Source organism: Pseudomonas sp. LRP2-20 (assembly GCF_024349685.1).
GTDB lineage: Bacteria > Pseudomonadota > Gammaproteobacteria > Pseudomonadales > Pseudomonadaceae > Aquipseudomonas.
This window is the reverse complement of the sequence record NZ_AP025944.1, coordinates 2,363,293-2,420,385: the sequence shown is the minus strand read 5'-3', so window position 1 is coordinate 2,420,385 and position 57,093 is coordinate 2,363,293. Positions and strand designations below refer to the sequence as shown.

Below are 57,093 nucleotides of genomic sequence, written 5' to 3'. Positions count from 1 at the left end.
CCCGTGCCGTTGCACACGCTGCCGATCACCCGCCAGTTGCAGCTGCTGGCCATGCTCGAGATACGCATGGATGCACAAAGGGATTGCATCCATGCGGCGGAAAAAACCCTCTCAGACGCGCGCATCAGCCCCTCGACGAGCATGGATTCGGCCATCCTGCTGGCACTGCACGAAGATCAGATCCTGCTGGTTGACCCCGATTCACCGCTGGATGCCTTCAGCGACGACCCTACGCCGAAGGCGTGGCAGAACAAAGTCCGCTGGATCGCCAATGTCAGCCTGGATAGCCCGCAGCGGGCCAGCGTTGGCCCCCTTTACCGTGCACTGCACAAGGCGCTGTCCAATGGCCCGCAGCCGCAATGGCATGACGAACTCGTCGCGGCCATCAAGCAACTGTGCAACGAAGAAGTCTGTGCCTACATCGCCACCCGCAGCGCGGAACACGGCCTGCCCTTCGAGGCCAGGAAGAAAGCCGCCGAAGTCGCTGCGCAGTTGCTCGAGGCGCACCCCGTACGGCACATCTGGTCACTGGCCAACACTGCCGTCCGAGGGGCGCTTTCATTCATTGCTCGCGCCCAGGTCAACAAACTCCATGCCGCCAACACCATTCCCGGGAGCATGCTCTCACTGAGCGAACGCGCCGTCCGGGAACGCTGGCAGTTCACTTTACCGAGCTACGACCTCCATACCCCGCGCTCAGGCTTCAGCCAGGCGCTGTTCGACGTGCTGTTGCAACAGCATGATCACGGCCTGTGCCGCAAGGTCAGCGACTACATCGCCGAACTGCCGGGGAATGCGGATAGCAACGATTGCACGCTGTTCTGCGCCAAGTGCGGGTCGAACCTGGTACATGTGCAGGCTGGGCCTCGGGAAACCATCGTCACTTGCAAGGACTGCCTGGCCAGGACCTTGGTGTCGACCTGACCGACACCGCCAGCCGGTTTTGACCAGCCTATCGGCTCGCTAGCGTCAGTGCCGGCGAGGTTAGTTAACTGGGCATGGGGCAATTAGCTAAAAAAAGCGCCCCGACCGGGGCGCCAAATCATTCACCGCTTACCAAAGGAGCTTGAACGCTTGCAAAGGTGAATTCACAGCACCGACAGCGGGTACTCGACGATCAGCCGCACCTCGTCCAGGTCCGACTCGAACGCCGTGGCCCGCGTGGTTGCCTGGCGCACGCGCAATGACAGGTCTTTGGCCGCGCCACTCTGCACCACATACTTGACCTCGATATCCCGCTCCCAGCGCTTCTGGTCAGTCAACGGGTTGCCGTCTGCGTCGCGGCGCATGTAGAAGGCGTTGGCGTGGGTGTAGTCAGCGTCGCTGCCTTTGCCGTAACGGGTCATGAACGACAGCCCCGGCACCCCGTAGGTCGCCATGTCCAGGTCATAGCGCAGCATCCACGAGCGCTCCTTGGGCGAGTTGAAGTCGCTGTACTGGATGGAGTTGTCGAGGAAGATCGAGTCGGACTGGCGCAGGTAGTCGAAATCGTCGTCACCGTTATTGCGCTGGTGGCTCAGCGCCACAGTGTGAGCGCCATAGCGCACCCCGACTTTCGCACTCCAGATGTCGTTGTCGAACGCACCCAGGCGCTGTTGGCCCTCATCGACGGCCTTGTAGTAGTTGAGGCCGCCGATCAGGGCGAGGTCGCCGTTCAGCGGCCAGACGGCACTGGTACCGGCGTAGTACTGGTTCCACACGTCCTTGAGCCGGCTGCTGAACAAGCTGACACTAACATGCTCGTTGAGGCTGTAGTCGCCGCCGCCATAGGCAATCCACGGCGAGTCCACCGGGCCGCCATAGAAGGTCACGAAATTCTCGCGCATGTCGCTGGAGACCGGCTGGCTCATCGCATGCAGGCGGCCGGCCTGCAGGGTCAAATCCTTGAGGCTGGTGTTCTCCACGGTCACGCCGCGAAAGCTCTCCGGCAACAGGCGCGAATCGCCCGCGGCCACGACCGGGTTGGCCGGGAACACATCGCCCAGCTTGAGCACGGTATCGAACAGTCGCACCTTGGCGGCACCGCCCAGCTTGGTGTATTCGTCACGCGCCTGGCCGTCGTGGTTGACTGGCAACACGTCGAACGAACTGCGCCCGCCGTTGCGCCCACCGCCGCTGTCCAGCCTGACGCCGAGCATGGCGAAGGCGTCCAGGCCGAAACCCACCGTACCTTGGGTGAAGCCAGACTCGAAGCGGGCGATCACGGCATGCGCCCAGGCCTCGGAGTAGCCATTGCTTGCGGATTGGGTGCTGCTGTGCACCGGGGCTGGCCCGTCGCGGTTGTCACGGTTGAAGTAGAAGTTGCGGTTGAGCACGTTGAGCGTGCTGCCCTCGACAAAACCTTCGGGGGTTTGTTCGGCGGCGTTGGCCAGTGCGCTGACGCCAGACAGCGCCAGGCATGCCGCCAGGGACAGGGGGGTGGTTCGGGTCATCCGAGGCTCCTTGAGTGACGATTTTTGTTGTGTCGGCGGAGTCGGAGAGTGAGGCCTGGCGGATAACGCCAAGGTGATCGGCGAATTACAATCGTGTCATGCGCGCGCAGCGGCTCTAGCTCGGCTTTTGCAACATTCTGTGGGCAATTCCTACGCCAAGCAGTGAACCTGCTTACAAAAATGCGGTCTGTCCCTCACGGTCAATTCACCGACCGGTTCGCCGGCCCCGTTGCTGATCTACAGTTACCGGGCCTATTTTTCCTGTTGCAGCGAAGACCCAACATGCCTGAATCCCGCCCAGCCTCCCTTGCCCTCCCTGCCCTGCGCGGCAGCCTGCTCGCCGCCCTGGTGGCACTAGCCGTCCCCGCGCATGCCGAAGAGCCGGCCAGCGATGCACGCTGGGTCAGCGACAGCCTGAGCACCTACGTGCGCAGTGGCCCGACCGATGGCCACCGCATCGTCGGCACGCTCAAGTCCGGGCAGAAACTCACCCTGATCGGCAGCCAGGGCAACTACAGCCAGGTGCGTGGCCAGAACGGCGACCTGGTGTGGATCCTCACCAGCGACCTGCAGTCGGTGCCGGGCCAGAACGAGCGCCTGCCGCAACTCGACGCACAGGTGGCGGAGCTGTCCGGGCAGCTCAAGACCATCGATGACAGCTGGAAGAACCGCGTGCAGGGCATGCAGGAAACCCTCGACGCACGCAAGAAACTCATCGATGAACTGCAGGCGCGCAACCAGGCGCTCAACGAACAGCTCGACCAGAGCCAGTCGAGCCTGCGTGATACCCAGGCACGCCTGGGCGACGAGAACAAGCAGGTGATGATGCGTTACATGGTCTATGGCGGCAGCATCGCCGGTGCAGGGCTGCTGATGGGGCTGATCCTGCCGGCGCTGACCCGCGGCCGCAAGAAGAACGACCGCTGGTTCTGACCCTCAGTCCGCCTGCTGGCCCTGCAGGCGCCCGCTCCAGTCTTCGACCTGGCGCTGCTCCAGGCGCCGCTCCAGGGTCTTGCGCCAGGACGGCACCAGCGGCAGTGCCAGGCACTCGCGCAACAGCTCCGGCTCCAGGCGTTTGTCGAACAGCACCGCTGACAGGCGTGCCACCGACCATGCCGGATGTTGCCGCTCGACCAGCTGCAGGGTATCACCGGCCTGCGCCCGGCCCTCTTCCAGTACCCGGTAATACCAGCCGGTGCGACCGCTTTGCTGCACGCGCAGGGCCATCTGCGCCACGCTGAAACGGTCGTTGAGCTTCCAGCAGGGCATCCGCCCTTGGGACACTTCCAGCAGCGCCGTGCCGACGCGAATGCGGTCACCCAGGCAGATGTCCTGTTCACGCCAGCCGACGCTGCTGATGTTTTCGCCAAAGGCGCCTGGTTTGCCCAGCAGCGGATGCTCGCCCAGCTCTTCGGCCCAGGCCTGGTAGTGTTCGCGTGGGTAATGGTGGATGGCTTTGTCGACGCCGCCATGCACGCGCAGGTCGCCCTGCTCGTCGCCTTCGATGCCCAGCAGGGTCACCTGGCGGGTGCCGGCCTGGGGATGCTTGTCGATAGCGCTGCGTGAGCCCGGGCGGGTGAAGGGTTGGGCGAGGCCGGTGAGCAGGTGGTCGAGGGTGGCGCTGGCCAGGGGCATGGCGGGGATCTCGTGGAAGCCTAAAGCGCGCAGCTTACACGAGCTGGCCTGTGCCGGCCTCTTCGCGGGCAGGGCCACGAAGAGGCCACACTGCAATCGGCCTACCTGCCGCGGGCCTTGTTGTAGATGGTCTTGGCCCGGTCAGCAGACGCTTGGCACTGGGTCCAGTCCTGCTTTGCCTGGGCGGCCTTGGCCTGATTCAACAGCTCGTGGTAGTCATGCGCCATGCCGCCATGCAGCGCCTGGCCATCCGTTTTCTTGATTTCATCCAGCTCATTGATCTTGGCCGCGCAATTGCTTTTGGGGTCGGCATGGGCGGTAAAACTCAACACAGAGGCAATCACCAGCAGAGGCACGAGTTTCATGGATTTCATGGAACGTTCTCCTGGGAAATCGGAATGTTCATCGAGAGGTATTTGGCTCGACGCAGGGAGAAGCATAGACGGCGATGGGGAAGGCTGTGTCGGTTCAGCTTAGCGGTCGGGGGGATGGGGGAGTTGCTCGGCTGGAGAGGGCATGAGGGCTGGCAGGTGCTTGCCACAGCATTTTCAGCGCCTGTGAGATCGAGCGCCGCCCGCGCGGCGCATCGCGAGCTGCGCTCGCTCCTACGTTTGTTTCGGGCCAATATTTCCTGTGGGATTTGCGCGCGGACGCTTTGGCGCCTGGCACGGTATCGCGTCGAATGAATCAGGCGGTCGCGCGCGGGCGGCGCTCGATCTCACAGGCACCGAAAATGCCATGCCTGACGTTTGTTTCGGGCCAGTTTATCCTGTGGGATTTGCGCGCGGACGCTTTGGCGCATAGCGCGGTACCGCGTCGGATGAACCAGGCGCTCGCGCGCGCCTGCCACAGGCGTTACTGGCCCGAAACAAGCGTAGGAGCGAGCGCAGCTCGCGATGCGCCGCGCGGGCGGCGCTCGATCTAACAGGCACCGAAAATGCCATGCCTGACCCTGGCAGCCTCACTGGCGCAACCGCTCCAGAGCCTCCAGCACAAACCCCGTAGCCCGCTCCACCTCGCCCTCCCGACAGGCAATCCCCAGCTGGCGCCACAACCCCGGCCGCAGCGGCCGCCGCGCAATCCGCCGGTCCAGCTCGGCGGCCTCGCCTTCCTGCGGCAACAAGGTCGCGCCATAGCCGGCGCCTACCAGGCTCTTGATCGCATCGTTGTAGTTCAGCTCGATCCGCGGTTCGGGATACAGGCCTGCCGCCGCGAACCACTCACCCGTCACCCGCGACAGCTGGGTACTGCTGTCATTGAGGATCAACGCGCGCTGCCCCAGCCAGGCCGGGGTGACCTTGGCCGGCGGCTGCCACTCGGCCGGCACATACGCCAGGATCGGGTCACGCCGCCAGGGCGTGAGCCTGACGCCCTTGCCGGCCACCTGGGGCAGCGCCACCAGGCCGATATCCAGCGTGCCATCACGCAAACGCGCAAGTGAAGCCTGGGAGGTCAGCACCTGAACCTGCACGTCGATACCCGGGTGCGCCACCCGCAGGTGCTCCAGGGCCTTGGGCAGCAGATGAGCAATGGCACCGGTGGAGGCACCCAGGCGCACCCGCCCGGTCAGGCCCTCGACCTGACGGCGCACTTCGTCCAGGGCCAGGTCGGCGTCGGCCAGCAGGCGCCGAGCGCGGGCCAGCAAGGTCTCGCCGACGGCCGTGGGGCGCACCTGGTTGCGGTTGCGGGTCAGCAGCGGCGCGCCGACCCGCGCCTCCAGCTCGGCCACGTGCAGGCTGATGGTGGGCGGCGCCAGGTTGAGCTGGCGGGCGGCTTCGGCAAAGGAACCCAGGTCGGCGATCACCACCAGGGTGCGCAGGCGATCGAGGCTGATTTCGCGCATGGGTGGCGATCCTTGATTCATCAAAACTGAATGTCAGCATCATGATATTCAAATTTTCTTTCTCAGGGCCACAGGCGAGCATAGGCCATCCCCTCCCCTGACCGGACCCCGACCATGCACACCCCAGTTGTTTTCATCGACGGCGACCAAGGCACCACCGGCCTGCAGATCCACGCCCGCCTGCACGGCCGCAACGACCTGCGCCTGCTGACCCTGCCCGAGGCCGAGCGCAAAAACCCGCAGCGGCGCCGCGACGCCATCAACAGTGCCGACATCGCCCTGCTGTGCCTGCCCGACGACGCTGCCCGCGAAGCCGTGGCGGCCATCGAAAACCCGGCCGTGCGGGTGATCGACGCCAGCTCTGCGCACCGCACCACGCCAGGCTGGGTCTACGGCCTGCCAGAACTGGACGGGCAGCAGGCCGAACGTATCGCCCAGGCCAAGCGGGTCAGCAACCCTGGCTGCTACCCCACCGGCGCCATCGCCCTGCTGCGCCCGCTGGTCAAGGCCGGACTGCTGCCGGCCGACTACCCGCTGAGCATCCATGCCATCTCCGGCTATTCCGGCGGCGGTCGCGCGGCCGTCGAGCGGCACGAGGCGCCTGGCGCTGAACATGCCCCGACCTTGCAGCTGTATGGCCTGGAGCTGGCGCACAAGCACGTGCCGGAAATCCAGCAGCACGCAGGCCTGTCGGCACGGCCGATGTTCCTGCCAGGTTATGCGGCCTATCGCCAGGGCATTGTCCTGAGCATCCCGCTGCAACTGCGCCTGCTGCCCGGCCAGGCCAGCGCCGAACAGTTGCAGGCTTGCCTGCAACAACATTACCAGGGCGCCCGCCATGTGCAGGTGATGCCGCTGCACCAGCAGGGCCCGGCCACCCCACTCGACCCTGAGGCGCTGAATGACAGCAACGACCTGCGCCTGGCGCTTTACGCCAACCCCGAGCACGGCCAGGTGGTGCTGACGGCAGTGTTCGACAACCTTGGCAAGGGTGCCTCGGGCGCGGCGGTGCAGAACCTCGACCTGATGCTCGCCGCGATGCGCGGCTAAAAAGGGTTTAGACTGTGCACCCCGCGCCAACCCGGCGCGGGGTGAGCCAACCGCAGCCGGAGCCCGTCCACCGATGTTCATCCTGAGCCGCCTCGACAGCGTGCCGCCCGAGTCCTTCCAGAACCAGATCCGCGAGCTGGTGATCCACAACGTCGGCGCACTGAGCAGTGTCGCCATTCGTGCGGAAAACCCGCTGTACCCGCTGTACCAGTACGGCGTCGGCATGGAGGTGCACCAGTACCTGCAAGCCATGGACGGCACCCGCGGCCTGGCCGTGCAGCTGACCCTCGCCCTGGATGCCGACGCACCGGACCAGCTGCTCGGTTTCGCCCTGACCTTGCCGGCCCAGGACAACCCCCAGGCGTGCGCCCTGGCGTTTCTTGCCGTGGTGCCCAGCCACCGCCGCCAGGGCATTGCCCGCGCCCTGCTGGGTGACGTGCAGGCGCACTTTGCCAGCGTCGAGCTCAATGCCTTTGCCAACCAGGTGCCATGGTTCGAAAACATGGGCATGCAGGTGGTCGCCGCCAGCGGGCCGCAGGTGCTGATGAGCAGTACCGGCCAGGCCAGTGGTGCGCTGATCGGTCGGCTGGACATTGCGCCGATCTACCAGACTGCCGAAGTGCTGCAGATTCACACCTACCTGCTCAATCAGCAGGGTGAAGATGCCATGCTCGATGCCGAGCAGCAGCGGGATGAATGGCTGGATGAATTGACCGCCCAGGCGAAGGCCTGTGTGCGGGAGCGCAAGTCAGTGCACTGATTCGAGGGCCTCTTCGCGGGCAAGCCCGCTCCCACAGGGATCGCACAAATTTCCAGGCCTGTGCAGTACCTGTGGGAGCGGCGGTTCGGCGCCCCGACATGCCCGCGAAGAGGCCAGACTGGCCGGTCAGGCATGTACCCAGCGCCGATGCAGCCCACGGGCCAGAGCATCAAGCATGAAGCCCAGCACGCCGATCAGCAGCACCATCGCCATCAGTTCCGAATAAGCCAGGCGGTCGCGGGTATCGAGAATGAAATAGCCCAGCCCCGCACTCACCCCAAGCATCTCGCACGGCACCAGCACGATCCACAGGATGCCGATGGCCAGGCGCACCCCGGTCAGCACATGGCCGATCACCCCGGGGATGATCACCTTGCACAAGGTTTCCCAGCGCGTGGCACTGAGGCTGCGGCTCAGCTGCAGCCAGCGCGGGTCAAGCTGGCGCACGCCTGCAGCGGTGTTCAGCAGGATCGGCCACAAGGCGGCGAAGGCCAGCAGGAAGTAGATCGGCTGGTCACCCACGCCCATCAACATCACCACCACTGGCATCCACGACAGGGGCGAGATCATCCGCAGGAACTGGAACGCCGGCGTGGTCGCCGCCTCCAGATGCCGGTAGCTGCCGACCAGCAGCCCCAACGGCACGCCGATCAGCAGCGCCAGCAACAAGCCGACCAGAATGCGCTTGAGGCTGACCCAGACATGCCCGTAGACCTCGCCCTGGCCGAGCAGCTCGACCAGGCTGGCCAGGGTCGCCTGGGGCGAGAAGCGCGCCGACAGGCCATCGGCCTCGCCGAACAGCCGCACCCCCGCCCACCACAGCAACAGCAACCCCAGCAGGCCGACCAGCCCCAGGCCAGCATGTACGACGTGCTTGCGCATCAGACCGCGAACTCCTCGCTGCGCTGGAAGTTCTCGGCGATGCCGAACACCGACGGGCCGCCGACCGCGGCAATGGCGTTGCGCACGAAGCGGTCGTCGACCAGGTCGCGGGCAGTCTGCGCCGGGTCCAGGCCAGCGAGGAAGCCACTTTCGCCTTCGATCAGGGTGCTTTTCAGGCGCTTGACCAGCTCCTCGGTGTAGCTGGGGTACGGGTATGGCTGGAAGTCGATGCGCTTTTCGTCCCACTGCTGATGCTGAATCGCGCCACTGGCAATGTAACCGGCACGGTCTTCGGCGGCCGGTGCCAGCACCTTGGTCAGCACCGCCGGGTCATGCGGGGTGTACTTGTTGGGGCCGGCCTTGGACAGCAGCGCCGCCGCTTCGGCACGGTGGTCGCGGGTCCATTGCTGGGCCTTGACGATGGCGTTGACCACCTTCTGCGACCATTCCGGGCGGTTGTTCAGGTCGTGTTCGTGCATGAACACCACGCAGCAGGCGTGGTTGCGCCAGACATCACCGGTGAAGCGCTGCACGCGGCCGACCTTGAGGTTCTCGGCCAGGGCATTGAACGGTTCGGCGACGATGTAGCCGGCGATGCGCTTGCTGGCCAGGGCTGGCGGCATGTCCGACGGCGGCAGCACCAGCAGGTTGACTTCGTTGGCCGCCAGCTGGGCATTGGCGGGTTTCGACACCGGGGTCAGGCCGTTGTCGTTGAGCATCTGCTGCAGCACCACGTTGTGGATCGAGTACCAGAACGGGATGGCCACGGTCTTGCCACCCAGCTGCTTCATGTCGGTGATGTCCGGCGCCACGGTCAGGCCCGAGCCGCCCACATGGTTCCAGGCCACCACCTTGGCCGGCACCTTGCTGCCATACCGCGCCCACACGGTCATAGGCGACAGCAGGTGAATGACGTTGACCTGGCCGGAGATGAACGCCTCGATCACCTGCGCCCAGCTGCGCAGCAGCACCGGGCGCTCGGCCTTGATGCCTTCGGCCTCGAACAGGCCGTTGTTGTGCGCCACCAGCAGTGGCGTGGCGTCGGTGATCGGCAGGTAGCCGATACGTACCGGCGCGTCGGGCTCGGCGGCGGCGCGGGCCTGCAGGCTGGACAGCAACGGCACGGCCCCGGCGGCGGTGAGCATGGCGCTGAGCTTGAGGAAATCACGACGCGAGGTGGAGGAACAGCAGTCATCCATGCACATGTGCAGGCTCCGAAGGCAACGAAATAGAGGAAGGTGCAGCGGTGCGGCTGGCCCGCCGAAGGGTCTTGAGGATGTCGATACGCAGCGCGCCCAGCTCTTCGACCCGCTGCGCGCGCGGTTGCGGCAGGCCGATGTGCCATTGGCCGAGGATGTGCGCCGGGTGGTCGCCCAGTAGCAGCACCCGGTCGGACAACAACAAGGCTTCGTCGATATCGTGGGTAATCAGCACGGCTGCGGTGTTGTGGGTGGCGATCAGCTGCAGCAGCAGTTGCTGCATGTCGGCACGGGTCACTTCGTCGAGCGCACCGAACGGCTCGTCGAGCAGCAGCACTTCAGGCTGGCGCGCCAGGCAGCGGGCCAGCGCAGTGCGCTGGGCCATGCCGCCCGACAGCTGCGCCGGATACTGGTTGCGCGCATGGGCCAGGCCCACCGCGTTGATGGCATGGTCGATGCGCGCACGGCGCTCGGCGGCGGCCAGCTTGGGCTGGCGGGCGAAATCCAGGCCGAAGGCGACGTTCTTTTCCAGGCTCAGCCAGGGCAGCAGGCTCGGGTCCTGGAAGGCCACCGCCAGCCGTGGGTGCGGGCCCTGCAGCGGTTCGCCGTGCAGCGTCACGCTGCCGCCGCGCGGCTGCTGCAGGCCGGCCAGCACCCGCAACAGGCTGGACTTGCCTACGCCACTGGGGCCAAGGATGGTCACGACCTCCCCTGGCGCCAGTTGCAGGTCGAAGCGCGCCAGCACTTCCTGCCAGCCGCCCTCGCGCGGGTAGCCCAGGCTGATCTCGCGGGCTTCGAGTAACGCCTGGCTCATGCGCTGGCGGCCTGGCGATGCAGCTCGGCGCGCAGTTGCACCAGGCTTGGGGTGACGATCGGCACGAACGCCGACTCGCGCCAGCGGCGGGCGAAACCGGCCCCGAACGCATCCAGGTACGCCTTGCCGCCGCTGGCTTGCAGCTCCAGCTGCACCGCGTCGGCAGCGCACTCGGCGAGGGTGATGCGCAGCTTGAACAGCGCCGCCGGCTGGCCCAGGAAACGCCCTTCGAGCAGGCCCTGCTTGAGCTCGGCCACCGTGTTCTCGAGGCGCTCCTTGAGTACCTGGCGGTGCTCCTCGAGGAACGACAGGCGCCCGTGCAGGTGCTCATGCACTTCCTGCAGCGAACGCCGTGCCAGGCCGATGGCCATGCCGCACTGCAAGGCAAGAAACGCCGGGCGCACCTGGGGCAGGAACTCGCGGGCGTTCTCGTGCAGCAGCCAGTCGCGGCTCAGCTCGACCTGGTGGAACGCCAGTGCCGCGGTATTGCTCGACTGCAGGCCCATCAGCTCCAGGTCATCGGAGCGTTCCAGGCCCTGGCTGCCGGAAGGAATGGCCAGTACGAAGGGCGAGCCACCGGCGTCGTCCTCGATGGCCGCCGCCACGACGAAGCCGCTCTTGCGCAGGTTGGTCACCCAGTGCAAGCGGCCTTCCAGGGTCCAGCCCGCCGACCCGGGGCGGGCACGCACCTGCAGCGCCTCGATCCCGGAGAGGAACTTCATGGCATTGGACAAACCTGTGGCACCGGCCAGTTCGCCGGTCAACAAGCTCGGCAGCAAGCGCTCGCGCAGGGCCTGGTTGGGGCTTTGCAGCAGGTATTCGATGAACGCGCGCTGGCCCCAGCAGACAAAGGCGGCGGCCAGTGAGCGGCTGGCGATGGCGGCGATTGCCTCGACCGCATGGGTGACCGCGCCACCGTTGCCGCCCAGCACCGGGTCGACGCCGATGCGCAACAGCTGCGATTCGGCGATGTGTGCCAGCACGGATTGTGGGTCGCACTGGCCCTGGTCGATTGCCTCGGCATTGGCATCCAGCCATTGACGAAATGCTGCATCAAGCATGTCCCTACTCCTTTTGAAATAGCAGGCGCCACCAGCGCCGAGCGTAAAATTACGCGGTTGGCTGCCAGCGGTACTTGCTCAGCTCGTCGTTGAGCGGCGTCTGGGCGAACACATTAGCAAAGTTGCACAGAGTTGCGAGGCTCACGCCGAGAATCACTTCCAGGGCGTTGCCCTCGGTGAAACCGGCTGCACGGAAGGCCTGGTAGGTGGTGTCGCTGACATTGCCGCGGGTTGCAATGACTTCGCGGGCGAATTCAGCCAGGGTCTCGTAGCGGGCATCCGGCAGTTCACCACGGGCACGCAGGGCTTCGACCACTTCGGCGGGCAGCTTGGCCTTGTTCAGGGCCACGGCGGTATGGCCGGCAACGCAGAAGTCGCAACCGTGATTGGTCGCGGCGATCAGTTGCACCACTTCACGCTCGGCCAGGGTCAGCTCAGCCTTGCCGTTCAGGGCCGAGACGGTGACGTAGGTTTCCAGCGCCGCCGGGGCATTGGCCAGCACGCCGAGCAGGTTGGGAATGAAGCCTGAATTCTTCTGGGCGTTTTCGAGGAATGGGCGGGCCGCTTCCGGGGCGCTCTGCAGAGTGTGTAGAGTAATGCGCGAGGTCATGGAGTGGTCTCCTTTTGCTGTGTGTGCCTACAGTCTGTTGGTTATAAGAATTACCCTCCATATTCATCAGTCGCCTTTCCTTGCTCCTGAGTCTTTGCATTAGATGATTTCATCCAGCCCTCTTGTCGATTGGTTATTAGAGAGCCTCGAGCTCGACGCCAGCCTGTTTCATATCGGCCGCTATTGCGGCGGCTGGCACGCCAGCACCCAAGGCATGGGCCGCGCCAGTTTTCACCTGGTGGTGCAGGGGCATTGCTGGTTGCACATCGATGGCCAGACCGAGGCCGTGCGGCTGGCGGCCGGCGATGCCGTGTTCCTGCTGCGCGATGTGGGCTACCGGCTGTCCAGCGACCAGGACCCGATTGCCGCCTGCGCCCAACCACGCCAGCAGATGCAGGCTCTGGATGCGACGGCGGGCGATGGGGTGGGCCTGGTATGCGGGTTCTTCGACTTCCGCGCTGGGTTGTCGGCGCTGATCGTCGAGGGGCTGGCCGACTGGATCGTGCTGCGCGCCGATGAACCGCAAGGGCATGCGGCACGGGCGTTGTTCGGGCTGATTCTGGAGGAGTGCCAGGGCTCGCCCTCGCAAACGCTGCTGGAGCGCCTGACCCACCTGTTGTTCCTGTATGTGCTGCGCCAGCAGGTGCACGCCGGGCAGTCGCTTGGCGGCTTGGTCGCGCTCGCCCGTCAGCCGGCGTTTGCCGGGCTGCTGGAGCAGCTGATCGAGCAGCCTGGGCAGGCCTGGACGCTGGAGAGCATGGCGGCCTGCACCGGCTTGTCGCGCTCGGCGTTCTTCAAGCGCTTCAATGAACTGGCCGGGCAGTCGCCGGGGCAGGTACTGCTGGCGCTGCGCATGCGCCATGCCTGCCGGTTGCTGCAGGCGGGCAATACCGTGGAACAGGTGGGCGCGCAGGCGGGGTACCAGTCGGTGGCGGCGTTTACCCGGGCGTTTGCCAAGACCATGGGGGTACAGCCGGGGGCTTATCGGCGGCAGCACGAGGGGCGCTGACCTGCTCCGGCCTCTTCGCGGGCAAGCCCGCTCCCACAAGCTCTCCTCGGTCTCTGTGGGAGCGGGCTTGCTCGCGAAAGGGCCGGTCAGGCGATAGATTCAGACCTGGCTGACGGGGATATCCCCACCACCCTTGCCCTCACGCCGCTCGCACATCCAGTCATTGACCTGTTGCCCGAATTCGGCCGGTGCCTTGCGCCCGAAGCGCCGCGCCAGGTCAAGGATGGTCTGCTGCGCCAAGGCCTCTTCCATGCGCTTCTGCGCCCCCAGCATCACCGCGTGAATCGCGCAGGTGCCCTCGGTCGCCCAGCCCGGCGCGGAACCTTCGAACAAGGTGCAACGCTCGCGGATCTCGCGGCAATCGAAGATCTTCTTCGGCCCGTCGATGGCGTGGACGATGTCCAGCACGGTGATTTCGTCCGACGGCCGCGCCAGGCGAAAACCGCCGCGCACGCCTTCGGTGGCTACCACCAGCCTGGCCCGGGCGAGCTTGGTGAAGACCTTGGCCAGGTACTCCTGGGGCACGCCCTGCAACTCCGCCAGGTCGCGCACACTGGCCTCCCGGGTATCACCTCGCTCATCAACGAGGTACAGCAGGCAATGAATGCCGTATTCGACGCCAGCGCTGTAAAGCGACATACACATCTCCGACCAACGTAGTCGCAAATATTACGCCTATCGGTGAGGCTGAGCCAAGCGGCCCCCACTTGTCACGAAACGTTGACACGATGTCAGGATGACTTGACTCCTCTGATGAAATCCATTCCTCTCCACTCAGCAGTGGTACTTGTTTGTCAATTATTATTTACGGAAAGGGTGTTCTTGAGGGTAAATAGAGTCCTCCCTATTTGAGATGTTTTAGAACGCAGGATCGACCGTACATCTCAGAAAATCGGTTGCTCTTTGGAGTGGCCGAAACGGGTTCGTTTAGGTGACGCCGTCTTCAATAAGGAATTCATAGAACCGGCAGCACACTGTATACACCTGGTTGTCGCGCTGGCTTCGATAAAGCTGTCGACAAGATTTGCAGCGAAGGCCACGCTCACCATGAGATGGAACGTCTACGCTGTGCTTCTGCGCACTGGATGCGCCACACCTCAGCCACGTTTGACGCTCCGCTGCGCGATTCTAGAGGCCTGCGGGAAGAATCTGCGTCACAGCAACATCAGTACAACGCAGAACTCCTGTTATCATGCGCATGATCAGGAGTGCGCGCATTCGGTGGAGCGCATCGGCATGCGCGACCGCGGTCAAGATTGGATTACTCAGCTGTCGATTGCCAGCTTGCCCTCCAACCTGGCTCGAAGCCATTTTTTAGGAATTCACAGTGAAAATTATGGGGCCGGTCGAGGTTGAAGCCGTCACTGACGTGACCTGTGACGTCTGCGGTTGTTCGACGCGCAGGGCCGCAGGTTATTACCAGTATGGAACCCTACAAGCCCACTGGGGATATGGCAGCGAGCACGACGGCCAGCGATTCGAGGTACACCTCTGTGAGCACTGTTTTTTCCAGACCTTGGCGTACATTAAGCAAGAGCGACGCGTTCAGCACCTGTTCAGTGATGAGCTGTCTCTTGAAAGCGGAGATTTGGGCCTGGTTGCACAAGACGATTACTTCCAAGACTCGCACCGCCGTTGAGTGGTCGACCCTTGATCCGCCAGTGGATCCGAATTAGTGCTGGTCTATCTCTCAGCGGTCAGATCGGAAGTGGCTGCTGGAATCCCCTCTCCTAATACTCAAGGAGCGTCTTGCAGAATGCAGGCAATTCCAAAGGTGAGGAATCTTTCCCGCCGAGAGGCCATTTTCCAGTCCAAGGCACAATCCAGGGTCATGGCCAGCGGAGACTGGCTGACCTGGCCAGAGCTAAATGCCCTGTTGCCGGCGCTGGCTGAGCAACTCAGCGACGTCACTCATGACCGGTATTTAAACGGTGCGATCTTCTCTATCACCTATGAGGGTGTGGAGTACTTTCCACGTTTCGCCATCGAAGCACGCACCTCGGCCAGTGCCGCCCAGGGAATGCAGCGCGTCATCGCTGTGCTGGCCACCAGGACGAATGGCTGGGGCATGGCTTTATGGTTCGAATCATCCAATTCGTATTTGGCGGGTAAGCTGCCGAAGGACATCATATCCTCCGACCCCGACGCGGTTGTTCAAGCCGCACATGAGGAGATAGATGGGGGCTCGCATGGCTAGCGCTGCTCGTGGCTAGGCTCATCCTCGCGCCTCGCTCGCTATACCCGAGAGACAAAAGCGCATTATTTAACTACGCCCTCCTCCATCCAGGCTCCCCGCCTACAGCCTTTCGCCAGTGTTAATCAGGAATCTTCCACGAGTCTCGACACGGTGTCCTGTACAGGCCAATTGAAAAACGGGGAGCAGCGGCGGTGGCCATAGGCATTTGGATGTAGAAGGGGCCACCTTAGCCATGGAATGATCTACGCATGACTACGCTGCTCCCCGAAGCAGGTTCTAGTGAGCAGCGATGGTAGTCGATTGAGGGCGCCATGAACACTATAGCGCTCATTTTTGGCGCGAGATCGACCGTCAGGGCTTGAGCACCTCTTTTTTCACCTGCTTGATCAACCCGTCGAAACCCACATCGGGGTCTTGAATAAGGTAAGCAGACACGATGAGGCTGAGTGGGTGAATACCTATGCGGCCGGCCAGCTCTTCGATTTTTTGAATAGTCGGCGACTTGAGTCCGCGTTCGAGGGAGCTCACGTAGGTTCGACTACTGACTACGGCGAAATCTTCCTGGGTTAGGTCGTGAAGAATGCGCATGCGCCGCAGTGCCTCACCCAGGGATTCACGGATTTCCATCATCATTCCTCATAAAAGGAATGATGAAGCGCTATCGAACACGATAGGGCTACAATCTATAGTGTTCATTGTGGGATAATTTGAGCTTTCCAGCCCTGGTGACTGATCGCCTAGGGGTATGCAGCGCTCAGTGGAGCCCGTTTTGATCTATTTGTCCGAATCTCACACCCGTTCTGTCCGTACGGGTTCCTATTGTGAAATTGAAGGGATGTGCTTTTGGGTAACCTTGCGGCCGCTTTTCAACGGTGAGAACGAGCGAGCAGCTGTAGTTGAAGATGCCTACGAACTCAACGTCTTCCTCTCCCAGGCAACAGGCGTCGAGATCGCGCAGGTACAAATGCTATGCCCTCCATCTATCACCGGACGTACGCACTGGAGCCTGGAGGAGCTTCGTAAAATTGTGATTCACCGCGGGCTTGAGTGCTCGCAAAGCGCGGTGATTTACGAGACCGCGGTGGCCACCTACAAATTGGGGGATCTAGATTTACGCCTGCGGAAACGGTCACATGCGTTGTACTCGGCGCGGAACCTAAAGGCGAGAGTGGCCTGCGAGGTCCTTCCACCAAAATCTGCTGACGAACCGCAGTTGTACGCGCACTATTAATGCAGGAGCGCATACCGTCGTTGGCCGGTGAAGCCCATCCAGAATGTGGCTTGGGCTCCGTGACCGTGAGCCTTGCTATTCGGCACGAGGCGCACGTTTGGGTCGTTCACTTGATAAAGTCTATTCCGATGGCTTCCTCGGCCGTTCTGCGGGGTGCCTTCTCTGCCCCGCGTTAGGATGATGAATACCCGTGGACACCCTAACAAAAGCCGCTGAGATACTGCGGTCTGCTCAACGTATCATGGTGTTTACCGGCGCTGGCATTTCTGCCGGCAGCGGCATTCCAACTTTTCGTGACCGACTGACAGGGTTGTGGGAGCGCCAAGACCCGCAGCGTTTAGAAACTGCAAAGGCATTCCGCGAAAATCCAGCGCTGGTTTGGGGCTGGTACTTATGGCGGCGCCAGCAGGTTATCCAAGCTCAGCCCAATGCGGCACATCGTGCGATCCATCGTTTATCTGGCAGTGCCCGGAGTGTCACGGTGGTTACTCAGAACGTTGATGATCTGCACGAGCGTGCGGGGAATCAGGATGTACTTCATCTCCATGGGAGCCTGATGCACCCCAAGTGTTTTGCCTGTCATCGATATGTCGCAGAACGGCTGGTTTTTCCGATCCCCCCAACGGAGGGCGCATTGATAGAACCGCCACGCTGCCGTCGATGCAATGGTCGCTTGCGTCCAGGTATGGTGTGGTTTGGGGAAGATCTACCGCCAGGCGCATGGAAAATTGCCAGCCGAGCAGCACGACAGTGTGACACCTTGCTTTCTATCGGGACCTCCGGCGTGGTCCGGCCTGCTGCGGACTTGCCAGATATAGCACTATCGTCTGGTGCAGTGGTCATACACGTTAATACCATAGATGTATCCATGAATGGCCCGAACGAGATCATGCTGACAGGCCCCGCAGAAAAAGCAGTGCCGCATCTGATTGGTCTAGCGCTGTCGAGCTAAGCCTTCACAGGAATGCCTATGCCTTGATAATAAGGATACATACAGAACTCGTATGGCAAATAGCTTTTGCGGCGAGCATCCCCCAAGAGAAAACCGCGGAGGAGTTAGTCGTCTAGATCGGCAAGCTGATGCAGCTTGATGACGCTGCTCCTACGAAGATTTCAGGCCCTTTACGCGAGCCCAGTAAAGTAGCTCTACAATAAAGCCGCCCCATAGGACGGCTTCTGGCAATGCATCACTGATTTGCAGAAGAGCTCATCGAGAGACCCAGCTTTCTACTTCATCGGCCCCGTACTCGGCTTTCCATTCCTTAAGCAGCTTGTGATTGCCGCCTTTGGTTTCGATGATCTCGCCGTTGTGCGGGTTCTTGTACTGCTTAACCTGGCGGGCACGGCGCGGAGCTCTTTCATCGCCAGCTGGGGCTGCAGAACGACGGCTGGCCTGCGGATCCAAGATATTGATGACATCGCGCAGGCTGTAGCCATACGTGGCGAGCAGATCGCGCAGCTTAGTCTCGAATTCGATTTCTTTCTGGAGCTCAGACGAGCCTTTCAAAGCTTCCAGCTCGGCCAGCTGTGCGGCCAATTTCTGTTCAAGCTGACGGAATTCTGCCAGACGGGACATAGATACTTCCTCGATACCAGATGAAATTGATTGGTTATGTTAGTACATCTGAGAGCACTTTACCTAAGTTTTCAGCATGGACCGATCGATTTCATAGGATTGCGGCAAGGCGAGGAACAGCGCTAGATCGAATGCTATGCCCGCCAGCTTCATTTGAAAACTCCGCCGCACCGGCCGTTACCGTGCATTCAAATATTCTTAACCCCGCACTACACGCTCATAGTCGAAAAGCCCCTTTTGCCGCACCTCGGCTCTGTCAGAAGCCAAGAGCTTTGGCGCAGATGATTTGAGCGTAAGGGGAGCGAATCAGACGATCAAGGGCAAGCCGCCCAATCAGAAGCTAGCGTGACGCTTCCAGAGTTGCGGGCGATCCGCTACCCACAATGGATAGTGACCAAAGCTCTGGATTGCGAACTCAAGGACAGCTTCAAGAGGGTCGACACGCAAGTGGAAGGCCCTTTTTAGATACGCCTACCACCTCGTGCTGCCCTGCATTCTATTAGGTCTGATAAGCGAACGTTATCCGACATTAATGGTAAAACCTTATGCATAATACGTTGTACATATTTAATAACACGACAATGTACGAATTAAGCTCAATTAGACGACGATGATCATCAAAGATGCAATTTAAAATGTCGAGCATACGTGAGGCTCCAAAAGCTGCTCTCACTCCGGCTGATAAAATTAATTTTCCGAGGGGTGAAGCAGGTCACCTCACCCCAATTTCTTGCTAAATTAGTTACGTCTTGCACACCATGGTTAAGGAATTCCGAACGGGACCGGCTCCTCTAAAATCAAGCTTGGGTAAGCAGCGTCCGGTTTTTTGACCAGTTCTCTCAGCACATCGGCCATAAGAAAGATGGCTGTTGAAACCAAGACCGATTTGCTTAATCTCTACGGGTTCCGCAATCATTGAAAGTCGAGCATAAGGACGCTTGAAATCTGTTGCACTGAGCCCCACAGCAAGTATCTGTAGCAACTGACCACCACCATGGCACTCTTGCGTGCATAGATTGCGGAATGGATACTTAAGTGGCTCCTTTCGAAATGTAACGTGCTGGCAGAAAGGCCGAGGCTTGAAGCGCTACGAATGCCTTTTTTCTGCTCTTCCGCCTGCTTACAAAGTTGCCTCTGAGGTCACAACGCATCAGCCTGGCTGCTGAGCCCACCCGCCGCCAAGCGATACCATCAAGCCAATGCATGCCTCTACCTGCTTGATCTGTAGCGCTTGAAGATCCTGCTTCGTCTGCAGCGCATCGAGCTGGGCGGTGAGAACGTCGATAAGGCTTACCGCTCCCTGCTTGTAGCTATTCATGGCAATACTTTCTGCTGCCGTGGCAGCATCTGCAGCGCTTTTCACATCCCTGGCTTGTTGGCCAAGATCGCCGATCTGGGCAAGGTTATCTTCAACCTCCCGCACAGCATGAAGCACCTTGCCGTGGTAGGACGCAGCGGCCTCATCGAACTCAGCCACGGCTTTCTGCTCATCCGCTTCTCGTTTTCCCCCATCCAATATGGGCAGCTGTAGAACGGGGCCCACCGCCCAGAAGCGGTTAGCCGACGCCAACAAGTTTCCAGCTCCCTGGGTTTGCCCGCCGACAAGCCCCATCAGACTGAAGTCTGGGTACCACGCCGCTCGGGCAACACCGATGTTGGCGTTGGCCGCATAGACACGTCGCTCCGCTGCTGCGATATCGGGTCGACTCTGCAACAGCTTACTCGGCAGATCGTGCGGTACCTGGGGTGGCTCCAAGGGGGTCTGATCGTCAGCAAGCGAGAACTCGCTGGGCAACTTGCCCACAAGCTCTGCTATTGCATGCTCCGCCAGGCGGCGCTGAGCGATTACCTCATCCACCTGCGCGTTCGCCTCTGACAGGCGCGCCGTTGCTCGGTCGAGATCCAACTCGCTCGCTATATTGCCTTGGTACCTATCTTGAATCAGCGTGAGCAGTTGGGTCCGATGTGTCAGGGCATCACCCAGCAGATGATGCTGTACATCCAAGCCTCGCAATCGAACATAGAGAACGGCAAGTTGCTTCTGCAGACTCAATCGCGCCGCTGCCAGGTCATCTCCAGAAGCCTGGGCTTCAGCGTCACCAGCTGCGACTTGGTTACGAAGCTTTCCCCAGAGATCGAGGTCGAAGTTCAAGCTCAGCCCAGCGGTATCGCTGTTGTAGATTGATGGCTGGGTATCACCACGCAACGGCCGGCGGTCCGACTGCCGCTGGCGTAACGGCGTGACAGTCGCGCTCGCCTGCGGCCAAAGGCCGCCATGCAACCCTTGGGCATAGGCTGCGGCCGCATCGTAGTGCGCCACTGCAGCGGCGAGATCTGGATTCGACGCCTCAAGTTGTACCTGCAGCTCATTGAGCCGCTTGTCTTCGAACAGCTTCCACCACTGCGCTGGCAACCTCTGCTCTGTGCCCACCATCTGCCAGGCCCCTACCCGGTCGCCATAATGAGCCGGTAATTTCGCCTCTGGTACCTGGTAATGAGGGGCCAGCGAACAGCCTTGCAAGGCCAGGCACAGCAGCAGCCCGCTGCGCTTAAACCGAGGGCGCATGCACACCTCCCGGCGTTACGCTGCGCACTGCATCATTGTCACGCAGGGCATCGGGCGGATTGTCCACCACCTGGTCCTTCAGGCCCAGGCCACCGTCGACGATCAGCGTGCTGCCCAGGTCCTGGGCGATATGAATGCTGCGCAGGTGCGCGCGGTTCTGCGCATCGAGCACCGCCACCTGCGGCCCTTGGGCCCTGAAGATCAGGGCACTGGCAGGAATGCTCACGGCCTGGGCATTGCTGCGCAGGGTAATGCGGGCGCTGGCGTAGTCGCCCGGCAGCAACGCCGCGCTGGCGTTTTCCACCGCGTACTGCGCCAGCAGCGTGCCCGAGCCCTGGTCGACGGCGGTGGAGGTACCCAGCAACGCCGCGGTGAAGTGCTGGCCAGGTCGTTCAGGCACCGACAACTGCACCTGCATGCCGGGCAGAATCTGGCTGGCGTAGCTCTGCGGCACCGGCACGTACAGGCGCAGGCGGCGGGTGTCGGCGATGTCGAACAGCGAAGTGGCACTGTCGCTATCGGCCTTGACCAACTGGCCGACCTGCGCGTGCCGGGCGGTGATGGTGCCGGTGAACGGTGCGCGAATGACCTTGTACGCCGCCAGGTCCTTCAGCCGCACATAGTCCGCCTCGGCGGCCTGTGCATCGGCGCTGGCGACTGCGGCGGCGGCCACCTTCTCATCCACCTCCTGGCGCGACACCGAATGGCTGGCGAACAGGTGCTGCCAGCGCGCAGCGGTGCTTTGCGCCAGCGCTGCACTGGCCTGGTGCTGCGCCAGCCTGGCCTTGGCCTGGGCCAGCTGCTGGTCGAGTTCGGGGCTGTCGATTTCGGCGAGCGGCTGGCCGGCCGTGACCACCGTGCCGATGTCCACCTGCCAGTTCTTCAGGTAACCGCTGACCCGGGCATTGATCCGCGCCATGTTCCAGGCCTGCAGGTGAGCCGGCAGGCTCAGCGTTTCACCGCCAGCATTCAGCGACGGGGTAAAGGTGACCACCGCAGGCGTCGCCCGGTGCTCGGTCCACGCCTGCACCGCAGCGGCCTGGTGCTGCCGGGCGTACACGCCCAGCGCAACCACCAGGGCAGCCAGGCCCAGGCCGGCGCCCCCCATGGGTTTCAAGCGCCGACGATCAGCTACGCAACGGCTAGGCATGCAGGTTTTCTCCAACGACAGCGTGAGGGGTTGAGCGGCGGTGGGCCAGGCTGAAGACCACCGGCACGAACAGCAGGGTCGCCGTGGTGGCAACGATCAGCCCGCCAATCACCGCCCTGCCCAGCGGCGCGTTCTGCTCCTGGGACAGGGCCAGCGGCAGCATGCCGATGATCATCGCCAGGGCCGTCATCAGCACGGGCCGAAAGCGAGTGAAACCGGCCTCCATGGCGGCCTTCACGGCATCGCCATGCACTGCCAGGCGCTCGCGGCAGAAGCTGACCACCAGCACCGAGTTGGCGGTGGCCACGCCCATGCACAGGATTGCCCCGGTGAGTGCCGGCACCGACAGCGTGGTGCCGGTGACGAACAGCATCCAGACGATACCGGCCAGCGCGGCGGGCAATGCGGTGATGATCACGAACGGGTCGACCCAGGACTGGAAGTTGACCACGATCAGCAGGTAGATCAGCACCACCGCGCCCAGCAGGCCCAGGCCCAGGCCGTGGAAGGCTTCGTGCAGCGCGCTGATCTGGCCGTGCAGGCTGACGGTGGCGCCCTTGGGGCGCAGGTGCGCGGTGTCGTCGATGACCTGCTGGATGTCGGCGGCGATACCGCCCAGGTCACGGCCCTGGACGTTGGCGTACAGGTCCAGGGTCGGGGTGATGTTGTAGTGGCTGACCACGTCGGCGGTGTTGGTGCGCGCCAGGCTGGCGATGCCGCCGAGCACAGCGGTGTGCCCGTTGCTGCCGGTGATCGGCAGCGCCTCCAGCTGGGCGATGCTGCTCATCTTGTACTGCGGGGTCGCGCCGACCACGGAATAGGACACACCATTGGCCGGGTTGAGCCAGTAGGTCGGCGCCGTCTGCGAGGTACCGGCCAGCGAAGCGCCCAGGCTGGCGGTGACATCGCGTTCGGTGATGCCCAGCTCGGCGGCGCGCTTGCGGTCGACATCGACCTGCAGCGACGGGTAGCTTTGCGACTGCTGCAGGCGCAGGTCGGCGATGCCCGGAACATGCCGCAGGCGGCGCATCACTTCGGCTGCATAGACGCGGTTGGCAGCATCATTGGGGCCGGAAATCTTCACGTCCAGCGGTGCCGGCGCGCCGAAGTTGAGGATCTGGCTGCTGATGTCGGCCGGGAGGAAGGCGAAGGTGGTGCCGGGGAAACTGTCTGGCAGCACCTCGCGCAGGCGCTTCACGTAAGTGGCGGTCGGTCCGTGGCCGGAGTTGAGCGACACCTGGATGTCGCCGTCCTGCGGGCCGACCGTGCCGCTGGTGTTGTAGGCCATGTCGATGCCGCTGATGGGCAGGCCGATGTTGTCGATGATCGACGCCACGGCCTCTGCCGGCAGCACTTCGCGAATGCGGCTTTCGATACGGTCGAAGGCCGCAGCGCTTTCTTCGATGCGCGTGCCCAAAGGCAGGCGCACATGCAGTGCCATTGCCCCGGCATCGGTTTCGGGGAAGAAATCCTCACCCAGCATTGGCAACAGCGCGAAGCTGGCCAGCACGCAACCGAGGAAGCCAAGCAGGAACCGCCGACGGTTGGCCAGGGCCAGTTCGAGCAGGCCCTGGTAGCCATCGCGCAGCCGGGCAAAGCCGGCTTCGAAACCGGCCTGCAGGCGCACCAGCGGGTTGGCCGACTTGTCGCCTTCGTGGTGATTGAGATACGCGTCCTCGGGGTGCCGCCCCTCGCCCTGCTCCACCCGGTGCGGCTTGAGCAGGAACATGGCCAGGGTCGGCACCAAGGTACGCGACAGAATAAAAGAGCTCCCCATGGCGAACATCACTGCCAATGCCATGGGCCGGAACAGGTATCCGGCGATGCCCTGGAGCATGAACATCGGAACAAATACAACGCAGATGCACAACAAGGCCACGAACGCCGGGCCGACGATCTGCCGCGCGCCATCGAGGATGGCCCGGCGGACCGACTTGCCCTGTTCCAGGTGCCAGTTGATGTTTTCGATGGTCACCGTCGCGTCGTCGACCAGAATGCCCACGGCCAGCGCCAGGCCGCCGAGGGTCATCACATTGAGGGTCTGCCCGCTGACCGCCAGCAAGGCGATGGCCGACAGCACCGCCAGCGGGATCGAGGCGGCGATGATCAGGGTCGAGCGCCAGCTGCCGAGGAACAGCAGGATCATCGCGCTGGTCAGCAAGGCGGCGATGATGCCCTCGCGAGCCACGCTGCCGACCGACGCCTTGACCACCGTGGAGGCATCGCCAAGCAGCGAGGTCTTGAGTTCCGGTGGCAGGGTTTCGTTGATGCGCGGCAACATGCCGCGAATGCCGTCGACGATCGACAGGGTCGAGTTGTTGCCGTTCTTCAGCGCTGGCATCAGCACCGCGCGGCGGCCATCGACGCGCACGATATTGGTTTGCGGGGGCGCACCGTCACGCACATGGGCCACCTGGCCCACGGTGATCTGCGCGCCATCGACGACCTTGACCGGCAACGCGTTGAGCTGGTCGATGGCCGTGGGGCTGTTGTTCAGCAGCACGGTGAATTCGTTGCGGCCGATCTTCGCCGTGCCCACCGGGATGATCTGGTTCTGCGCCGCCAGCGCATTGGCCACGTCCTCGGCGGACAAGCCCTTGGCCGCCAGTGCCTGCGGGTCGAGGTCGAGGGTGATCTGGCGCTGCTTGCCGCCCATGGGGGTCGGCATCGACAGCCCGGGTACCGCGGTCAGCGGCAGGCGAATGCTGTTCTGCACCAGGTCGCGAATGCGCGCTTCGGACAGGGTCTGGCTGGAAAACGCCATCTGCAGGATCGGCACGGTCGAGGCGCTGTAGTTGAGGATCAGCGGTGGCGTGATACCGGCGGGCATCTGCTTGAGCACGGTCTGCGAAACGGCGGTGACCTGCGCGTTGGCGGTACGGATGTCGACGCTGGGCTGGAAGAAGATCTTGACGATGCCCATGCCCGGCAACGACTGCGATTCGATGTGTTCGATGTCGTTTACCGTGGTGCTCAGTGCCCGCTCATAGGTGTAGATCACCCGGCCCGACATGGCGTCCGGGGCCAGCCCTGCGTATTGCCACACCACCGCGATGACCGGTATGCCGATATCAGGGAAAACATCACTTGGCGTGCGCACTGCCGCCAAGGGACCGACGATGCAGATCACAATCGCCAACACCAGAAACGTATAGGGCTTGTGAAGTGCCGTTTTGACCAGACCGAGCATACCCTGCTCCCAAAAGTTGAACGGGGCGCAGTCTTCCACGACTTATAAAAAAATCACGGTTAACCTCCATTAAAGTTAATTTAGGAAATTCATTATCAGTCTTAACTTGAAGCTCTCGATTGAACTCAGCATCATAGAAAAATCAATTACAACATCATCTGAGGTAAAATCGTATGGAGATCAAGCTGCGCACTAATTGGCGACTGGCCGTACCGCTGCTCGGGATAATGAGCATATTGGGCGGCTGCGCCGGGCAAATGCCAAAAGCTAGCCTAGAAGAGGCTTGGGTAAGCCTTAAGGAGGAGCCCATGACGACTGTCATGGCAGAAACCGTAGATGGCAAGCGCCTCAATGACGGTCGCTACTTCGAGGTGTCGGCGGGCAATCACACGCTGGGAGCTACTCTTTTTGTTGAGGGTGAAGGCGACAGCAACGGCGCCACCTGTAACGCAAGCGTCACCTACAAAGACTTCAAAGCTGGCAAGCACTATACGTTGGTAGAAAGCAGTCTGGGCCAAGAGTACAAGGTCACCCTCTACAACTCTGCAGATAAGCCTTTGGCCCAATCTTCAGACATCAACTGTATGGCTGGTTAATTTATACGTTACGTCTGCACTGATGACCCTCAACAAGAACAACAATAGAGGCATCATGCCGACAAACCACTTCAACCCCACCATCTCGAACACCTTTCTACCACGCACTCAAACGCGCCTAGAACTAGTTACTTGATAAAGTCAGGCATGCAACAAAGCCATTGCCGCTTCGAAAAAGCTATTGCAGACTACACTTGAGGCTGCCAGTTAGACACACTTGGACGATCACCGTTTTTTTATCGGTAGACGGCTCTACCAGCTTTATTAACCTTACAGGTTTCTCCGAGCAACTCATGACACCCACGTGTAAAGCGCCACTATTGGATGCACTAACTCTTTGCGTAATGATCGCGGGTGAGTTGAATGACTAATGGTCAGATGTTGGGCTAGACCACTTCTCCGCTGGATGGCGACATCATCCCCTACTCGCTTAAGGGCCGAAACAACCAGCGCCCGGAGATACGCATCTTATATAAAAATGCGACGCTCCAGGCATATGTTAGAAGCGAAATTTACAGACCTTACCACACGCCCCATTACTTCCTTCACACCTGCCTCAAACCATCCCTCGCACCGCTCAAGATGAAGCATTAATTGATGCCGACCAAGTCAGACCACGCTTACCAAATCTCTCAGCATCTATCCCAACAATTTCAATAAGGTCAGCATCGCAGCCTGATTACTTCAGCCTCATAATATCCATCGTAGAGCACACCCGCATACCATGTTTGTTTAACGACGCGATTCAAACTAAATACTTTGTCATGAATCGCATGAATTCTTTCACTTATGAACCTATTTAAAACCATGATTCTCGACTAAGATTCCGCGCTTTCTATTGTAGGGCTTAGCTCCATGAATCTCTGGTTCCGTTTGTTACTACTGCTGCTGCGCCGTCCTTGGCGGAATCCAACTTCAGGTTTGACTACAACTGTAACCCGCTTAAGGGTTTGGCCTTTAGACCTTGACTTTAACCGGCACGTCACTAACGGACGTTATTTTACAATGTCTGACGTCGCGAGAATGGATTACGTGTTGCGCACCGGTGCTTTTCGTGCAGCGCTAAGGCACCGCGCAATACCGATAGTTGGTGACGCTTTAGGCAAGTTTCGCCGAGAACTGAAGTTATTCGAGAGTTTTGAAATCCACACCAGCTTGTTGGGCTGGGATAGCAAGTGGTCATTCATCGAACATCGTTTCGTCAAACATGGGAGGGTAATCGCCGTGATTGTTATTCGCGGCTTGTTCCGGAGCCCTCAAGGCAACGTCTGTCCAACCGAATTCGCCCGCGAGCTGGGTTTGGAGGAGCACTCACCACCTTTGCCTGAATGGCTGACACAGTGGTCAGCCAGCTGTGACGGCCTCAGCTCCTGCCTTCGAGACGGGGAGTCATTATAAATAAGCCTAAATTGCGGAACACTCAATAGGATGACCTTCCACAGATTGCACTCGCTGCGGAAACGATTCTGCGAAAGGCATCCCCAGGAAATGTTCAAGCCGCTGGCGAGAATCGACTATTGGCCCATTATGCGATGCGACGCATCGCATTGCGGGTCTTTTTCGAGCGCGTATGCCTGAAAAGATCCTTCGGGTCATCGCCATCGTCATGCTCAACCCACGGCACCAACTGGATCCCAATCCCGAGATTGCCGAGCTCGGCCAGCGAGTTGATGTACCGCAGCACCGAGTAGTCTTCCAGCGCAAAGCCTACCGAATCGAAGATGGTGATTTGCTCGGTACTCTCCCGTCCTACCACTTGGCCTGCAAGAACTCGCCAAAGGTCGACCACCGGGAAGTCGGTCGGCATTTGCTGGATATCACCTTCGATTCGCGTCTGCGGCTCGTACTCCACGAACACCTTGCCCTTACGCAGCACGTCAGCGTGCAGTTCGGTCTTGCCTGGGCAGTCACCCCCAACCCCGTTGATGTGCATGCCCGGCTCGATCATGTCAGGCGTGAGGATGGTGGCCTGGGCCTTGTCCGCGGTTACTGTGGTGACAATATCAGCCCCCCTCACTGCCTCTGCTGTAGACGCAGCGCACCGCACCTTAAGCGTGGGATGCTCGGCCATATTGCGGATAAATTTCTCGGTAGCCAAAGGATCCACATCGTAAATTACGACCTCTTCAATGCCCAAATGGTAATGGAAAGCCAACGCTTGGAACTCGCTCTGCGCGCCATTTCCTATCAGCGCCATACGTCGCGAATCCGGTCGGGCGAGCGCACGTGCGGCCATCAATGATGTGGCACAGGTGCGAAGTGCCGTCGCCACGGTCAACTCGGAAAGCAGGACCGGGTAGCCCGTATCGACGTCTGCCAAGACCCCGAATGCCATAACGGTAAATAGCCCGCGCTGCGTGTTCTTAGGGTGCCCATTAACATATTTGAAAGCATAGCGTTGCGCGCTGGACACCGGCATTAGTTCGATCACACCTATATCAGAGTGGCTGGCGACCCGAGCCGACTTATCGAAGTCCGACCAGTTGATAAAGTCTTCCCTGATCGTATCGGCAAGCTCACCGATGAATCTTGAGATGCCGATGTGCTCGACCAGTCGGGACATGGTGGGGACATCTACAAAACGCGTCATGGGCAGTTCCTCTCAGGATGGGTTGGCGGCAGTATTGCGCCAGCGATAAGCGAGCAGCAGGAAGATGAACCACGCGGGCATTGCACATAACGCCACGCGAGTATCGGGTTCGAGGGCGAGCAGCACCAGCACGAAAGCAAGGAAGGCCAGCGTGATGACTGCCATGTGCACGCCTCCCGGCGATTTGAAGGTCGAGGCCAGGTGGGCAGCAGGATCGCTTTTGCGGTACGCGATGTAAGACGTGAGAATCATTGACCAGGTGAAAATCACCAGGATCGCCGATACGGTGGAGATCAGCGTGAACACCGTCATCACCTCCGGAATGATGAACAGCAGGGTCAGCCCGGTGAGCATGCACATCGCCGAAAATAGCAGGCTGTACACAGGCACACTCAACGCCGAAAGCTTTGCCAGAATCGCTGGAGCATTACGCCGCTCAGCCAAACCGAACAGCATCCGGCAACCTGAATAGACACCACTGTTTGCTGAAGAGGCTGCAGAAGTCAGCACTACGAAGTTGATCATGCCAGCCGCTGCCGGAAAGCCTGCCAACAGGAACAACTCGACGAAGGGGCTACGGTTAGCCGGGACTTCGGCCCAGGACACGACGCTGATAATGCAAACCAATGCAAGAATGTAAAACAACAAAATCCGCAATGGGATGGTGTTAATCGCCTTCGGCAACGTGCGCTGCGGGTTTTTCGCCTCGGCGGCTGTGGTACCGATCAACTCAGTTCCAGCGAAGGAAAATACGGCGATCTGAAAGCCGGCAAAGAAGCCACTGAGACCGTGGGGGAAGATCACCCCAGGAGCCACCACATTGGACAGCGACGCCACCACGCCATTGGGCGATGTGTAGGACGTCGCAATCAGCACTATGGCAGTCAGAATCAACATGACAATGGCAACGATCTTGATGATGCCGAACCAGAACTCAACTTCGCCGAAAATCCGCACCGCTAGCATGTTTAATCCCAGTAGCACAAAGAGGGTGAAGAAGGCGGGCATCCAAGCGGGAACATGTGGGAACCAGTATTGGAAGAAGCCTGCGACCACCACGACATCCCCTACTACCGCGACGCTCCAGCTCAGCCAGTACGACCAGCTCAAGACGAAACCTGCACGCGGCCCCAGGTAATGCGCAACAATGTCAGCGAAGGACTTGAAACGCAGGTCAGATAGCAGCAATTCGCCCATCGCCCGCATCACAAAAAACAGGAAAAACCCTAGAATGGCGTAGACCAGCAAAATGGAGGTGCCGGACAGCGCTATGACTTTGCCGGACCCCATGAACAGACCAGTACCGATCGCACCACCGATCGAGATTAATTGAATATGGCGGTTTTCCAGCGTGCGTTTTAGGTGGCCATCATCGGCCGGTGTTCCAGTGCAACGCTCATCAAGGCTTGCGGATATCGGTTCCATGGGCGACCTCTTTTTATTGTTTGAGTGTCAACGCCTGTCGCCGACCCGGTGATATTTCCCAGGCCGACAGCGTGAGTCCAGCTCATGGGGCTTAGCGCCCGCCTTCAAATCCTTGTAGGGTGTTAACGGCGTTGATGCCGATTTCATCGACCATGTAGCCGCCTTCCATCACGAACAGCGTCGCAATGCCAGCTCCCGCGATGTCCGCGCCTAAGCGTAGGAAGTCCTCGCTGGTCAGTTTGAAGTGGCTGATTGGGTCGTCCTCGAAGGTATCGACGCCCAGTGAGATCACCAGAAAGTCGGGTTTGTACGCGACGATCCGGATCAGGGCGTCGGTCAGCGCCTGTCGGTAACTGGCCCAGGCGGTACCTCTGGCCAGTGGATAGTTCACGGTGAAGCCCTCCCCCGCTCCCGCCCCCCGCTCGTGTTCAAAGCCCGAGAAGTACGGGTAGGACACATGTGGGTCACCATGAAGGGAGGCAAAGAAGACATCAGGGCGGTCGTAGAAAATGTTCTGCGTGCCATTACCGTGATGGAAATCCACATCCAGCACGGCAACTCTTTTGGCCCCCTGGCTCAGGCATCGCTCTGCGGCAATGGCCGCATTGTTCAGGTAGCAGTAACCGCCCATGTATTCGCGGGCGGCGTGGTGGCCAGGCGGACGGCAAAGGGCAAATGCACTGGGCGCACCGTCGATCACACGTTGTATTCCGGTAAGGGCCACATCGGCACTACTGCGCACCGCCTCCCAGGTGCCACCGGTAATCGGCGCGCCGGCGTCCATGGCGTAAAAGCCAAGTTTGCCGTCTATGAAGCCTGGCTCGCGGTCGATGGCAAGATCACGCACCGGCCAGACCAAGGGCAAGGCATCATGGGTCTTGCCGGTTGCAGTCCACTCAGCCCAAGCGTTCTCCAGAAAGGCCACATAGCGCTCACTGTGTGCGGCGACGTAGCAGGCACGATCGAACGCCTGCGCACTGATCACATCACCCAAGCCGGCGCTCTTAACCCGCGCCAATACGGTCTCGGCGCGCTGCGGACTTTCAAAAGACGGTGTTACGGCTCCGTCCTTGAGCTCACATCCATGGTGTAAGCGATGGTTTTCACTGAAGACTGTCAGCACGCGAGTATCCTTCTGATCAGGTTGTTGGATGAACAATTCTCGCGTTATTCGATAGGAAATGCTTTGCTTTATGCTCATGCTATCGGTATTTTTGAGCAAAATACCTACCCTAAAGGGGCTATATGAGCAAAGATTTTGCTTACAATCAAATCGACGAAGTGGATTTGGATCTGCTGCGGCTTTTACAAGAGGACGGCACACTGTCCAGCGCTGCGCTGGGCGAGCGACTATCAATGACCGTTACACCATGTTGGCGCCGACGAAAGCGAATGGAAGAACTGGGCATTATCAAGGACTATCAGGCCAACCTGGATCGACGCAAACTTGGTTACGACGTGATGGCATTCGCCCAGGTGCGCTTTGGAAACCACTCGGCAAATGCGCCTGACGAGTTCGAACAGGTGATCATGAAGCTGCCTCAGGTGCTGTCTTGCCATAAAGTTACGGGCGAGGCTGACTATGTTCTTACAGTGTTGGCCACTGACCTCGAAAGCTACGGAAGTTTCGTAGAAGAAGTGCTCCGTCGCCAGCCTGGAATTTCCTCAATCCAGTCCAGCTTGGCTCTAAGAGAAATTAAGGCAGTATCAAGGATACCCGTTGGAAAAACAGGCCGCCAATAGACTTAATGCTCAGCGAGAATCAGTTATCACCGACCATCAAATAAATTCCGCCCAATGCACTCTATCGAATTAACTCTAACCAGAGTTAAACCACGAAGATGACAGAGATCACTCAAGATATCGATCAATCGATTGCACACACGACCGAATCCTAAACTTGGGATCACAAAGAAACACCACCAGACCCAAAACAAAACCCTAACAACTTACTAAAGCACATCACCACACATGCAAAACGAAATTCGGAAATCGCCAGATAAGCACTCAATAAAAACAAACAACCCAAACGATCAATCACATCAAACAAAGGCGTTAGCGACTCACCGTTCACCTATAAAAAAGCTTACCTTTGAGAATATGATCGAAATTTAAACCTACTACAGGCTATTGAGCAAAACGGCACCTTGATGTATATTTCCAAATCCTATAGCCAGTAGAGATCAATTCGATGCAAGAAAAGCCGCAAGCTGTCGACAGGTCCGTAGCCGCGGCAGACAGAACGTTGGCTCTGTTAGATGCTTTCATCGGAGCTGAGACCGAGCTATCTTTAACGGACTTAGAAAAGCGCACAGATCTTTTTAAGAGTGTCATCTTGCGCTACATGATCTCGTTTGAGCGCTGGGGATACGTGCGAAAAGGGCAAGATGGGAATTACCGCCTAGGCCCCAGAGCCTTCCAGCTAGGACGTGCGTTTGAACGCTCACTGAAAGCTACCGAGATTATTCAAACGGCTCTTGACCAACTCACTCTCAAGGTTGGCGAAACCTCTTCCGTATATATCCGAGATGGCGAGTGGCGGGTTTGCTGGCTGCGATCAGAATCCAACCATTTCATCAAAGTAGGCATGCAACCTGGCAAGCGCTTACCGATGGATGAGACGTCAACAGCACGGATATTGCGTCGATTTAGCGAAGAGCCTTTGTCTGACGTAGACAGTATGAATCTTGACTTTGTCATAGCATCAGTAGGTATCGCAGATCCTCTACTCGCATCCATCGCAGCACCACTGTTTGGTGCAAACAACGAATTTATCGGGTCGTTGACTCTATCAGGGATCAACAATCGTTTCGACGCCACTCGTACCGATCTTCAGGAAATATTGCTGGCCGAAGCAATTCGCATCAGCAAGGCCCTCGGTGCATCAAATAACCGCCAGGGTGGGCGATTGGAGTAATCACCCACCCTGCCCTTCACCCCAGAAATTACTGGGGTGAAGCTTCACTCCTCACTGATATCACGATCGAATTTCGGCACCCCCATGCGCGCGGTGCCAGGGCCGAAACGCTCTGCAAACTCCAACGCCAACGGCCGAGTGTCGTTGCGCAGCCACAGCCGCAACAAGTGGCGCTTGCGATCATCTTCCTCGAAGTCGACGAACTCAGTCCGCGAATGAACAATCGTATGATTGTTCAACATCTGCATGTCGCCAGGCTCGAACTGCATCTCAAAGCACTGCTCAGGAGCGGTGGCCAAGGCGTCGAACAGATTCAGGGCCTCTTCCTGCAGGGCAGTCTTAGCTTCGCCGCTTTTAGCGAACGCAGGTTCGATGGCGTTACGGACGTATCGCGCACTGAGATACCCCTCGTAATCGCTAAAGACCGGAATTTTGTGGTCGCTCAATTCGCCGGCACCTGGGCGCTGTTCACCTTTAAGGTCATAGTAGAAGCCCTCGAAAAGCGGCTCCAGCAGATCTGGGCGAGTCTCGAGAATTCTATTGAAAATCGTGTTCGAACTCGAGAAACGACTCAGCCCGCCCGATTGAGGTGTACGCAGGCATAGCAGGCCAACTACGTCGGCGTTGTCTGTATGGAAGTTCAATTTCGCCTTGGTGTTGTAGCCTCGAGTCTTTTGGCTATAAGTGACACCTTCATCTTTAACGTGGCCCAATAGATGAGCACGCTTGTTCTGGGTCACCGGTGTACCCAGGTACAGGCCAATCCCCCAGTAGATCCGTGAAGCATCTTCTTTCGTGTAGCGCTGCACGGGAAGCCCACGAATCACCGCCATGCCAAAACCGTGCTGCACTTCGCGATCCACTGCTTCGACGAACGGCACCAGATAGTCGAGCGGGAAATCTGCCTTGGTAATTTCCGTAATCGGCAGGTGGCGAACCTTATCCAGCAGAGCCTCCAGCTCATCGACCCCGCGGGAGTCGAGGCGGTACAGCCACGAGTTGTCATTGGCCAAATCGTGAGGCGTCCACGCGCTCTTAGCGATGACAGGGGTAGTGCGAATGCTCATTGTTTTCTCCTCTGAGAGGCCAGATGGGGGGGATGGCCCTAGGCAAATCATAATGACGTTATGATTTTTTGCAATGCCCCTTTACAAAAATCATAATCTGGTTATGAATATAGGTAAGCGGGCCGTGGGCCCGTTGGTTTCCCCCAAACCACTGATAGACAAAAATAATCGAGGGGTGATGAGTTATGCGTGCCGATAATGAGTCCCAACAGGCCACAACCCCAGGTGCTAAGCACCACTGGCGCCTAGCCTGCCTGCTATCGCTATGTGGTTTCACGAGCCTGGCCGATACGACCGGAACCTCACAGAGCATCCTTGCGTTCGTTACCTGCTGCTGCGTGTTTTTGATTAAAAGCGTGCCCACCAGATCAACCGTCAACGCTCATCGGAATTTATCGTCCCTTACCGGGATCGCTTGGGCGTGCGCGACAGGAAACGTTGCCGGGACGATCGGCAGTGCGCTGATAGCCCTCGACGGCTCTACAATTAGCAGACCTGCGGGCACTGCTATCACCATTTCAGCGCTGGCACTGACGTTGTGCTTCGCGCTGACCCGTTCATCGGTTGGCGAGAAACCCGGCATGGTACCTCGGGTTGCAAGGACTGCTCTCAAGCCGACAACAGCAAAACTGAGCTTTGCTATGTGCGCTAAAATTAAATAACGCGCAGCACTGAGCCCAGTTTTATATCCATTGAAATGGATAATCCGAGTGCTTTGGTTGTTTGGTTTAAACATCAAGAGCGGTTCATTGATAATAACAAAGGTATACCGTTATGGGTCTTGCAGTGTGGGCATTAGCCACTTACATAGCCGTAATCATTTTATGGAGTACATGGCTTAAGCGAGGCATCGCTGAAGCTATGGTTATTGGCTTCGTAGCTGTCTGTCTATTTGGTAAAGGCGATTTTTTAGGTATTGCAGTTGGCGGCATGTCGTCTGCTTTCCAAGAACAGGTCGTTTTCTCAGCCCTGGCGTTCACATTCATCGGTTTCCTGCTCTCGAAGACCGGCATCATCGACTTGCAGGTCGCCATGCTGAACTCGATGATGGGAAGGCTTCCCGGTGGAGCCGGTTACGTAGCGACGATAGGCGCCGCACTTTTCGGTTCTGTTGCCCATGCTGGCTCTGCTAATGCCGCAACGATCGGGACTGTCACCATTCCTTGGATGAAGAAGTCGCAATGGCCAGCAGAAGTATCAGCAACTGTGGTTGCGGGCAACTCAGGCCTGGGCAACGTGATTCCACCAAGCGGCTCCTTCTTCATACTGGTTGGACTGGGTACAGTCGCCCCCTTTGTCACCGTCGAGAAGCTACTGCTTACCATGTATGCAGTCTCCGCTTGGTGTTTGCTCTGGCGCCTCATCATGGTTTTCATGTTTGTGAGGAAGCACAAGATTGGGCGCGACGGTAACGATGACATCCAGCCACTGCGTCACACCTTGAGCCAAGGCTGGTGGACCATGTTGATCTTCATTGCCATCGCTATTCCGATCTGCCTGACGCTTGGCCCTGTCAGCGAGATGCTGTCGGCTGCGCTCGGTAGCGGCAACATGAAGTCGATCTCACTGATGATCTGGATGCCTGTGATGCTTGGCATCTTCGCTCTGCTCATGGGTTGGAGGAAGCTGCCTAAAACCTTCAAAGGGTGGCATCAACTGATTGCATCTACAGCACCTCGTTATCGCGAAGTCGGTACTACTCTGGTTTTTGCTTTCGCTGGTGGTGCTTCGCTGGGGCTGCTTGGTCTGGGCGAACAGCTTTCCGACTTGCTGCAGGGCATGAATGCTTCGCCACTTACTGCATGCTTCATTGTGGTTGTGCTGGTGATTCTGGTAGCTGGCCCACTGAGCTCCACAGCAACGGTTGCAACTATTGGCGGTATTGGTTTCAGCGTGCTGATGTACGCCGGAGTGAATCCCTATCTGGCTGCGGCCTTGGTACTAATCGCTGCTTCGACGGAAGGTGCGTCCCCGCCAGGCTCAGCTTCGATTTACATCGCATCCGGCATCGCCCAGGTACCGCCAGCGAGGACTTTCATCCCGCTGATTGTTTACTACGTGGTGCCTTTCATCTTCATTGGTGTCGGCGTTGGTATGGGCTGGCTTCCGGTACCGGCGTGAAATTTCTCAAGATTTGGAGCGAATAATGAGCGAATCTATGACTGTACCTCGGAAAACCGCTGCCTCAGCTCACTCAGAGCCGACCGCAAAAGTGGCCAGCCCTGAAACTGAGCAAAGCATTGCTCAGAAAATCATGATCAACGGCTACGTTGGGCTTCTGGTCTTAATGCTCGGTCTCGGTTTTCTGCTCGTAACACTGCAGTCCGTGGGTCTTTTCATGCAAAGTGGAGCCCTGATTAAATACTGGGCAGATGCCCTTAACCCATGGCTTTTCACTGTTTCTGGCACCTTCGGAATCTGGACGTTGCTTACCGCCTACGTGTGCGGTTGGAAACCCCAGGAGTAACAGCACCAATCTAGGACGTTTTAAAACCTCGCACCAAAGGCTCCTCAATGGGCCTCCCCTCCGTGCCGGTTATCAAGTAGCCGGATTAACTGCAGCCGCTGGAGCTTAACTGTCCCAGCGGCTACCTTTTAGGCGACCTCAATGCTGGAAATATTCAACTCATTCTCATGGGCGGCACTCGCCCAGATTGTGGCAATCGACATTCTGCTGGGAGGCGACAACGCTGTTGTGATCGCTCTGGCTTGTAGAAACTTACCGGCTGATCTCAGGAAAAGAGCCATCACCGCCGGCGTTGCAGGCGCGATACTGCTTCGAATCGCTCTACTATTTTTTGCCATTCAAATTCTTGCTCTGCCCGCACTCAAAATTGTTGGCGGACTCATGCTGCTCTGGATCGGAATAAAGCTGTTTCAGGCTGAGCAGGAAGATACCGGCGAAATTGCCGGCGGGACTAAACTGATTTCCGCGATCAAAACGATCATCATTGCAGATGCGGTCATGTCCTTGGATAACGTACTGGCGCTTGCTGGCGCAGCCGGCGGCGACCTCCTTCTCGTATCCTTGGGTGTGCTGATCAGTATTCCAATCATCGTATGGGGCAGTCGCCTTGTTCTCGCCTTGATGGATAGATTCCCACAGATCATCGCACTCGGAGCCGCGTTGCTTGGTTGGATCGCAGGCGGCATGATCGCCGCTGATGCGCTAGTGGCAAAACATCTGTCTACAATCCCGATCACACCCACCACCATGCACTATGCCTCAGCTGCCATCGGCGCTGTCCTGGTCCTAGCGCTTGGCTATTTGATTTCGAGAAAGCGAGCATTGCCCGCGCGGAGTTGATCTACCCGTCCAAGAACAGTGTTGGCGGAGCAATGAGGAATAAAGCTACACTTCATTGCCTTTGCCATCCGATAAAACAACCTCACGCTACTTTATTGTTTCCAATCGACCATCTGCCCCCTCCATATTGATATCACGACAGTCTGCCCACTGCTCTTCCAGAAGAAATAAATGCCAGAGCAATGACGGCTAAGTGTTCACTATGCTGTCCGTACTCACAGCAACCCGTGGGGACGGAAACCTACTCCAATACCTTTTGGGCCACTCTCACATTCGAGAGCAAAGCTACACTCCAATACGGCCTACGGCCACTTTTTGTGGTGCCAAAGGTGATCCGCTTGCATTTCACCAAGGGAGCGCGGCGTAGCAGTAGTTCTGCCACGCGCCGACACAGTGGGTCATGCGCTCCAGCAACTGCAACGCGTCGGTCTTTATTGAACGTCATGGAGATCTCCTGTTCGAGTTTCACAGGCAGTCCCGCGACCTGTGAAAGCGAATATTCGCTAGTGCTGGCTTATTGTCGTTGGCAAGGCGCCGTCGCCAAACGGCCATCAACATGGCGTCGATAGCAAGGTCGCTGCACATCCTTGATCCAGGCGTAGAGACTGTGAACGGACATGCCCAAGCGCTGGGCAACGTCGGCGACAGGCTTGCCTTTCTCGGTCACTTGCTTGCCCGCTTCGATCTTGAATTCTTCAGGGTAACGCTGACGACTCATGGCTCCTATTTGAGCCTCATTAAGAGGCTTGGAGGTGTCTAGGAAACTAGGGGCGATTCATAGTGCTCACAGTAGTCAGGCCTCAAACCATTGATCGCGCCGTCTACACAGCGTCTTACTCCACTGCATGATAGTGCAATGTGAAAATGAGGGCCCGACCCTATGGTCAAAACCTCTCTGCTGAGTCCGTTGTCATTAGCATCTGCCGAAACCGTTCCAAGAATATCGACTCAGCCTGTGTCAACTTCTGTTCGCGATTCCAAAGCAAGTACACATTCACATCGATCACCCCGTCCCACGGCGGTAAACGCCACAGCTCGTTGGCCTGCAAATGCGCAGCGACAATATGCTCGGGTAGGCACCCGATACCAAATCCTGCTTCCACCAGCCGCAGGATTTCGTCAAGGCTCGGCGACGAGGCAACGATACGTCCGGTAAACCCTTGCTGGTCCCTGAACACCGTGAGCGGCGAGAGGTTGCCGCCGATCTGGTCGCTGGTGAAGCTGACGAAGTTCTCGCCCTGCAGATCCCCCAGAGTCAGGTTCTTGCGGCCGAACAGGCGATGGCGCTTGCCGCAGAAGAAGGCGTAGCGCTGCTCCAGCAACACCCGCTGCTCCAGCTTGGGCTGTGGGGTACGACAGAGGCTGAGACCGAACGATGCGGTCTTCTGCAACAGCGCACTGACCACGTCGGAACTACGCAACACGTCGATTTCCAGTTCCACCTGCGGGTACTCGTTGTGAAACTGGGCGAGGAAGTCGTCGTAGCAGCGGGACTGGATGCGGCTGATGCTCAACAACCTGATCTTGCCCGTCACGGTCTCTGTCGGGGTATCCAGCGCAGGCCCGAGGCGCGACATGGTGCCGTAGAGTTCGGCGGCGATCTGCATCACTTCCTCGCCCGCCTTGGACAGCGCGATACGCGGCCCGCGGCGTACCACCAGCGCGCTGTCCAGTTGCTCTTCCAGACGCTTGAGCGCCTGGCTGACTGCCGGCTGGCTCAGGTGCAGGCGCGCGGCAGCCCGGCTGATGCTGCCTTCCTGGGCGATCACCAGGAAGGTGCGCAACAGGTTCCAGTCCAGACGATCATTGAGAAAGCGCTTGGCTTCCGGGTTTCTTGGGGAGGTGGCTACTGGACTCGTCATTATTTGCCAAGCTTATACTTGAGTATTGGAATTAGAAGCTTTTCCTAGCATAGAGCTTGGCGCAACATCCAGCAACGCACCGCCAGAGTGCGACCGTCATGCCCATGCATGCCTCTCCTCCTGCCTATAAAAATGACTCTCAGGAGCCTCGAATGAGCCGCAACACCTCAACCCCGCGTCGTGCCGCGGCGGCAGCCTTCATCGGCACCACCATCGAATTCTACGATTTCTACATCTACGCCTTCGCCGCTGCGTTGGTGCTCGGGCAACTGTTCTTCCCCAGTGAGAACCCGATGCTCAGCACCATGGCGGCGTTCGGCAGCTTTGCCGTGGGCTTCATCGCCCGGCCCTTCGCCGGCATGGTCTTCGGCCACCTTGGCGATCGCCTCGGGCGCAAGAAAATGCTCCTGGTGACCATCGTCCTGATGGGCGTGGCCACTACCTGCATCGGGCTGCTGCCCACCTACGCCCAGGCCGGTATCTGGGCGCCGATCGGCCTGATCTTCCTGCGCTTGCTGCAAGGCATCTCGGTCGGCGGCGAATGGGGAGGCGCGGTGCTGATGGCCAGCGAACACGCGCCCAAGGGCCGCAAGGTGTTCTTCGCCTCGTTCGCCCAGTGGGGCAGCCCGGCCGGCCTGTTGCTGGCACTGATCGCCTTCCGTTTCATCACCGATATGGACCAGGACGCCCTGATGAGCTGGGGCTGGCGCCTGCCGTTCCTGATGAGCGGCGTGCTGATGATCGTCGGCCTGGTGATTCGCTTCGGCGTGCCCGAGTCGCCGGAGTTCGCCGAGGTCAAGGTCAGCGACCAGACTTCGGACAACCCGGTGATGGAAGTGCTGCGCAAAGGCTGGAAGAACATCCTGTTCGCCGCCCTGGCGGTGACCATTGGCTCCGGCGGTTTCTTCTTCACCAACACCTTCATGATCACCTACGTCACCCAATACCAGGGCATCGCCAAGTCGACCATTCTCGACTGCCTGTTCGTGGTGACCATCCTGCAATTCCTCTCGCAGCCCTGTTCGGCGATGCTCGCCGAACGGCTCGGCGAAGGCCGCTTCCTCAAGTGGGTGGCGTCGCTGTGCATCCTGGTGCCGTACCCGATGTTCCTGCTGGTGCAGACCGGCAACCTGATCTACATGACCGCCGGCATCGCCCTGGCCGTGATCCTGCTGGCGGCGCTATATGCGGTGATCGCCGGCTACATGGCCGAGGCCTTCCCGGCGCGGGTGCGCTACTCGGGCATCTCCATCGCCTATCAACTGGGCAGCGGCCTTACCGGCGGCCTGACGCCGATGCTCGGCACCTTCCTGGCCGGCCACTTCGCCGGGCAATGGGTACCGCTGGCGCTGTTCTTCAGCGTGCTGGCCCTGATGTCGCTGACCGGCGTGCTCGGCCTTGCGCACCTGCGCCGCGCCAATGCCGCACCGGCCACCCTCTCCACCTACCAAGGAATCGCCTGATGAGCAAGCCTCTCGATATGTCGGAAAGCGAATGGCAAGCGCGCTGCGACCTGGCCGCGCTGTACCGCCTGGTCGCCTATTACCGCATGACCGACCTGATCGACACCCATATCACCTTGCGGGTACCCGGCCCCGATCGACACTTCCTGATCAACCGCTACGGCGTGGCCTTCGAGAAAATGCGCGCCAGCGACCTGGTGCTCATCGACCTGGACGGCAACGTGGTGGACTGTCACTTCAACGGTGGAAAGGTCAACGCCGCCGGGTTCGTCATCCACTCGGCGATCCACGACGCCCGCCCGGACCTGCACTGCATCATCCACACCCACACGGCGGCGGGCATGGCGGTGTCGGCGCAGCGTGACGGCCTGCTGCCGCTGACCCAGCACGCGCTGAAGTTCTACGGCAACCTGGCGTACCACACCTACGAAGGCATCGCCCTGTCGCTGGAAGAACGCGAGCGCCTGGTGGCCGACCTTGGCACGCACAAGGCGATGATCCTGCGCAACCACGGCCTGCTGGCCGCCGGCGGCGGCGTGGCGGCGGCCTTCCACGAAATCTATTTCCTGGAACGTGCCTGCCAGGCGCAGATCCAGGCGATGTCCGCCGGGGTGGCGCTGAACATCCCCAGCGAAGAGGTCTGCCTGCATACCGCGGCGCAGTTCGGGCGCGACGGCATCGACGGGATCATCGACATGGCCTGGCAAGCGGCGCTCAGCCTGATCGACGAGCAGCGCACGGACTGGTGCAGCTGATATGGCGAGCCTCGTATTGCTGTGCCAGAACCCGGTGCTGACCGACTGGCTGGCCGCGCTGTTCGCCGAGCATGCACCGCAACTGCAGGTGCTGCGACCTGAGGATGCACAGGCCGCGGACGCCGAAATTGCCGTGTGCTGGTTCCCTCCGCAGGGCAGCCTCGGTCGCCTGCCCAACCTGCGCCTGGTGCACTCGATAGGCTCGGGGGTCGACCATCTGGCCCAGGACGATTCACGCAATCCAGCGCTGCCGGTGTGCCGGGTGGTGGACCCTGACCACACCCTGGGCATGAGCGAGTACGTGCACTGGGGGGTGCTGCACTTCCACCGCGGCTTCGACCAGGTGATCGCCGGTAACGCCACCCAGCACTGGCAGCGCCCGAAACAACGCAAGGCGCAGGACTTCAAGGTCGGCGTGATGGGCCTGGGCGCCATCGGCGCGCCCGTGGCCGTGCGCCTGGCCGAGGCGGGCTACGACGTTCGTGGCTGGGCACGCACGCCGAAGGACATCGAGGGTGTGAAGACCTTCGGCGGCCCGCAGGTGCTTCACGAGTTCCTAGGCGAACTGGACGTCCTGGTGAACCTATTGCCACTGACCGCCACCACCCAAGGGCTGCTGGGCCACGAGGTCTTCCGGCACATGGCCCGGGGCAGCGCCCTGATCAACTGCGGCCGCGGCCAGCACCTCGATGCGGACGGCCTGGGCCAGGCCCTGGCCAGCGGACAGTTGCGCGGCGCCCTGCTCGACGTGTTCGAGCAGGAACCGCTGCCCGCCGACTCGCCGCTCTGGCACACCCCGGGTGTCTGGGTCACCCCGCACATGGCCTCTGCGGCGTCCGACCGCTGCATCGCCGAGCAGGTGGCCGAGAACATGACGCGCCTGGCCAACGGCGCGGAACTGAACAATCTGGTCGATCCCGAACTGGGCTATTGACCGCATGCCTTTATCACGAGGTCAGCAATGAAAACCTTTTTCCACCCGGCCCAGCGCCTGCACCATCCCCGCTCCTACCTGTCACGCGGGCAGATGCGCCAGCCGCAGGAAATACCGGCACGGATCGAACCGCTGCTGGCGGCGGTCGCACGCCTGGGCTATCCGCTCTTCGAACCGGCCGATCACGGCGAGGCGCCGCTTGCGGCGGTCCACGGCCAGGCCTATCTGGACTACCTGCGCAGCGCCTACCAGCAATGGCACGAAGTGCCGGAGGACTGGGGCGAAGAGGTGATGTCGAACATCTACATCCGCGAAGGCAACCCGCTGCGCGGCATTCTCGGCAAGACCGCCCGCTACCTGGCCGATGGCAGTTGCCCGATCGGCGAGCACACCTGGCAGGCGGCCTACTGGTCGGCGCAGAGTGCCGTGGCCGCAGCACACGCGGTGATCGAGGGCGACCGCGCGGCCTATGCCCTGTGCCGTCCACCGGGACACCACGCCCGGACCGAAGCGGCGGGTGGCTTCTGCTTCCTGAACAACGCCGCCATCGCTGCCCAAGTGCTCCGGGGCAAGTACGCCAAAGTCGCCGTGCTGGACACCGACATGCACCACGGCCAGGGCATCCAGGAGATCTTCTACGACCGCGACGACGTCCTCTACGTCTCGATCCACGGCGACCCGACCAACTTCTACCCGGTGGTCGCCGGCTTCGACGATGAAACCGGCAACGCGGCCGGTACCGGCTTCAACCTGAACCTGCCGATGGCCCATGGCGCCAGCGAGGCGGACTTCTTCGCCTGCATGGACCAGGCGGCAGCGGCGCTGCGCGACTTCGCCCCGGATGTCCTGGTGTTGTCGCTGGGCTTCGACATCTACGAAAACGATCCGCAGTCCAAGGTGGCCGTCAGTCATGCAGGCTTCCATCTTCTGGGACAGCGGATCAAGATCCTGGGCCTGCCCTGCGTGGTGGTCCAGGAAGGCGGCTATGACATCGCCACTCTGGATGAAAACGCTACCCAGTTCTTCACCGGCCTGACCGCCTGACCCCGAGCAACATCTTCCCGGGCTGACCGGCCCGGGGAACACACAACGATAAAAGGCGCAACTTGCGTAATACACAAGTTAGCGATCAGGCACCCGGCTGCCCGGTCAAAAGACGCCTGCTTAATAACAATAAATCTTCACGCTGCCGTTCTTGAATCTGGCAATAAGGAAGTCTCCATGTGGCTCAGATCTTTCATCTTGGGAATGGCCGGCGCGAGCGCCTGCCTGTGCAATTCGATCGGCGTTGCGGCCGAAGCGAACAATGATTTTATCGAGGACAGCACGACCACCGTCGGCTTCCGGAACTTCTATTGGAACGCCGACAACCGTAATGGCAGTTACCTGAACCCGGCCGGCGAACGGCAAAGCTATCGCCAGGAATGGGCGCAAGGAGTGCTGGCCAAATTTAACTCCGGCTTTACCCAGGGCCTGGTCGGTTTCGGCCTCGACCTGCACTACATGGGCGCCGTGAAGCTGGACGGTAGCAAGGGTCGGGTCGGCGATGGCATCGGCAACGGCGGTATCGTCTCCCGTGACAACCAGGGAGATCCCAAGGCTGAATACTCCAAGTCCGGCGGCGCCCTGAAAATGCGCGTTGGCAGCACCGAACTGGCCTATGGTGACCTGTTCCCCGATTCGCCGGTACTCAAGTACGGCGACATTCGCCTGTTGCCACAAACACTCAGGGGCTGGAACCTCACCGACCGCAGTCTCACCGGCCTGACCCTGAACGCTGGACGCTTCACCTCCAGCAGCGACCGCGCCGAAACCAACCATGGCGGCAAGTTGGGCACGGCATATGGCGGTCGCCAGGCCGACAGTGACTTCGTCACCTATTACGGCGGCATCTACAGCGGCATCAATCACGTAAAGATCAAGTTGTTCGGTTCCGAACTGGACAATATCTGGAACCAGCAATTTGCCTCGATCGAATATCGGCAGCCCTTGAATACCGGCGGTGTTTTCAATACCGGCGCCAACTATTACCGGACCCGCGATACCGGTACGTCCCTGCTCGGCGACATTCGCAACGACGCCTGGAGTGCCCGGGTCGGGTATGCGCAGGGCGGGCATAAAGTCGAACTGGCCTACACCCGGATCGATGGCGACCAGCCGTTCGACTATGTCTGGAACAGCTTCGATATCGAGCTGGATGCCGCCTCCCAGGGCAGCGACTTCAACAGCCCCAACGAACGGGCCTGGAGTGCCCGCTACGACCTGGATGCCGCGGTGCTGGGCGTGCCAGGGCTGACCTTCACTGCGCGCTATATCCGCGGCACCGATATCGACGGGCGCGACGCCGGTGGGGGTTACTCACGCTTCCGCGCAGTGCAGGACGGTTCGCAATGGGAACGGGACCTGTGGGTGAAATACGTGTTGCAGTCGGGGCCGGCGAAGAACCTGTCGCTGCGGCTACTGCATGCATCTATGCGCACGGGGGGCGACTACGGTGCAATCGCCAATGACTTGGACCAGACAAGGATTATTCTCGACTACCCACTGGACCTGAACTTCCTGAGATAGAGGGTAGCTTGCCAAACTCACTGTCCATAGTAGGTCAGCTTTCAACCGGTGTTGACAGTTGAGGAGCTTCACTTTGCCCATGAGACAGAAGATCTAGGAGCACATGCCGGGTGAGTTCATGAACCGATTGTTCGCCAATGTCGGACTGATGGCTGTGGCGAAAATGCGCAAAATCTGCGAGAGCGTGCTCTGCGGCCCTTCTTTCAGGCTGTGCCGCCGATGTTGATCCACTGATTGAACACCGCGTCGGAGGTCTGATCAGCGGAAAGGCGGACAGAGAGCCCCTGCTGCTTGCGCTGCTCATCAGAATGAGCTGGAAATGGTATAGGAATGCCTACCCCGCTAACTATAGGCCTATAGGCGCTCCGGTCATTTACACCATTGCATCGAGGCGACGCTCAGCAATGAAGCCTGGTTTACGCCAAGTGGCCCGTACGAACGACTGGAAATTTGCAGCGGCCTGGTAGGCGCTTTGCTGACGGCACACAGACGTCTGCGGGGCTCGTCATGACGGCCTGCTGCTCGGGCAGCTTCATCTGCACCCGTCTGCTGAACCGCCGGGACTAGGAGCGCGCTCTTCATTTCGGCAACGTCGATTGGCACGCGGAGATCAAGAAAGTAGAATCTAAACATAACTTGATCGTTTGGAGGTGATGGTGCCTAAAATGCCTACTGTTCTGGATGGCACGACGGTGCGTATGTTCAGTGTGGGAGAGGTTGCAGAGCGCAGTGGCGTAGCAGTCTCCACGCTTCACTTCTATGAGTCCAGGGGACTGATAAGCAGTATTCGCACAGCCGGTAATCAGCGGCGCTACACCCCTGGCGTACTGCGCTACATTGCCATCATAAAAATTGCTCAGCGCGCAGGCATACCCTTGGACGAGATCCAAGGGGCGCTGGGTGATTACGACCCAATGGTTCGAGTTACCGCGGCGCAATGGAAATCCATGGCAACGCGCTGGCGTAAAGGGTTGGAAGATCGAATTGCGCAGTTGCAGCGGCTGCGCAATGAGCTGGCTGAATGTATCGGTTGCGGCTGCTTGTCGCTTAAAGCGTGCCCACTCCGCAATCCGGACGACAAGCTTGCTGCATTGGGTCCAGGCCCGCACTTCGAAGACTCTTGAAGCGAACCCATTGTTGCGACCCGGGGCTTCACCATCGGAGGCGCTCTCCAGCAGAACGCAATGTAAACGTCTATTCTCCTAGTAGTAGTTGGGGGCCAGGCCCCTGCTTGCCGAGAACATCGCCCGCGTTACGCAGTGGGCATTTTCTATGTGACATACAGCCACAACCGATGCAACCACCAAGCTGGTCTCTCAACTGCGTCAAGCACGTGATCCGCTTGTCGATGAGCTCTCGCCAGCCAGAACTCAGCCGCTCCCATTCTTCGACGGTTATCCTCCCCTCCGGGAGCGTATCCATATGGCTCTTGATCTCTGCCAGTGATAAACCGGCCCTCTGAGCGATACGAATAACGGCAATCCGGTGTAGCACATTGCGTGCATAGCGACGCTGGTTGCCTGACGTGCGCGTGCATCGCGACGAACGCCTGTGAGCAAGCCAGCCCTCTGACCGCGAAGTACCGGCAGTCACGAAAATGCCGCTAAGCCGCTGGATCTGCTGGCCTGGCTCCACGCCACCAACGGGGGACCGAGCGACATTGGCACGAACGAGTTGATAGTCAAACCAACGTCCCTTCCACTCGGAGTTTGGGTCGTAACGATGCAAACCCCGGTGGTGGACCGCCCCAAATGATCGCGCAGTTCTCGGCGGTAGACCGCTCTCATCACCGCCTGAGAATAGGGCTCCCCTCGATCAAGCGCTGCGTCATGTCGCAACGCTTCAATGGGTCCGAGAGCTGTCACTGCGGAGTACGCAGCTCGCGCGCAGCAAGATAGAGCCTGTTGACTTCCTGCCAGTTGATGATGTGGAAGAAGGCCGCGATGAAGTCCGGCCGCCTGTTCTGATAGTGCAGGTAGTAGGCGTGCTCCCAGACGTCGAGGGTAAGGATTGGTGTCCCTCCGGACAACCCAGCGAGCTGGCCCATCAGCGGACTATCCTGGTTGGCACTGCTTTCGACGAGGAGCTTTCCATCCTTTCCGACAGTGAGCCATGCCCACCCGCTACCGAAGCGAGTTTGGGCTGCTTTAGTGAAGGCGTCCTTGAATGCGTCAAAGCCACCGAGGTTGCTGTCGATAGCTTGTGAGACCTCTCCCGCAGGCTGGCCGCCGTCGGCAGAAAGAATCTTCCAGAACAGTGAATGGTTGGCGTGCCCACCACCATTGTTGCGAAGCGCTCCTCGCTTGGACACGGGAACTGCCTCAAGCTGCGTGATCAGGACGTCCATCGGGACCTCAGACAAACCGGCTTCGGCCACGGCGTTGTTCAGATTGTTGACGTAGGTCTGATGATGCTTGCCGTGATGGATCTCCATCGTCCGCGCATCAAAGTGCGGTTCAAGCGCATCGTAGGCGTAAGGAAGAGGTGGCAGCGAATAGGCAATGAAATGATCTCCGAGGTTGGATAGGACAGGTTTCACAGAGACCGGTTTTCGACCACTTGACTGTCGGTCTCTGTGTTCGAGCAATGTTTATAAAACCTCAAGCATTGTTTAGGTCAAGGATTTTTTTCTGCTGCTTGCTTGCCCGGAAGACCCGCGTGAATCACATGTCCCTACCTGACTCAAGCTTGCACTGCTAAGTCCCTACGGCTCAGCCGACGACCTTCACTAAGGCAGCGGCCCCTCGCAAAGGGGTGCCACTGGATGTCCTTCATCCACCAGAACGCTTCCGAAAAGTTTCCCTTGACCTCAAGTTATCTTGAGGCTTTATAAATTCTTCCGATCACCGTGCCCAGCGCTTTGACTTCCGTCTGCGTGCTCCACGGCCGACATGTGGCGATACCCCGTCCACCGCGCTACCCATTTACAACCGCATCTCCTGAGCTTCAGTTTGCGATTGAAGAAGGTGCCGATGAGCTAGGCGTGTCACGTCGTTTCATTTCATTCTGAGGACGTCTAATGACTCACTCCTGCCCCAGCTCGGCGTACGCGCGTTCCCGGCTGGCCCTGCTCGCGTTCAGTACGCTATCCCTGGCCATACTCGTAGGCTGCAACGGTGAAGCCCCTCCGCAGCCCCCCCCGGCGCCCCAAGTCAGTGTTGTGCCGGTCGCGCCTAAGCAGATCAGCCGCTGGGACGAGTACAACGGGCGAATAGAAGCTATCGAAGTGGTAGAGCTGCGTCCCCGTGTCTCAGGTTACGTGGATCGAGTCGCCTTCAAGGAAGGCCAGGAAGTCCGGAAGGGGGACGTCCTTTTCACTATCGATCCAAGAAGCTACCGCGCGGAGCTCAGCCGCGCCGAAGCGCAGTTGTCTCGGGCTCGAAGCTTGGCCAAGCAGAGCAAAGGCGAGGCAGATCGTGCCAAGGTGCTGGTCGAACGTCAGGCCATCTCCACCGAACTGTGGGAGCAACGCCGCGCCGCAGATGAATCCGCGCAGGCCGATGTCCAGGCGGCACAGGCCGCAGTAGAAACGGCGAAGCTCAACCTTGACTGGACGCAGGTTCGCGCGCCAATTGATGGACGTGCCGATCGCGCGTTTGTGACGGCGGGAAATCTTGTGGCCGCAGGAGATGCGGCCAGTGTGCTCACCACCCTGGTGTCGCAGGACAAAGTCTTCGTCTACTTCGAAGCTGATGAGAACGCCTTCCTCCGCTACGCCCGTATGGCTCGCGAAGGACAGCGTCCTAGCGAGCGTGATGGAAAGCTTCCGGTTCAGATCGGGTTGGCCGACGAGCCTGATTTCCCTCACACCGGCACCGTCGACTTTCTGTCCAACCAGGTGGACCGTGCGAGCGGGACCATCCGAGTGCGCGCTGTCCTGGACAACAAGGCCCGCAACTTTACTCCTGGTCTATATGCCCATGTGCGCTTGCTGGGAAGTGGACAGTTCAACGCCTTGCTGATTGACGACAAAGCCGTTCTGACCGATCAGACGCGCAAGTACGTATACATCGTCGATGACAAGGGAACCGCGCAGCGCCGAGATGTCAGGCTGGGAGGAACTTCGGAGGGTCTGCGCGTCGTCGAGGAAGGACTGAAGGAAGGTGATCGGGTAATCGTCAACGGCGTGCAAAAGGTTTTCATGTCAGGCATGCCCGTCGATGCGCAGCAGCTGGCAGCACCCGTACCAGCCAGCGCCGGAAGTGCGAAGAACTAGCGCACGGCCCCTTTCAAGATTGATGAGGCTTCTCCATGGATTTTTCCAAGTTTTTTATTGAACGACCGATCTTCGCCGCGGTGTTGTCGATCGTGATATTCGCCGCTGGCCTGATTGCCATACCGAGTCTTCCCATCGGTGAGTACCCAGACGTCGTTCCTCCATCTGTCGTCGTACGTGCCACCTACCCTGGCGCCAACCCACAAGTCATAGCCGAAACCGTGGCTACACCGCTGGAAGAGGCGATCACTGGCGTAGAAGGCATGATGTACATGAAGTCTGTCGCCGGCTCGGACGGCGTACTGCTCATGACGGTGACCTTCCGACCGGGCGTGGATGCGGATGACGCCACGGTGCGCGTCCAAAATCGCGTGGCACAAGCGAACGCAAAACTTCCCGAGGATGTACGCCGGCAGGGCGTGACGGTCCAAAAGCAATCTCCCACCTTCCTGATGGTGGTGCATCTGACGTCACCCGATAAAAAGTATGATGCACTGTACCTGCGCAACTACGCGCGCCTTCACGTCAAGGACACGCTGGCTCGCATCCCAGGTGTGGGCGATGTCAACATGCTCGGTGGCGGTGACTATGCGATGCGCGCATGGCTCAACCCGGAAGCCATCGCGGCACGTGGTCTGACCGCGGCTGACGTTGTCGCAGCCATGCGAGAGCAGAACGTGCAGGTGTCGGCCGGTCAGATTGGCGCCGAACCAATGCCGAACAGTGACTTCCTGAGCCTCATCAACGCGAAGGGACGTCTGCGCAGCGAGCAGGAGTTCGGCGATATCGTGCTCAAGGCTGGTCCAAGCGGTGAGCTTGTTCGACTCCGCGACGTTGCGCGACTGGAACTTGGCGCTGGCGATTACACCTTACGCGCCAAGCTTGATCGCAACAACGCGGTGGTGGGCATGGGAATTTTCCAGGCGCCTGGTGCCAATGCGCTGGACATCCGCGATCAGGTGATCGCGACGATGGACAAGATGCAGAAGACATTCCCGGAAGGTGTGAAGTATGAGGCTGTCTATGACACTACCATCTTCGTCCGGGAGTCGATCAGCTCTGTGGTACACACGCTGCTGGAAGCCGTGATCCTGGTCGTGCTGGTGGTGATCCTGTTCCTGCAGACCTGGCGCGCATCGATCATTCCGCTCATCGCCGTTCCAGTATCCATCATCGGTACGTTCGCAGGCCTGCATCTTCTGGGCTTCTCGATCAACACGCTGACGCTGTTTGGCCTGGTACTGGCGATCGGCATCGTGGTTGACGACGCCATTGTGGTGGTAGAGAACGTCGAGCGAAACATCGAAGGCGGACTCAGTCCAGTCGCTGCCGCCCATCAAGCGATGAAGGAAGTCTCCGGGCCGATCGTCGCCATCACGCTCGTCCTGTGTGCAGTGTTCATACCAATGGCGTTCCTTGACGGTGTTACCGGACAGTTCTACAAGCAGTTCGCGGTAACGATCGCAATTGCCACGGCGATATCTGGTCTGAACTCTCTGACTCTCTCCCCTGCACTTGCCGCACGTCTGCTGAAATCCCACGACGCACCCAAGGATGGGCTGACCCGACTGATCGATCGACTCTGCGGTTGGATATTCCGTCCTTTCAACCGCTTCTTCAAATCGAGTTCTGACAGGTACGAGCGCGGAGTTTCAAAAACGCTAGGACGCCGAGGTGCTGTGTTCGTGGTCTACGCCTTGTTGCTTGCAGGTACGGCATTGATCTTCAAGACTGTTCCGGGTGGCTTCATTCCGACCCAGGACAAGATGTATCTCATCGCGGGCGTGAAGCTGCCCGAAGGATCATCGCTCGCACGTACGGACGCCCTATTGAGCAAGGTGGTTGACATTGCACTCGAAACCGATGGGGTTGCGAGTGCCGTCGCTCTGCCTGGTCTGAACGCGCTGCAGATGACCAATACCCCCAATACGGGCATGACGTTTTTGATCCTGAAGCCCTTCGAAGACCGCAAGGGCCGGAGCGCCGCTCAGATCAACGCCGAGATCAATCAGAAGATTGCGGGACTTCAAGAGGGTATTACCTTCTCGATGATGCCCCCTCCTATTCTTGGGCTGGGCAGTGGTGCCGGCTTCTCATTGTTCGTGCAAGATCGCAGAGGCCTGGGGTACGGCGAACTTCAGAATGCTGTGAGCGGGTTCCAAGGTGCTCTGTCGCAGGTGCCGGGGATGGGCTATCCGATCACCAGCTATCAGGCCAACGTTCCGCAGTTCGACGCCGAAGTGGATCGAACCAAAGCCAAGTCGCAAGGCATACCGTTGACTGGGGTGTTCGATACGCTGCAGACGTATCTCGGGTCGTCCTATGTCAATGACTTCAACCAGTTCGGTCGGACATGGCAGGTGATCGCCCAAGCCGATGCGCCTTTCCGCGACAGTATCGAAGACATCGCTCGGCTGCGAACGCGCAACGCTGCGGGCGACATGGTGCCCATCGGATCGGTTGTGAATGTAAAACAGACATTTGGACCGGATCCAGTCTTGCGTTTCAACGGCTACCCGGCCGCAGATCTAGCTGGCGAAGCAGATCCGCGAGTACTCTCCTCAGCGCAGGCGATGGGAACTGTTGCCGGTATGGCGCAGAAAGTCCTACCGCCCGGAATGGAGATCGAGTGGACTGACCTGAGCTATCAGCAGGCCACTCAGGGCAATGCCGCACTGATCGTATTTCCGTTAGCCGTGATGCTCGCCTTCCTTGTTCTGGCAGCGTTGTACGAGAGCTGGACCTTACCTCTTGCCGTGATTTTGATTGTTCCGATGTGCTTGCTCTCGGCACTGTTCGGGGTATGGATTGCTGGTGGAGACAACAACGTGTTCGTTCAAGTGGGGTTGGTTGTTCTGATGGGCCTGGCCTGCAAGAACGCAATCTTGATCGTAGAGTTCGCCCGCGAACTGGAGATGCAAGGCAAGAGCATCATCGACTCAGCGCTTGAGGCGTGCCGTCTGCGTCTGCGACCGATCGTGATGACGTCCATCGCCTTCATCGCCGGCGTGTTGCCACTCGCTCTCTCGGCAGGTGCAGGGGCGGAGGTGCGCGCCGTAACTGGCATCACTGTCTTCGCCGGCATGCTGGGCGTCACTCTCTTCGGCTTGTTCCTGACACCGGTCTTCTACGTGACCCTGCGCAATCTCTCTGGCCGCCAACTGGTTCAGCACGGTCATTCGTCGTTCGACCCGGAGGCTGCTCAATCATGACCTTCACTTACCTCCAAAGACCCCGTCCCATGAAGCAACGCAAGGGTTATAGGACGCGACAAGAGGCGCTGAGGGCGCTCTCGACAGTGACTGCGGCGATCTTGCTAGTGGGCTGCACGGTCGGCCCGAACTATGTCAGGCCTGAATCCCCGAATTTGCATGACTATGCGCGGCAGCTGGACTCAGCCGCCACCTCTTCCTCACAGGCGTCACCCCAAGCGGACCCGAAATTCTGGCGGGTCTTCGACGACCCGATGTTGGATCGACTGATCGACTCTGCCCTGGTGCACAACCACGATCTGCGCATCGCTTTTGCAAATTATCAGCAGGCAAGCGCGCTCCTGCGGGGTGCAAGGTACGACCAGTTCCCGACCATCACTGCGGATGCGCAGGCCGGATCCGCGCGGAACAGCGCCGATCAAGCACCAGGAATGAGCCGATCAGATCGCGATCACGATCAGTATGAAGGCAACATCGGCTTCAGTTGGGAGCTCGACCTGTTCGGCCGGGTCCGCAGGAGCGTTGAGTCTCAGCGCGCTGAGACATCAGCGACAGCAAACGACTTCGCCGGAATGCAAGTTGCGGTCGTGAGTGAGCTGGCACGTACCTACTGGCAACTCCGAGGATGGCAGTCGCAGTTGCGCATTGCGCAGGAAAACTCAACGAATCAGCAGCGCACACTTGAGCTTCTGGAAGCGCGCCACAGTGCTGGTATGGCCACACCCTTTGACGTGGATAGAGGACGCACTCAGCTTGAGACCACGCGGTCGCGCATTCCATCGCTACAAGCACAGGTAGAGGTCGCGACTCATCGCATCGCTGTGCTCGTCGGTGAAGTGCCACAAGTTCTTGCAGATGAGTTGGAGGTCGCAGGCGAGTTGCCCACACCGCCCAAGGGCTTTGTCGTCGCTGCACCTAGCGATCTTTTGCGTCGTCGCCCTGATGTAGCCAGTGCCGAGAGGCGGCTAGCTGCCGCCACCGCTCGCGTGGGGGTGGCGACAGCCGATCTTTTCCCGCGCTTCACCTTGGGAGGCATGTTAGGCACACAGGCATTCAGGGCGGGCTCGTTGTTCGAGCGAGACAGCGAGACTCGTTTGCTGTCCTTGGGCGTCGATGGATCTTTCCTAAACGTCGGCCGTGTACGCGCCCGGATCGCTGCTGCCAATGCTGCGACCGCCGCGGATCTTGCAACCTACGAGCGCACCGTGCTCACTGCGATTGAGGAGACTGAGAACGCGCTGGTGGGAGTCAATCGTACTGAGCAGGAGAGCAGTCACCTGCAGCAGGCGGCTGAAGCAGGTGTTCGCGCAGCTGACATGGCAAGGCTGCGCTTCGATCAGGGCTCGATCGACGTACTTGAGCTATTGGATGCCGAGAATGCGCGGCTCCTTGCACAAGACGCCTACATTCAGAGTCGTGCGCGCAGCACCCTGGCCACCGTAGCTCTGTACAAAGCAATGGCCGGCGGATGGGGGGACTATGTCCCCAACACGAAGATCGCCGGTAGGCAATAGAGGGGGCATGGTCTGTGCCGTTGGGCTCGTACCCACGCCACGCCGGCACAGCGCCTTCAAACTGAAAATCGGGTACGCTGCACATGCTCCGTGTGTGGTGAGAGTTATTGGAGTGAGTCGAGGGAAAAGGATGGAATTACGTCACCTCCGCTGCTTTATTGTTCTGGCCGAGGAATTGCATTTCAGCCGTGCCGCTGACCGTCCGCATATCGAGCAGCCACCGCTGTCACGAACAATCAAAGAACTTGAGGATAGTCTAGGCGTCGTGCTTTTTGATCGAGACCGCAGGGGAACTCGACTGACTGCGGCAGGAGCGGTTTTCCGACAGGACATCTATCGACTGTTCACAGTACTTGAGCAAGCTCGCAAGAATGCGAGAGCGCTCGCCGCAGGATTACAAGGGCGTGTCCGCATCACTGCTTCAGAAAGAGAGTTGAATCAACATATTTCGGCATTTCTTGCCGAATGTCGGGCGGAAGAGCCAGAGATCGAAATTCGCCTGTCGGAAGTAGCTTTAAACGAACAGTTGCGCGACCTTAGGACAGACGGTGCCGGGCTGTAGGCATCAACACTGCACCTGCAAAGTCGAAAGCCTAAGAGTCAGCTTGGCCGGCAATCACCGATGAAATCTTGCGGAAAACATTGTTGATGATCACTTGCACAACTGCTCAGGCTGCCTATAGATGCGGCGAGATCACTTGAACCCGCTTCGACGTCGCGCAATGGCGAATCAGCGAAGCAATCACCAGAACAAAGGAAAGCCCTCATGACATTCAATATTGCAAGCATCCTGACTTGGGTGCTCGTCGCCTTCTTCCTCGTCGGAGGCGTCATCAATGGAATTGCACCCAAAAAGGTGCAGGATGAGTACGCCCGATGGGGGTACCCCGGTTGGTTCCACTATGTCACCGCCGCGAGCGAATTGCTCACAGCACTCTTGCTGATTTTCCCCACCACTAGGATTTCTGGCGCGATTATCGGCGCTGCTGTGATGGCAGGTGCAATTGCTACCGTGCTGCGCCATCGTGAATATGCTCACGCATTCCCACCATCTATCGTCTTGGTGTTAACGGCGGCCTGCGGCTGGCTTGCTTTCAATGCAGCCTAGCTAGCCTTCTGGGCATGGAGTTGCGGCAGCTTCATTGCTTCTTGGCCGTTGTTGAGAAGATTCACTTCACCCTCGAGACAGAGCAGATCCATGAGCACACGCCGGTGAGTTCATGGACCGATTGTACGCCAATGTCGGACTGAATGGCTTTGGCGAAAATACGCAAAATCTGCGAGAGCGTGCTCTGAGTGACCGTAGCACTCGCCCCCTTGCCCCCATGCAAGGAGAACTGGCCAACAGACCAGCAACACCAATCATCATCCCCGAATCAATGTAAGCGTCCGCGCAACTCACCTTGCGTAAGTCAGGCCGGTACCCACATATGCGGCAACAGTTGCCCGATCTCACTGGCCCGCTGTGTCGGCAGAGCGAGACATCTTAAAGAAGGCCGCCGCGTACTTTCCAAGGAGTGCGGCTGAAGTACGCCTTCATCAAAGAGCACTCGACCGATTGGCGACGCAAGCCACAGCAGCAAGTGATGATTCACTCAGACAGTAAGAATGTACTGGCCAGTGTTTCCATATGGTCTGACTCACACAGCGATAGACCGATGATGGATGATCTGGTCGTGGAGTGTCCCGGGTGGCCTGACCCACACTCCGATCGACCCTTGTGTCTTTCCCTGGACCTGTCGACCATCCGGGAACACTGCACGTCAAGGTGACCGCCTTGCCGATACGTGTGACCCAAGAAGGGCCTGACGCCACGTTACTTTACTGTCTTGTCCAGGTGTCCGGTTGGAGCGGTTAAGTTCGTGCTCGGTGAACCCAGGCTTATGTCAGTCGACGTCTCGCAGAGGGACATTCGAAGCTGGAAGCTATCCGCTGCCTAAAGCGCTACATCGCACGGGAGGTCTACGGCATCATCCAGAGGCGAAATAGCATCATCAACCAAAGCGCAGTATCCACTTGACACTTAGAAGGGCGTCCAAGGCAGTCAGTTCAGTAGCTCAGAATGGCAAAGCTTCCTTAAGGCCAACAATGTGATCAGCAGCATGAGCCGACAGGGAAACTGCCATGACAACGCCGTGGCCGAGAGCTTTTTCCAGCTTTTGAAGCGGGAGCGGATCCGGCGAAAAATCTACGGAACGCGTGACGAAGCCCGAAGTGATATTTTCGATTACATCGAGATGTTCTATAACCCAAAACGTCGACAAAGCAGTGATATGCAGCTATCTCCAGTAGAGTATGAGAAACGCTATTTTCTGAGCTTGGAGAGTGTATAGGAAACTTGGGGCGATTCAATACTGCTGAGTGCTCCCCCCTCCTTTCAACGACTGCACACTTAGTAATCACGAAAAAAAAGCGCCCGAAGGCGCTGAGGAAAGTCCGTCAGATCAAAAGTGCATTATTCCTCAAAGAAACAACCCTTGGATCGCAAGGAGTTAACGACCCAATCACGGCTGTTAGTACCATTGGCGATGTCGTCCAGCTGCTTGGTCTCAGCCGCATGTTTTGCGCTGGCCTTTTTCAGGATGCCGGCAGCCTCAGCCAGAGATATTGCTACGAAACCGTCATCATCGCCCACGATGAGGTCGCCTGGTTCGATGACCATACCGTTGATCGCAATCGGTACGTTGATCTCGCCAGGGCCGTCTTTATATGGGCCGCGGTGGGTCACACCAGCAGCAAAGACCGGGAAGCTGCCTTTACGGATCGCTGCAGAATCACGAACGGCACCGTTGATGACAAAACCAGCGACTTTTTTCTTGATCGCATAAGTAATCATCAACTCGCCGGTCAAGGCGTTGGTCAGATCCCCACCAGCATCGACAACGATCACATCGCCTGGCTGTGCGATATCGAGCGCGTAGTGCAGCATCAGGTTGTCACCTGGGCGACACTTTACCGTCAAAGCAGGACCGGCCAGCACTGTACCGTCATGCAACGGTCGAAGGTCGGCACCACCTGCAAACATACGATTGATGGAATCACTGATGTTGGCAACCGGTACTTCACGGAAGGCAGCTACCAGTTCATCCGAAGCAACTTGTTTTCTTTTAAGAACACGAAATCCAGTCGACATATTATCTCCTCGGCCAGTCTGCCTTAGAACTGTTGTTGCGGTTTAGGAAACGATTGAAAGCTGAGCTTGTAAGTATCTATCGCATTCTTACTGAAGAGCAACGTACGCTCATCAGAATTAAAATCGGAAACAAGTCGTTTAAAGCTATTCCACAAGACACTGTACGAGAACATTCCCTTATCAACAGGAAAATTGCTTTCAAACATACAGCGCTCAACACCAAACAGCTCGATCACGGTAAGGATGTATGGCGCCCAATCCATAGCCAAAGTTTCAGACGAAGGCGGTTTTTGTCTGAGATGGTAATCGAAGCCACCGATACTCATGCC

Annotated in this window: 50 protein-coding genes and 4 pseudogenes (2 of these 54 cut by a window edge); 28 read left to right on the top strand and 26 right to left on the bottom strand. The window is 59.3% G+C overall.

Features of this window, described 5'->3' with window-relative positions; all coding sequences use genetic code 11:
• Positions 1–924: the 3' portion of a hypothetical protein gene (locus OCX61_RS10675; RefSeq protein WP_261943743.1), read on the top strand. The gene continues 414 nt to the left of window position 1, outside the view; only the last 924 of its 1,338 coding nucleotides appear in the window; its start codon lies off the left edge, out of view; it ends in the stop codon at positions 922–924.
• A 164-nt stretch (positions 925–1,088) separates the two neighbouring features.
• On the opposite strand, the gene OCX61_RS10670 is transcribed toward OCX61_RS10675, so the two are convergent.
• Entirely contained in the window at positions 1,089–2,432 is a 1,344-nt protein-coding gene (locus OCX61_RS10670; RefSeq protein WP_261943742.1) for an OprD family porin, read from the bottom strand.
• A 282-nt stretch (positions 2,433–2,714) separates the two neighbouring features.
• Here OCX61_RS10670 and OCX61_RS10665 point away from each other — a divergent pair, with 282 nt between their 5' ends.
• Positions 2,715–3,365, top strand: a complete 651-nt coding sequence (locus OCX61_RS10665) for a TIGR04211 family SH3 domain-containing protein (protein ID WP_085675934.1) — start codon at positions 2,715–2,717, stop codon at positions 3,363–3,365.
• Positions 3,366–3,368: 3 nt separating this feature from the next.
• On the opposite strand, the gene OCX61_RS10660 is transcribed toward OCX61_RS10665, so the two are convergent.
• The 3 genes from OCX61_RS10660 to OCX61_RS10650 form a co-directional block, all read right to left on the bottom strand.
• On the bottom strand, positions 3,369–4,067 hold the full coding sequence (locus tag OCX61_RS10660) for an MOSC domain-containing protein (protein WP_261943741.1): 699 nt from the start codon (positions 4,065–4,067) through the stop codon (positions 3,369–3,371).
• Positions 4,068–4,168: 101 nt separating this feature from the next.
• Entirely contained in the window at positions 4,169–4,441 is a 273-nt protein-coding gene (locus OCX61_RS10655; RefSeq protein WP_261943740.1) for a PA2433 domain-containing protein, read from the bottom strand.
• Positions 4,442–5,028: 587 nt separating this feature from the next.
• A complete protein-coding gene (locus OCX61_RS10650) occupies positions 5,029–5,910 on the bottom strand; it encodes a LysR family transcriptional regulator (protein WP_261943739.1) in 882 nt (293 codons plus the stop codon).
• A 114-nt stretch (positions 5,911–6,024) separates the two neighbouring features.
• On the opposite strand from OCX61_RS10650, the gene argC reads away from it, so the two are divergent.
• Together argC and OCX61_RS10640 are read left to right on the top strand one after the other, a co-directional pair.
• Positions 6,025–6,960 carry an N-acetyl-gamma-glutamyl-phosphate reductase gene (gene argC / locus OCX61_RS10645; RefSeq protein WP_261943738.1) on the top strand — a complete coding sequence of 312 codons (936 nt, stop codon included), beginning with the start codon at positions 6,025–6,027 and terminating at the stop codon, positions 6,958–6,960.
• Between the two features lie 73 nt (positions 6,961–7,033).
• Complete coding sequence (locus tag OCX61_RS10640) at positions 7,034–7,720, top strand: GNAT family N-acetyltransferase (protein WP_261943737.1); 687 nt, start codon at positions 7,034–7,036, stop codon at positions 7,718–7,720.
• Between the two features lie 126 nt (positions 7,721–7,846).
• On the opposite strand, the gene OCX61_RS10635 is transcribed toward OCX61_RS10640, so the two are convergent.
• Genes OCX61_RS10635 through OCX61_RS10615 form a run of 5 tightly spaced genes read right to left on the bottom strand, consistent with a single transcriptional unit; the run spans position 7,847 to position 12,286 of the window.
• Complete coding sequence (locus OCX61_RS10635) at positions 7,847–8,602, bottom strand: ABC transporter permease (RefSeq protein ID WP_261943736.1); 756 nt, start codon at positions 8,600–8,602, stop codon at positions 7,847–7,849.
• Positions 8,602–9,807 carry an ABC transporter substrate-binding protein gene (locus tag OCX61_RS10630; RefSeq protein WP_261943735.1) on the bottom strand — a complete coding sequence of 402 codons (1,206 nt, stop codon included), beginning with the start codon at positions 9,805–9,807 and terminating at the stop codon, positions 8,602–8,604. Before OCX61_RS10630 ends, OCX61_RS10635 begins: the two co-directional genes overlap by 1 nt.
• A complete protein-coding gene (locus tag OCX61_RS10625; RefSeq protein WP_261943734.1) occupies positions 9,794–10,615 on the bottom strand; it encodes an ABC transporter ATP-binding protein in 822 nt (273 codons plus the stop codon). The genes OCX61_RS10630 and OCX61_RS10625 overlap by 14 nt, the downstream gene beginning before the upstream one ends.
• Positions 10,612–11,676 carry an acyl-CoA dehydrogenase family protein gene (locus OCX61_RS10620; protein WP_261943733.1) on the bottom strand — a complete coding sequence of 355 codons (1,065 nt, stop codon included), beginning with the start codon at positions 11,674–11,676 and terminating at the stop codon, positions 10,612–10,614. Before OCX61_RS10620 ends, OCX61_RS10625 begins: the two co-directional genes overlap by 4 nt.
• Positions 11,677–11,725: 49 nt before the next feature.
• The gene (locus tag OCX61_RS10615) at positions 11,726–12,286 is read right to left on the bottom strand and encodes a carboxymuconolactone decarboxylase family protein (protein WP_261943732.1); all 561 of its coding nucleotides are present in this window, start codon (positions 12,284–12,286) and stop codon (positions 11,726–11,728) included.
• A 103-nt stretch (positions 12,287–12,389) separates the two neighbouring features.
• On the opposite strand from OCX61_RS10615, the gene OCX61_RS10610 reads away from it, so the two are divergent.
• Complete coding sequence (locus OCX61_RS10610; protein ID WP_261943731.1) at positions 12,390–13,295, top strand: AraC family transcriptional regulator; 906 nt, start codon at positions 12,390–12,392, stop codon at positions 13,293–13,295.
• 99 nt (positions 13,296–13,394) lie between these two features.
• Here the strand turns inward: OCX61_RS10610 and OCX61_RS10605 are convergent, their stop codons facing one another.
• Entirely contained in the window at positions 13,395–13,934 is a 540-nt protein-coding gene (locus OCX61_RS10605; protein ID WP_261943730.1) for an RrF2 family transcriptional regulator, read from the bottom strand.
• Positions 13,935–15,051: 1,117 nt separating this feature from the next.
• Between OCX61_RS10605 and OCX61_RS10595 the strand changes: the two genes are divergently transcribed.
• A complete protein-coding gene (locus tag OCX61_RS10595; RefSeq protein ID WP_261943729.1) occupies positions 15,052–15,492 on the top strand; it encodes a hypothetical protein in 441 nt (146 codons plus the stop codon).
• Positions 15,493–15,843: 351 nt separating this feature from the next.
• Here the strand turns inward: OCX61_RS10595 and OCX61_RS10590 are convergent, their stop codons facing one another.
• A complete protein-coding gene (locus OCX61_RS10590; protein WP_186598588.1) occupies positions 15,844–16,119 on the bottom strand; it encodes a helix-turn-helix domain-containing protein in 276 nt (91 codons plus the stop codon).
• A 142-nt stretch (positions 16,120–16,261) separates the two neighbouring features.
• Between OCX61_RS10590 and OCX61_RS10585 the strand changes: the two genes are divergently transcribed.
• Together OCX61_RS10585 and OCX61_RS10580 are read left to right on the top strand one after the other, a co-directional pair.
• The gene (locus OCX61_RS10585) at positions 16,262–16,723 is read left to right on the top strand and encodes a hypothetical protein (protein WP_261943728.1); all 462 of its coding nucleotides are present in this window, start codon (positions 16,262–16,264) and stop codon (positions 16,721–16,723) included.
• A 190-nt stretch (positions 16,724–16,913) separates the two neighbouring features.
• Positions 16,914–17,675: an SIR2 family NAD-dependent protein deacylase gene (locus tag OCX61_RS10580; RefSeq protein WP_261943727.1), complete on the top strand. Its 762-nt coding sequence runs from the start codon at positions 16,914–16,916 to the stop codon at positions 17,673–17,675.
• A 255-nt stretch (positions 17,676–17,930) separates the two neighbouring features.
• On the opposite strand, the gene OCX61_RS10575 is transcribed toward OCX61_RS10580, so the two are convergent.
• From OCX61_RS10575 to OCX61_RS10560, 4 genes are all read right to left on the bottom strand, one after another.
• The gene (locus OCX61_RS10575; protein ID WP_186598586.1) at positions 17,931–18,299 is read right to left on the bottom strand and encodes a histone-like nucleoid-structuring protein, MvaT/MvaU family; all 369 of its coding nucleotides are present in this window, start codon (positions 18,297–18,299) and stop codon (positions 17,931–17,933) included.
• 1,150 nt (positions 18,300–19,449) lie between these two features.
• The gene (locus OCX61_RS10570) at positions 19,450–20,865 is read right to left on the bottom strand and encodes an efflux transporter outer membrane subunit (protein ID WP_261943726.1); all 1,416 of its coding nucleotides are present in this window, start codon (positions 20,863–20,865) and stop codon (positions 19,450–19,452) included.
• On the bottom strand, positions 20,849–22,015 hold the full coding sequence (locus tag OCX61_RS10565; RefSeq protein ID WP_261943725.1) for an efflux RND transporter periplasmic adaptor subunit: 1,167 nt from the start codon (positions 22,013–22,015) through the stop codon (positions 20,849–20,851). Before OCX61_RS10565 ends, OCX61_RS10570 begins: the two co-directional genes overlap by 17 nt.
• A complete protein-coding gene (locus OCX61_RS10560; protein ID WP_261943724.1) occupies positions 22,008–25,205 on the bottom strand; it encodes an efflux RND transporter permease subunit in 3,198 nt (1,065 codons plus the stop codon). Before OCX61_RS10560 ends, OCX61_RS10565 begins: the two co-directional genes overlap by 8 nt.
• A 173-nt stretch (positions 25,206–25,378) precedes the next feature.
• Between OCX61_RS10560 and OCX61_RS10555 the strand changes: the two genes are divergently transcribed.
• Positions 25,379–25,801 carry a PA0061/PA0062 family lipoprotein gene (locus OCX61_RS10555; RefSeq protein WP_261943723.1) on the top strand — a complete coding sequence of 141 codons (423 nt, stop codon included), beginning with the start codon at positions 25,379–25,381 and terminating at the stop codon, positions 25,799–25,801.
• A gap of 855 nt (positions 25,802–26,656) precedes the next feature.
• On the top strand, positions 26,657–27,199 hold the full coding sequence (locus tag OCX61_RS10550; protein WP_261943722.1) for a thioesterase family protein: 543 nt from the start codon (positions 26,657–26,659) through the stop codon (positions 27,197–27,199).
• A gap of 127 nt (positions 27,200–27,326) precedes the next feature.
• Here the strand turns inward: OCX61_RS10550 and ocd are convergent, their stop codons facing one another.
• The 3 genes from ocd to OCX61_RS10535 form a co-directional block, all read right to left on the bottom strand.
• Positions 27,327–28,391 carry an ornithine cyclodeaminase gene (gene ocd / locus OCX61_RS10545; protein ID WP_261943721.1) on the bottom strand — a complete coding sequence of 355 codons (1,065 nt, stop codon included), beginning with the start codon at positions 28,389–28,391 and terminating at the stop codon, positions 27,327–27,329.
• Between the two features lie 12 nt (positions 28,392–28,403).
• Positions 28,404–29,816: an amino acid permease gene (locus tag OCX61_RS10540; RefSeq protein WP_261943720.1), complete on the bottom strand. Its 1,413-nt coding sequence runs from the start codon at positions 29,814–29,816 to the stop codon at positions 28,404–28,406.
• 91 nt (positions 29,817–29,907) lie between these two features.
• Positions 29,908–30,939: a histone deacetylase family protein gene (locus tag OCX61_RS10535; RefSeq protein WP_261944295.1), complete on the bottom strand. Its 1,032-nt coding sequence runs from the start codon at positions 30,937–30,939 to the stop codon at positions 29,908–29,910.
• A 122-nt stretch (positions 30,940–31,061) separates the two neighbouring features.
• Here OCX61_RS10535 and OCX61_RS10530 point away from each other — a divergent pair, with 122 nt between their 5' ends.
• Together OCX61_RS10530 and OCX61_RS10525 are read left to right on the top strand one after the other, a co-directional pair.
• On the top strand, positions 31,062–31,559 hold the full coding sequence (locus tag OCX61_RS10530; protein WP_261943719.1) for an Lrp/AsnC family transcriptional regulator: 498 nt from the start codon (positions 31,062–31,064) through the stop codon (positions 31,557–31,559).
• A gap of 448 nt (positions 31,560–32,007) precedes the next feature.
• Positions 32,008–32,733, top strand: a complete 726-nt coding sequence (locus OCX61_RS10525; RefSeq protein ID WP_261943718.1) for an IclR family transcriptional regulator — start codon at positions 32,008–32,010, stop codon at positions 32,731–32,733.
• 44 nt (positions 32,734–32,777) lie between these two features.
• Here OCX61_RS10525 and OCX61_RS10520 read toward each other — a convergent pair whose 3' ends face one another.
• Positions 32,778–33,800 (bottom strand): TauD/TfdA family dioxygenase, encoded by a 1,023-nt coding sequence (locus tag OCX61_RS10520; RefSeq protein WP_261943717.1) that lies wholly within the window; start codon positions 33,798–33,800, stop codon positions 32,778–32,780.
• A 774-nt stretch (positions 33,801–34,574) separates the two neighbouring features.
• On the opposite strand from OCX61_RS10520, the gene OCX61_RS10515 reads away from it, so the two are divergent.
• The 3 genes from OCX61_RS10515 (at position 34,575) to OCX61_RS10505 (ending at position 37,107) form a co-directional block, all read left to right on the top strand.
• Entirely contained in the window at positions 34,575–35,921 is a 1,347-nt protein-coding gene (locus OCX61_RS10515) for a TRAP transporter large permease subunit (protein ID WP_186598577.1), read from the top strand.
• A 25-nt stretch (positions 35,922–35,946) separates the two neighbouring features.
• A complete protein-coding gene (locus tag OCX61_RS10510) occupies positions 35,947–36,267 on the top strand; it encodes a hypothetical protein (protein WP_186598576.1) in 321 nt (106 codons plus the stop codon).
• Between the two features lie 141 nt (positions 36,268–36,408).
• Complete coding sequence (locus tag OCX61_RS10505) at positions 36,409–37,107, top strand: TerC family protein (RefSeq protein WP_186598575.1); 699 nt, start codon at positions 36,409–36,411, stop codon at positions 37,105–37,107.
• 550 nt (positions 37,108–37,657) lie between these two features.
• Here OCX61_RS10505 and OCX61_RS10500 read toward each other — a convergent pair.
• Both OCX61_RS10500 and OCX61_RS10495 read right to left on the bottom strand, forming a co-directional pair.
• A pseudogene (locus OCX61_RS10500) lies at positions 37,658–37,825 on the bottom strand (transposase); the annotation flags it as partial.
• 166 nt (positions 37,826–37,991) lie between these two features.
• On the bottom strand, positions 37,992–38,969 hold the full coding sequence (locus tag OCX61_RS10495; protein WP_186598574.1) for a LysR family transcriptional regulator: 978 nt from the start codon (positions 38,967–38,969) through the stop codon (positions 37,992–37,994).
• A 152-nt stretch (positions 38,970–39,121) separates the two neighbouring features.
• Between OCX61_RS10495 and OCX61_RS10490 the strand changes: the two genes are divergently transcribed.
• From OCX61_RS10490 to soxR, 6 genes are all read left to right on the top strand, one after another.
• Positions 39,122–40,432, top strand: a complete 1,311-nt coding sequence (locus OCX61_RS10490; protein WP_261943716.1) for an MFS transporter — start codon at positions 39,122–39,124, stop codon at positions 40,430–40,432.
• Entirely contained in the window at positions 40,432–41,187 is a 756-nt protein-coding gene (locus OCX61_RS10485) for a class II aldolase/adducin family protein (protein WP_186598572.1), read from the top strand. Before OCX61_RS10490 ends, OCX61_RS10485 begins: the two co-directional genes overlap by 1 nt.
• A 1-nt stretch (position 41,188) precedes the next feature.
• Positions 41,189–42,121, top strand: a complete 933-nt coding sequence (locus OCX61_RS10480; RefSeq protein WP_261943715.1) for a 2-hydroxyacid dehydrogenase — start codon at positions 41,189–41,191, stop codon at positions 42,119–42,121.
• Between the two features lie 27 nt (positions 42,122–42,148).
• Complete coding sequence (locus tag OCX61_RS10475; RefSeq protein WP_261943714.1) at positions 42,149–43,165, top strand: histone deacetylase family protein; 1,017 nt, start codon at positions 42,149–42,151, stop codon at positions 43,163–43,165.
• Positions 43,166–43,342: 177 nt separating this feature from the next.
• On the top strand, positions 43,343–44,689 hold the full coding sequence (locus OCX61_RS10470) for an OprD family porin (RefSeq protein ID WP_261943713.1): 1,347 nt from the start codon (positions 43,343–43,345) through the stop codon (positions 44,687–44,689).
• Between the two features lie 665 nt (positions 44,690–45,354).
• Positions 45,355–45,813, top strand: coding sequence for a redox-sensitive transcriptional activator SoxR (gene soxR / locus OCX61_RS10465; protein WP_261943712.1), 459 nt, complete (start codon positions 45,355–45,357; stop codon positions 45,811–45,813).
• Positions 45,814–45,883: 70 nt separating this feature from the next.
• On the opposite strand, the gene OCX61_RS10460 is transcribed toward soxR, so the two are convergent.
• From OCX61_RS10460 to OCX61_RS10450, 3 genes are all read right to left on the bottom strand, one after another.
• Complete coding sequence (locus tag OCX61_RS10460) at positions 45,884–46,183, bottom strand: MerR family DNA-binding protein (protein ID WP_410011102.1); 300 nt, start codon at positions 46,181–46,183, stop codon at positions 45,884–45,886.
• A 95-nt stretch (positions 46,184–46,278) separates the two neighbouring features.
• Entirely contained in the window at positions 46,279–46,476 is a 198-nt protein-coding gene (locus OCX61_RS10455) for a flavin reductase family protein (protein WP_261943710.1), read from the bottom strand.
• 74 nt (positions 46,477–46,550) lie between these two features.
• Positions 46,551–47,192, bottom strand: a complete 642-nt coding sequence (locus OCX61_RS10450) for a superoxide dismutase (protein ID WP_261944294.1) — start codon at positions 47,190–47,192, stop codon at positions 46,551–46,553.
• 516 nt (positions 47,193–47,708) lie between these two features.
• Here OCX61_RS10450 and OCX61_RS10445 point away from each other — a divergent pair.
• The 7 genes and pseudogenes from OCX61_RS10445 to OCX61_RS10415 form a co-directional block, all read left to right on the top strand.
• Positions 47,709–48,905 carry an efflux RND transporter periplasmic adaptor subunit gene (locus tag OCX61_RS10445; protein ID WP_410011101.1) on the top strand — a complete coding sequence of 399 codons (1,197 nt, stop codon included), beginning with the start codon at positions 47,709–47,711 and terminating at the stop codon, positions 48,903–48,905.
• Between the two features lie 35 nt (positions 48,906–48,940).
• The gene (locus tag OCX61_RS10440; RefSeq protein ID WP_261943708.1) at positions 48,941–52,117 is read left to right on the top strand and encodes an efflux RND transporter permease subunit; all 3,177 of its coding nucleotides are present in this window, start codon (positions 48,941–48,943) and stop codon (positions 52,115–52,117) included.
• Between the two features lie 29 nt (positions 52,118–52,146).
• Complete coding sequence (locus OCX61_RS10435; protein WP_261943707.1) at positions 52,147–53,631, top strand: efflux transporter outer membrane subunit; 1,485 nt, start codon at positions 52,147–52,149, stop codon at positions 53,629–53,631.
• A 130-nt stretch (positions 53,632–53,761) separates the two neighbouring features.
• A pseudogene (locus tag OCX61_RS27210) lies at positions 53,762–54,175 on the top strand (LysR family transcriptional regulator); the annotation flags it as partial.
• Between the two features lie 222 nt (positions 54,176–54,397).
• A complete protein-coding gene (locus tag OCX61_RS10425) occupies positions 54,398–54,739 on the top strand; it encodes a DoxX family protein (protein ID WP_049818759.1) in 342 nt (113 codons plus the stop codon).
• Positions 54,740–55,504: 765 nt separating this feature from the next.
• Positions 55,505–55,651 (top strand): annotated as a pseudogene (locus OCX61_RS10420) (IS110 family transposase); the annotation flags it as partial.
• A 16-nt stretch (positions 55,652–55,667) separates the two neighbouring features.
• A pseudogene (locus tag OCX61_RS10415) lies at positions 55,668–55,964 on the top strand (IS3 family transposase); the annotation flags it as partial.
• Positions 55,965–56,086: 122 nt separating this feature from the next.
• On the opposite strand, the gene OCX61_RS10410 reads toward OCX61_RS10415, so the two are convergent.
• Together OCX61_RS10410 and OCX61_RS10405 are read right to left on the bottom strand one after the other, a co-directional pair.
• The gene (locus tag OCX61_RS10410; protein WP_027907275.1) at positions 56,087–56,764 is read right to left on the bottom strand and encodes an RraA family protein; all 678 of its coding nucleotides are present in this window, start codon (positions 56,762–56,764) and stop codon (positions 56,087–56,089) included.
• Positions 56,765–56,787: 23 nt separating this feature from the next.
• Positions 56,788–57,093: the end of an amidohydrolase family protein gene (locus tag OCX61_RS10405; RefSeq protein WP_261943706.1), read on the bottom strand. Its footprint extends 759 nt past the window's final position; only the last 306 of its 1,065 coding nucleotides appear in the window; its start codon lies off the right edge, out of view — the gene reads right to left on this strand; its stop codon occupies positions 56,788–56,790.

Excerpts from the sequence above, each read along its gene's own strand:
- soxR (WP_261943712.1), top strand. The coding sequence starts at position 45,355 with ATGCCTACTGTTCTGGATGGCACGACGGTGCGTATGTTCAGTGTGGGA.
- OCX61_RS10630 (WP_261943735.1), bottom strand. The coding sequence starts at position 9,807 with ATGTGCATGGATGACTGCTGTTCCTCCACCTCGCGTCGTGATTTCCTC.
- OCX61_RS10540 (WP_261943720.1), bottom strand. The coding sequence starts at position 29,816 with ATGGAACCGATATCCGCAAGCCTTGATGAGCGTTGCACTGGAACACCG.
- OCX61_RS10510 (WP_186598576.1), top strand. The coding sequence starts at position 35,947 with ATGAGCGAATCTATGACTGTACCTCGGAAAACCGCTGCCTCAGCTCAC.
- OCX61_RS10570 (WP_261943726.1), bottom strand. The coding sequence starts at position 20,865 with ATGCGCCCTCGGTTTAAGCGCAGCGGGCTGCTGCTGTGCCTGGCCTTG.
- OCX61_RS10480 (WP_261943715.1), top strand. The coding sequence starts at position 41,189 with ATGGCGAGCCTCGTATTGCTGTGCCAGAACCCGGTGCTGACCGACTGG.
- OCX61_RS10650 (WP_261943739.1), bottom strand. The coding sequence starts at position 5,910 with ATGCGCGAAATCAGCCTCGATCGCCTGCGCACCCTGGTGGTGATCGCC.
- OCX61_RS10520 (WP_261943717.1), bottom strand. The coding sequence starts at position 33,800 with ATGAGCATTCGCACTACCCCTGTCATCGCTAAGAGCGCGTGGACGCCT.
- OCX61_RS10530 (WP_261943719.1), top strand. The coding sequence starts at position 31,062 with ATGAGCAAAGATTTTGCTTACAATCAAATCGACGAAGTGGATTTGGAT.
- OCX61_RS10575 (WP_186598586.1), bottom strand. The coding sequence starts at position 18,299 with ATGTCCCGTCTGGCAGAATTCCGTCAGCTTGAACAGAAATTGGCCGCA.
- OCX61_RS10485 (WP_186598572.1), top strand. The coding sequence starts at position 40,432 with ATGAGCAAGCCTCTCGATATGTCGGAAAGCGAATGGCAAGCGCGCTGC.
- OCX61_RS10495 (WP_186598574.1), bottom strand. The coding sequence starts at position 38,969 with ATGACGAGTCCAGTAGCCACCTCCCCAAGAAACCCGGAAGCCAAGCGC.
- OCX61_RS10515 (WP_186598577.1), top strand. The coding sequence starts at position 34,575 with ATGGGTCTTGCAGTGTGGGCATTAGCCACTTACATAGCCGTAATCATT.
- OCX61_RS10640 (WP_261943737.1), top strand. The coding sequence starts at position 7,034 with ATGTTCATCCTGAGCCGCCTCGACAGCGTGCCGCCCGAGTCCTTCCAG.
- OCX61_RS10605 (WP_261943730.1), bottom strand. The coding sequence starts at position 13,934 with ATGTCGCTTTACAGCGCTGGCGTCGAATACGGCATTCATTGCCTGCTG.
- OCX61_RS10560 (WP_261943724.1), bottom strand. The coding sequence starts at position 25,205 with ATGCTCGGTCTGGTCAAAACGGCACTTCACAAGCCCTATACGTTTCTG.
- OCX61_RS10425 (WP_049818759.1), top strand. The coding sequence starts at position 54,398 with ATGACATTCAATATTGCAAGCATCCTGACTTGGGTGCTCGTCGCCTTC.
- OCX61_RS10445 (WP_410011101.1), top strand. The coding sequence starts at position 47,709 with ATGACTCACTCCTGCCCCAGCTCGGCGTACGCGCGTTCCCGGCTGGCC.
- OCX61_RS10565 (WP_261943725.1), bottom strand. The coding sequence starts at position 22,015 with ATGCCTAGCCGTTGCGTAGCTGATCGTCGGCGCTTGAAACCCATGGGG.
- OCX61_RS10470 (WP_261943713.1), top strand. The coding sequence starts at position 43,343 with ATGTGGCTCAGATCTTTCATCTTGGGAATGGCCGGCGCGAGCGCCTGC.
- OCX61_RS10655 (WP_261943740.1), bottom strand. The coding sequence starts at position 4,441 with ATGAAATCCATGAAACTCGTGCCTCTGCTGGTGATTGCCTCTGTGTTG.
- OCX61_RS10505 (WP_186598575.1), top strand. The coding sequence starts at position 36,409 with ATGCTGGAAATATTCAACTCATTCTCATGGGCGGCACTCGCCCAGATT.
- OCX61_RS10665 (WP_085675934.1), top strand. The coding sequence starts at position 2,715 with ATGCCTGAATCCCGCCCAGCCTCCCTTGCCCTCCCTGCCCTGCGCGGC.
- OCX61_RS10555 (WP_261943723.1), top strand. The coding sequence starts at position 25,379 with ATGGAGATCAAGCTGCGCACTAATTGGCGACTGGCCGTACCGCTGCTC.
- OCX61_RS10435 (WP_261943707.1), top strand. The coding sequence starts at position 52,147 with ATGAAGCAACGCAAGGGTTATAGGACGCGACAAGAGGCGCTGAGGGCG.
- OCX61_RS10660 (WP_261943741.1), bottom strand. The coding sequence starts at position 4,067 with ATGCCCCTGGCCAGCGCCACCCTCGACCACCTGCTCACCGGCCTCGCC.
- OCX61_RS10550 (WP_261943722.1), top strand. The coding sequence starts at position 26,657 with ATGAATCTCTGGTTCCGTTTGTTACTACTGCTGCTGCGCCGTCCTTGG.
- OCX61_RS10410 (WP_027907275.1), bottom strand. The coding sequence starts at position 56,764 with ATGTCGACTGGATTTCGTGTTCTTAAAAGAAAACAAGTTGCTTCGGAT.
- OCX61_RS10590 (WP_186598588.1), bottom strand. The coding sequence starts at position 16,119 with ATGGAAATCCGTGAATCCCTGGGTGAGGCACTGCGGCGCATGCGCATT.
- OCX61_RS10620 (WP_261943733.1), bottom strand. The coding sequence starts at position 11,676 with ATGCTTGATGCAGCATTTCGTCAATGGCTGGATGCCAATGCCGAGGCA.
- OCX61_RS10610 (WP_261943731.1), top strand. The coding sequence starts at position 12,390 with ATGATTTCATCCAGCCCTCTTGTCGATTGGTTATTAGAGAGCCTCGAG.
- ocd (WP_261943721.1), bottom strand. The coding sequence starts at position 28,391 with ATGACGCGTTTTGTAGATGTCCCCACCATGTCCCGACTGGTCGAGCAC.
- OCX61_RS10670 (WP_261943742.1), bottom strand. The coding sequence starts at position 2,432 with ATGACCCGAACCACCCCCCTGTCCCTGGCGGCATGCCTGGCGCTGTCT.
- OCX61_RS10525 (WP_261943718.1), top strand. The coding sequence starts at position 32,008 with ATGCAAGAAAAGCCGCAAGCTGTCGACAGGTCCGTAGCCGCGGCAGAC.
- OCX61_RS10635 (WP_261943736.1), bottom strand. The coding sequence starts at position 8,602 with ATGCGCAAGCACGTCGTACATGCTGGCCTGGGGCTGGTCGGCCTGCTG.
- OCX61_RS10615 (WP_261943732.1), bottom strand. The coding sequence starts at position 12,286 with ATGACCTCGCGCATTACTCTACACACTCTGCAGAGCGCCCCGGAAGCG.
- OCX61_RS10490 (WP_261943716.1), top strand. The coding sequence starts at position 39,122 with ATGAGCCGCAACACCTCAACCCCGCGTCGTGCCGCGGCGGCAGCCTTC.
- OCX61_RS10625 (WP_261943734.1), bottom strand. The coding sequence starts at position 10,615 with ATGAGCCAGGCGTTACTCGAAGCCCGCGAGATCAGCCTGGGCTACCCG.
- OCX61_RS10455 (WP_261943710.1), bottom strand. The coding sequence starts at position 46,476 with ATGAGAGCGGTCTACCGCCGAGAACTGCGCGATCATTTGGGGCGGTCC.
- argC (WP_261943738.1), top strand. The coding sequence starts at position 6,025 with ATGCACACCCCAGTTGTTTTCATCGACGGCGACCAAGGCACCACCGGC.
- OCX61_RS10595 (WP_261943729.1), top strand. The coding sequence starts at position 15,052 with ATGCAGGCAATTCCAAAGGTGAGGAATCTTTCCCGCCGAGAGGCCATT.
- OCX61_RS10475 (WP_261943714.1), top strand. The coding sequence starts at position 42,149 with ATGAAAACCTTTTTCCACCCGGCCCAGCGCCTGCACCATCCCCGCTCC.
- OCX61_RS10440 (WP_261943708.1), top strand. The coding sequence starts at position 48,941 with ATGGATTTTTCCAAGTTTTTTATTGAACGACCGATCTTCGCCGCGGTG.